Annotated in this window: 53 protein-coding genes and 4 pseudogenes (1 of these 57 cut by a window edge); 32 read left to right on the top strand and 25 right to left on the bottom strand. The window is 71.3% G+C overall.

The window, feature by feature from the left end; genetic code table 11:
• From treS to N8I87_RS03800, 3 genes are all read right to left on the bottom strand, one after another.
• A protein-coding gene (treS, locus tag N8I87_RS03810) for a maltose alpha-D-glucosyltransferase (protein ID WP_263205414.1) crosses the window boundary here: on the bottom strand, nt 1–990 show its 5' portion. The gene continues 729 nt to the left of window position 1, outside the view; the window shows 990 of its 1,719 coding nt (coding positions 1–990); the start codon lies at nt 988–990; its stop codon lies off the left edge, out of view.
• The gene (locus N8I87_RS03805; RefSeq protein WP_263205412.1) at nt 987–2,984 is read right to left on the bottom strand and encodes an alpha-1,4-glucan--maltose-1-phosphate maltosyltransferase; all 1,998 of its coding nucleotides are present in this window, start codon (nt 2,982–2,984) and stop codon (nt 987–989) included. The genes treS and N8I87_RS03805 overlap by 4 nt, the downstream gene beginning before the upstream one ends.
• A 69-nt stretch (nt 2,985–3,053) precedes the next feature.
• Nucleotides 3,054–3,353 (bottom strand): DUF5133 domain-containing protein, encoded by a 300-nt coding sequence (locus tag N8I87_RS03800; RefSeq protein ID WP_263205410.1) that lies wholly within the window; start codon nt 3,351–3,353, stop codon nt 3,054–3,056.
• A 305-nt stretch (nt 3,354–3,658) separates the two neighbouring features.
• On the opposite strand from N8I87_RS03800, the gene N8I87_RS03795 reads away from it, so the two are divergent.
• Together N8I87_RS03795 and glgX are read left to right on the top strand one after the other, a co-directional pair.
• Nucleotides 3,659–4,159: a pep a2 gene (locus N8I87_RS03795; protein WP_263205408.1), complete on the top strand. Its 501-nt coding sequence runs from the start codon at nt 3,659–3,661 to the stop codon at nt 4,157–4,159.
• Nucleotides 4,156–6,300: a glycogen debranching protein GlgX gene (gene glgX, locus N8I87_RS03790; RefSeq protein WP_263205407.1), complete on the top strand. Its 2,145-nt coding sequence runs from the start codon at nt 4,156–4,158 to the stop codon at nt 6,298–6,300. The genes N8I87_RS03795 and glgX overlap by 4 nt, the downstream gene beginning before the upstream one ends.
• 111 nt (nt 6,301–6,411) lie before the next feature.
• Here glgX and N8I87_RS44715 read toward each other — a convergent pair whose 3' ends face one another.
• The 3 genes from N8I87_RS44715 to N8I87_RS03780 form a co-directional block, all read right to left on the bottom strand.
• Nucleotides 6,412–6,780 carry a transposase gene (locus N8I87_RS44715; RefSeq protein WP_411577196.1) on the bottom strand — a complete coding sequence of 123 codons (369 nt, stop codon included), beginning with the start codon at nt 6,778–6,780 and terminating at the stop codon, nt 6,412–6,414.
• Entirely contained in the window at nt 6,698–7,660 is a 963-nt protein-coding gene (locus N8I87_RS03785; RefSeq protein WP_438829307.1) for an IS701 family transposase, read from the bottom strand. The genes N8I87_RS44715 and N8I87_RS03785 overlap by 83 nt, the downstream gene beginning before the upstream one ends.
• 156 nt (nt 7,661–7,816) lie before the next feature.
• Entirely contained in the window at nt 7,817–8,626 is an 810-nt protein-coding gene (locus tag N8I87_RS03780) for a VOC family protein (protein WP_263205405.1), read from the bottom strand.
• A gap of 126 nt (nt 8,627–8,752) precedes the next feature.
• On the opposite strand from N8I87_RS03780, the gene N8I87_RS03775 reads away from it, so the two are divergent.
• The gene (locus tag N8I87_RS03775; protein ID WP_263205403.1) at nt 8,753–9,076 is read left to right on the top strand and encodes an ANTAR domain-containing protein; all 324 of its coding nucleotides are present in this window, start codon (nt 8,753–8,755) and stop codon (nt 9,074–9,076) included.
• 3 nt (nt 9,077–9,079) lie between these two features.
• Here N8I87_RS03775 and N8I87_RS03770 read toward each other — a convergent pair whose 3' ends face one another.
• A complete protein-coding gene (locus N8I87_RS03770; RefSeq protein WP_263205401.1) occupies nt 9,080–9,871 on the bottom strand; it encodes an RNA polymerase sigma factor SigF in 792 nt (263 codons plus the stop codon).
• Nucleotides 9,872–10,141: 270 nt separating this feature from the next.
• Between N8I87_RS03770 and N8I87_RS03765 the strand changes: the two genes are divergently transcribed.
• From N8I87_RS03765 to N8I87_RS03750, 4 genes are all read left to right on the top strand, one after another.
• Entirely contained in the window at nt 10,142–10,630 is a 489-nt protein-coding gene (locus N8I87_RS03765) for a MarR family winged helix-turn-helix transcriptional regulator (protein ID WP_263205399.1), read from the top strand.
• Entirely contained in the window at nt 10,627–11,508 is an 882-nt protein-coding gene (locus N8I87_RS03760; RefSeq protein ID WP_263205397.1) for an ABC transporter ATP-binding protein, read from the top strand. Before N8I87_RS03765 ends, N8I87_RS03760 begins: the two co-directional genes overlap by 4 nt.
• Entirely contained in the window at nt 11,468–12,328 is an 861-nt protein-coding gene (locus tag N8I87_RS03755; protein ID WP_263205396.1) for an ABC transporter permease, read from the top strand. The genes N8I87_RS03760 and N8I87_RS03755 overlap by 41 nt, the downstream gene beginning before the upstream one ends.
• Before the next feature lie 191 nt (nt 12,329–12,519).
• Nucleotides 12,520–13,053 (top strand): hypothetical protein, encoded by a 534-nt coding sequence (locus tag N8I87_RS03750; RefSeq protein ID WP_263205394.1) that lies wholly within the window; start codon nt 12,520–12,522, stop codon nt 13,051–13,053.
• A gap of 16 nt (nt 13,054–13,069) precedes the next feature.
• Here the strand turns inward: N8I87_RS03750 and hemC are convergent, their stop codons facing one another.
• The 7 genes and pseudogenes from hemC to N8I87_RS03715 form a co-directional block, all read right to left on the bottom strand.
• A complete protein-coding gene (gene hemC / locus N8I87_RS03745) occupies nt 13,070–14,005 on the bottom strand; it encodes a hydroxymethylbilane synthase (RefSeq protein ID WP_263205392.1) in 936 nt (311 codons plus the stop codon).
• Between the two features lie 200 nt (nt 14,006–14,205).
• Nucleotides 14,206–14,982: an NPP1 family protein gene (locus N8I87_RS03740; RefSeq protein WP_263205390.1), complete on the bottom strand. Its 777-nt coding sequence runs from the start codon at nt 14,980–14,982 to the stop codon at nt 14,206–14,208.
• A gap of 194 nt (nt 14,983–15,176) precedes the next feature.
• A complete protein-coding gene (locus N8I87_RS03735; protein WP_263205388.1) occupies nt 15,177–16,154 on the bottom strand; it encodes an ATP-dependent DNA ligase in 978 nt (325 codons plus the stop codon).
• Between the two features lie 784 nt (nt 16,155–16,938).
• Nucleotides 16,939–17,376, bottom strand: coding sequence for a zinc-binding dehydrogenase (locus N8I87_RS03730; protein WP_263205386.1), 438 nt, complete (start codon nt 17,374–17,376; stop codon nt 16,939–16,941).
• 20 nt (nt 17,377–17,396) lie between these two features.
• Entirely contained in the window at nt 17,397–17,663 is a 267-nt protein-coding gene (locus tag N8I87_RS03725; protein ID WP_263205384.1) for an alcohol dehydrogenase catalytic domain-containing protein, read from the bottom strand.
• Entirely contained in the window at nt 17,651–18,694 is a 1,044-nt protein-coding gene (locus N8I87_RS03720; protein ID WP_263205383.1) for an SGNH/GDSL hydrolase family protein, read from the bottom strand. Before N8I87_RS03720 ends, N8I87_RS03725 begins: the two co-directional genes overlap by 13 nt.
• A 253-nt stretch (nt 18,695–18,947) precedes the next feature.
• Nucleotides 18,948–19,520, bottom strand: a pseudogene (locus N8I87_RS03715) (EamA family transporter); the annotation flags it as partial.
• Between N8I87_RS03715 and N8I87_RS03710 the strand changes: the two are divergent.
• Nucleotides 19,501–19,929, top strand: a pseudogene (locus tag N8I87_RS03710) (LysR substrate-binding domain-containing protein); the annotation flags it as partial. The pseudogenes N8I87_RS03715 and N8I87_RS03710 sit on opposite strands and share 20 nt — an antisense overlap.
• 44 nt (nt 19,930–19,973) lie before the next feature.
• On the opposite strand, the gene N8I87_RS03705 reads toward N8I87_RS03710, so the two are convergent.
• Nucleotides 19,974–20,750, bottom strand: coding sequence for a helix-turn-helix domain-containing protein (locus N8I87_RS03705; RefSeq protein WP_263205381.1), 777 nt, complete (start codon nt 20,748–20,750; stop codon nt 19,974–19,976).
• A gap of 193 nt (nt 20,751–20,943) precedes the next feature.
• On the bottom strand, nt 20,944–21,498 hold the full coding sequence (locus tag N8I87_RS03700) for an SH3 domain-containing protein (RefSeq protein ID WP_263205380.1): 555 nt from the start codon (nt 21,496–21,498) through the stop codon (nt 20,944–20,946).
• 182 nt (nt 21,499–21,680) lie between these two features.
• Here N8I87_RS03700 and N8I87_RS03695 point away from each other — a divergent pair, with 182 nt between their 5' ends.
• The 6 genes and pseudogenes from N8I87_RS03695 to N8I87_RS03670 all read left to right on the top strand — a co-directional run bounded on the left by N8I87_RS03695 (nt 21,681) and on the right by N8I87_RS03670 (nt 28,155).
• Nucleotides 21,681–22,205 carry a MarR family winged helix-turn-helix transcriptional regulator gene (locus tag N8I87_RS03695; protein ID WP_263205379.1) on the top strand — a complete coding sequence of 175 codons (525 nt, stop codon included), beginning with the start codon at nt 21,681–21,683 and terminating at the stop codon, nt 22,203–22,205.
• An 85-nt stretch (nt 22,206–22,290) separates the two neighbouring features.
• A complete protein-coding gene (locus tag N8I87_RS03690) occupies nt 22,291–23,091 on the top strand; it encodes a DUF817 domain-containing protein (protein ID WP_263205378.1) in 801 nt (266 codons plus the stop codon).
• Nucleotides 23,092–23,396: 305 nt separating this feature from the next.
• Nucleotides 23,397–24,840 (top strand): annotated as a pseudogene (locus N8I87_RS03685) (family 43 glycosylhydrolase).
• Nucleotides 24,841–24,917: 77 nt separating this feature from the next.
• The gene (locus tag N8I87_RS03680; protein WP_263205376.1) at nt 24,918–25,298 is read left to right on the top strand and encodes a DoxX family protein; all 381 of its coding nucleotides are present in this window, start codon (nt 24,918–24,920) and stop codon (nt 25,296–25,298) included.
• Entirely contained in the window at nt 25,295–25,762 is a 468-nt protein-coding gene (locus N8I87_RS03675; RefSeq protein ID WP_263205374.1) for a peroxiredoxin, read from the top strand. The genes N8I87_RS03680 and N8I87_RS03675 overlap by 4 nt, the downstream gene beginning before the upstream one ends.
• Nucleotides 25,763–25,815: 53 nt before the next feature.
• Complete coding sequence (locus N8I87_RS03670; protein WP_263205372.1) at nt 25,816–28,155, top strand: ATP-binding SpoIIE family protein phosphatase; 2,340 nt, start codon at nt 25,816–25,818, stop codon at nt 28,153–28,155.
• Here the strand turns inward: N8I87_RS03670 and N8I87_RS03665 are convergent, their stop codons facing one another.
• Nucleotides 28,156–28,590 (bottom strand): cupin domain-containing protein, encoded by a 435-nt coding sequence (locus N8I87_RS03665; protein WP_263205370.1) that lies wholly within the window; start codon nt 28,588–28,590, stop codon nt 28,156–28,158. It abuts the gene before it with no gap.
• 86 nt (nt 28,591–28,676) lie between these two features.
• Nucleotides 28,677–30,245 (bottom strand): metallophosphoesterase family protein, encoded by a 1,569-nt coding sequence (locus N8I87_RS03660; RefSeq protein ID WP_263205369.1) that lies wholly within the window; start codon nt 30,243–30,245, stop codon nt 28,677–28,679.
• Nucleotides 30,246–30,568: 323 nt separating this feature from the next.
• Between N8I87_RS03660 and N8I87_RS03655 the strand changes: the two genes are divergently transcribed.
• Nucleotides 30,569–32,962: a M4 family metallopeptidase gene (locus tag N8I87_RS03655; protein WP_263205366.1), complete on the top strand. Its 2,394-nt coding sequence runs from the start codon at nt 30,569–30,571 to the stop codon at nt 32,960–32,962.
• Between the two features lie 58 nt (nt 32,963–33,020).
• Here N8I87_RS03655 and N8I87_RS03650 read toward each other — a convergent pair whose 3' ends face one another.
• The 3 genes from N8I87_RS03650 to N8I87_RS03640 form a co-directional block, all read right to left on the bottom strand.
• Nucleotides 33,021–34,220: a glycoside hydrolase family 64 protein gene (locus N8I87_RS03650; RefSeq protein ID WP_263205364.1), complete on the bottom strand. Its 1,200-nt coding sequence runs from the start codon at nt 34,218–34,220 to the stop codon at nt 33,021–33,023.
• Nucleotides 34,221–34,370: 150 nt separating this feature from the next.
• The gene (locus N8I87_RS03645) at nt 34,371–35,126 is read right to left on the bottom strand and encodes a dienelactone hydrolase family protein (RefSeq protein WP_263205362.1); all 756 of its coding nucleotides are present in this window, start codon (nt 35,124–35,126) and stop codon (nt 34,371–34,373) included.
• A 121-nt stretch (nt 35,127–35,247) separates the two neighbouring features.
• Nucleotides 35,248–35,868 carry an L-threonylcarbamoyladenylate synthase gene (locus tag N8I87_RS03640; RefSeq protein WP_263205359.1) on the bottom strand — a complete coding sequence of 207 codons (621 nt, stop codon included), beginning with the start codon at nt 35,866–35,868 and terminating at the stop codon, nt 35,248–35,250.
• Between the two features lie 339 nt (nt 35,869–36,207).
• Here N8I87_RS03640 and N8I87_RS03635 point away from each other — a divergent pair, with 339 nt between their 5' ends.
• Nucleotides 36,208–37,713: a helix-turn-helix domain-containing protein gene (locus tag N8I87_RS03635; protein WP_411577192.1), complete on the top strand. Its 1,506-nt coding sequence runs from the start codon at nt 36,208–36,210 to the stop codon at nt 37,711–37,713.
• Between the two features lie 150 nt (nt 37,714–37,863).
• Here the strand turns inward: N8I87_RS03635 and N8I87_RS03630 are convergent, their stop codons facing one another.
• From N8I87_RS03630 to N8I87_RS03620, 3 genes and pseudogenes are all read right to left on the bottom strand, one after another.
• Nucleotides 37,864–39,096, bottom strand: a complete 1,233-nt coding sequence (locus tag N8I87_RS03630; RefSeq protein ID WP_263205354.1) for a cytochrome P450 family protein — start codon at nt 39,094–39,096, stop codon at nt 37,864–37,866.
• Nucleotides 39,093–39,578: pseudogene (locus N8I87_RS03625) on the bottom strand (cytochrome P450 family protein); the annotation flags it as partial. The gene N8I87_RS03630 and the pseudogene N8I87_RS03625, both read right to left, overlap by 4 nt.
• Nucleotides 39,579–39,585: 7 nt before the next feature.
• On the bottom strand, nt 39,586–40,911 hold the full coding sequence (locus N8I87_RS03620) for an ATP-binding protein (protein WP_263205352.1): 1,326 nt from the start codon (nt 40,909–40,911) through the stop codon (nt 39,586–39,588).
• Between the two features lie 343 nt (nt 40,912–41,254).
• On the opposite strand from N8I87_RS03620, the gene N8I87_RS03615 reads away from it, so the two are divergent.
• From N8I87_RS03615 to N8I87_RS03545, 16 genes are all read left to right on the top strand, one after another.
• The gene (locus N8I87_RS03615) at nt 41,255–43,039 is read left to right on the top strand and encodes an enoyl-CoA hydratase-related protein (RefSeq protein ID WP_263216292.1); all 1,785 of its coding nucleotides are present in this window, start codon (nt 41,255–41,257) and stop codon (nt 43,037–43,039) included.
• Between the two features lie 70 nt (nt 43,040–43,109).
• Nucleotides 43,110–44,198 carry an NADH-quinone oxidoreductase subunit B family protein gene (locus N8I87_RS03610; protein WP_263205350.1) on the top strand — a complete coding sequence of 363 codons (1,089 nt, stop codon included), beginning with the start codon at nt 43,110–43,112 and terminating at the stop codon, nt 44,196–44,198.
• Nucleotides 44,199–44,269: 71 nt separating this feature from the next.
• Nucleotides 44,270–46,054, top strand: a complete 1,785-nt coding sequence (locus N8I87_RS03605; protein WP_263205348.1) for a nickel-dependent hydrogenase large subunit — start codon at nt 44,270–44,272, stop codon at nt 46,052–46,054.
• Nucleotides 46,051–46,596: a NifU-related iron-sulfur-binding protein gene (locus N8I87_RS03600; protein ID WP_263205347.1), complete on the top strand. Its 546-nt coding sequence runs from the start codon at nt 46,051–46,053 to the stop codon at nt 46,594–46,596. The genes N8I87_RS03605 and N8I87_RS03600 overlap by 4 nt, the downstream gene beginning before the upstream one ends.
• Nucleotides 46,593–47,234, top strand: coding sequence for a DUF5947 family protein (locus tag N8I87_RS03595; protein WP_263205344.1), 642 nt, complete (start codon nt 46,593–46,595; stop codon nt 47,232–47,234). Before N8I87_RS03600 ends, N8I87_RS03595 begins: the two co-directional genes overlap by 4 nt.
• Nucleotides 47,231–47,902: a DUF6084 family protein gene (locus tag N8I87_RS03590; RefSeq protein WP_263205341.1), complete on the top strand. Its 672-nt coding sequence runs from the start codon at nt 47,231–47,233 to the stop codon at nt 47,900–47,902. Before N8I87_RS03595 ends, N8I87_RS03590 begins: the two co-directional genes overlap by 4 nt.
• Nucleotides 47,899–49,320, top strand: coding sequence for a hypothetical protein (locus tag N8I87_RS03585; protein WP_263205340.1), 1,422 nt, complete (start codon nt 47,899–47,901; stop codon nt 49,318–49,320). Before N8I87_RS03590 ends, N8I87_RS03585 begins: the two co-directional genes overlap by 4 nt.
• Nucleotides 49,317–49,880: a hydrogenase maturation protease gene (locus tag N8I87_RS03580; RefSeq protein ID WP_263205338.1), complete on the top strand. Its 564-nt coding sequence runs from the start codon at nt 49,317–49,319 to the stop codon at nt 49,878–49,880. Before N8I87_RS03585 ends, N8I87_RS03580 begins: the two co-directional genes overlap by 4 nt.
• Nucleotides 49,877–49,981 carry a DUF6893 family small protein gene (locus N8I87_RS44265; RefSeq protein ID WP_390709632.1) on the top strand — a complete coding sequence of 35 codons (105 nt, stop codon included), beginning with the start codon at nt 49,877–49,879 and terminating at the stop codon, nt 49,979–49,981. Before N8I87_RS03580 ends, N8I87_RS44265 begins: the two co-directional genes overlap by 4 nt.
• Before the next feature lie 148 nt (nt 49,982–50,129).
• Nucleotides 50,130–50,525, top strand: a complete 396-nt coding sequence (locus N8I87_RS03575; protein ID WP_263205334.1) for a hydrogenase maturation nickel metallochaperone HypA/HybF — start codon at nt 50,130–50,132, stop codon at nt 50,523–50,525.
• Between the two features lie 3 nt (nt 50,526–50,528).
• Nucleotides 50,529–51,266 (top strand): hydrogenase nickel incorporation protein HypB, encoded by a 738-nt coding sequence (gene hypB / locus N8I87_RS03570; protein WP_263205333.1) that lies wholly within the window; start codon nt 50,529–50,531, stop codon nt 51,264–51,266.
• Entirely contained in the window at nt 51,263–53,635 is a 2,373-nt protein-coding gene (gene hypF, locus N8I87_RS03565) for a carbamoyltransferase HypF (RefSeq protein ID WP_263205331.1), read from the top strand. Before hypB ends, hypF begins: the two co-directional genes overlap by 4 nt.
• A gap of 28 nt (nt 53,636–53,663) precedes the next feature.
• A complete protein-coding gene (locus N8I87_RS03560; protein ID WP_263205329.1) occupies nt 53,664–53,966 on the top strand; it encodes a HypC/HybG/HupF family hydrogenase formation chaperone in 303 nt (100 codons plus the stop codon).
• Nucleotides 53,963–55,087: a hydrogenase formation protein HypD gene (gene hypD / locus N8I87_RS03555; protein WP_263205328.1), complete on the top strand. Its 1,125-nt coding sequence runs from the start codon at nt 53,963–53,965 to the stop codon at nt 55,085–55,087. The genes N8I87_RS03560 and hypD overlap by 4 nt, the downstream gene beginning before the upstream one ends.
• A complete protein-coding gene (hypE, locus tag N8I87_RS03550) occupies nt 55,080–56,150 on the top strand; it encodes a hydrogenase expression/formation protein HypE (protein WP_317633444.1) in 1,071 nt (356 codons plus the stop codon). Before hypD ends, hypE begins: the two co-directional genes overlap by 8 nt.
• Nucleotides 56,151–56,308: 158 nt before the next feature.
• Nucleotides 56,309–56,533: a hypothetical protein gene (locus tag N8I87_RS03545; RefSeq protein WP_263205326.1), complete on the top strand. Its 225-nt coding sequence runs from the start codon at nt 56,309–56,311 to the stop codon at nt 56,531–56,533.
• A gap of 10 nt (nt 56,534–56,543) precedes the next feature.
• Here the strand turns inward: N8I87_RS03545 and N8I87_RS03540 are convergent, their stop codons facing one another.
• A complete protein-coding gene (locus N8I87_RS03540; RefSeq protein WP_263205325.1) occupies nt 56,544–57,011 on the bottom strand; it encodes a hypothetical protein in 468 nt (155 codons plus the stop codon).
• Between the last annotated feature and the right edge of the window lie 40 nt (nt 57,012–57,051).

Below are 57,051 nucleotides of genomic sequence, written 5' to 3'. Positions count from 1 at the left end.
GTCGTGGTTGCGCAGGAAGATGCCCCACTGGCAGCCGGCGGGGATGGCGGGGGTCTTGGCGAGGATCTCGGAGACGGGGTAGCGGGATTCGCGGCGTACGGCCATGAAGATGCGGGGCATGACCGGGAAGTGGAAGGCCATGTGGCACTCGTCGCCGCCGCTGCGGAAGTCGCCGAAGTAGTCGACCACGTCCTCCGGCCACTGGTTCGCCTCCGCCAGGAGGACGGTGTCCGGGTACATCGCGTCGATCTCGCGCCGGACGCGCCTGAGGAACTCATGGGTGGCGGGCAGGTTCTCGCAGTTGGTGCCCTCGGCCGCGTAGAGATAGGGCACCGCGTCCAGCCGGTAGCCGTCGATGCCGAGGTCCAGCCAGAAGCGGAGGGCCGCCAGGATCTCCTCCTGGACCGCCGGGTTCTCGTAGTTGAGGTCCGGCTGGTGGGAGAAGAAGCGGTGGAAGTAGTACTGGCCGCGGACGGGATCGAAGGTCCAGTTGGAGGCCTCGGTGTCGACGAAGATGATCCGCGCGTCGGGGTACTGCTTGTCGTCGTCGGCCCACATGAAGTAGTCGCCGTAAGGGCCGTCGGGATTCTTGCGGGACTCCTGGAACCACGGGTGCTGGTCGCTGGTGTGGTTCACGACGAAGTCGATGATGACGCGCATGCCCCGCTGGTGGGCGGCGTCGACGAACTCCACGAAGTCGGCGAGGTCGCCGAACTCGGGCAGCACGGCGGTGTAGTCCGAGACGTCGTAACCGCCGTCGCGGAGCGGGGACTTGAAGAACGGCGGCAGCCAGAGGCAGTCGACGCCGAGCCACTGCAGGTAGTCGAGTTTCGCGGTCAGGCCCTTGAGGTCGCCGATGCCGTCGCCGTCGCTGTCCTGGAAGGAGCGGACCAGGACCTCGTAGAACACGGCGCGTTTGAACCAATCCGGGTCCCGGTCCTTGGCGGGTGTGTCCTCGAAGGTGTCCGGGACGGGGTCGTTGACAGTCATGACGCTCTGGGCCCTCCGATCTGTGGCGAGACGGACGATCGCTCGACATGGAGCACATGAGCCGGTGCCCGGCCGGGTGTGAGGCGCACATAGTTGGTCCTGCCCCACTGGTAGGTCTCATCCGTCAGTTCGTCACGCACCGGCACCGACTCGTGCCAGTCCAGGCCGAGTCGCGGCATGTCCAACGAGACCGTGGCCTCCTGGGTGTGGTGCGGGTCGAGGTTGGCGACCACGACGACGGTGTCCGAGCCGGTGCGCTTGCTGTACGCGATCACGGCGTCGTTGTCGGTCGAGTGGAAGCGCAGGTTCCTGAGCTGCCGCAGCGCGGGGTGGTGGCGCCGGATGGTGTTGAGGCGGGTGATCAGGGGGGTGATGGTGTGTCCGTCGCGTTCGGCGGCGGCCCAGTCGCGTGCTTTGAGCTGGTACTTCTCCGAGTCGAGGTACTCCTCGCCGCCCTGCCGGAGCGGGGTGTTCTCGCACAGTTCGTAGCCGCTGTAGATGCCCCACGCGGGGGAGAGGGTCGCGGCGAGCACGGCGCGCACCTCGAAGGCGGGCCGGCCGCCGTGCTGGAGGTAGGCGTGCAGGATGTCGGGGGTGTTGGCGAAGAAGTTGGGCCGCATGTAGGCGGCCGCCTCCCCGGACAGTTCCGTCAGGTACTCGGTCAGCTCCTGCTTGGTGTTGCGCCAGGTGAAGTACGTGTACGACTGCTGGAAACCGATCTGCGCCAGGGTGTGCATCATCGCCGGGCGGGTGAACGCCTCGGCCAGGAAGAGCACATCGGGGTCGGAGGCGTTGACGTCCGCGATCACCCGCTCCCAGAACATGACCGGTTTGGTGTGCGGGTTGTCCACCCGGAAGATCCGTACCCCGTGCGCCATCCAGTGCCGCAGCACCCGCAGCGTCTCGGCGACCAGTCCGTCCAGGTCGGTGTCGAAGGCGATGGGGTAGATGTCCTGGTACTTCTTGGGCGGGTTCTCCGCGTGGGCGATCGTGCCGTCGGGGCGGTGGTGGAACCACTCGGGGTGCTTGTGCACCCAGGGGTGGTCCGGGGAGCACTGCAGCGCGAAGTCGAGCGCCACCTCCAGACCCAGTCCGCGGGCCCGGTCCACGAAGCGGTCGAAGTCCTCCAGGGTGCCCAGGCCGGGGTGGACGGCGTCGTGGCCGCCCTCGGGGGAGCCGATCGCCCAGGGCACGCCGACGTCGTCGGGGCCGGCGGTCAGGGTGTTGTTGCGGCCCTTGCGGAACGTCGTCCCGATCGGGTGGATCGGCGGGAGGTAGACCACGTCGAAGCCCATCGCGGCGATCGCCTCCAGACGCCGCGCGGCGGTACGGAACGTGCCGTGCGGCTGCTGGGGCGTGCCCTCCGAGCGCGGGAAGAACTCGTACCACGAGCCGTACAACGCGCGTTCACGCTCCACCAGCAGCGGCATCGGCTCCGACGCGGTCACCAGCTCCCGCAGCGGATACCGCGCCAGCACCCCGTCCACCTCCGGCGCCAACGCCGCACCGAGACGGGCCTGAAGGGAGAGCGAGTCGTTGCCCAGCGCCCGGGCGGCGGCTAGGACCGCCTCGCGCTCGGGGCCCTCGGGCACCCCGGAGGCGGCCCGGGTGTGGAGGTCCATGCCCTCCTCCAGAACCAGCCCGGTGTCGATGCCCGCCGGGACCTTGATGCGGGCGGTCCGGCGCCAGGTGGCCACCGGATCGCTCCAGGCCTCCACCGTGTACGTCCAGTGGCCCGTCGCGTCCGGGGTGACCTCCGCGCCCCAGCGGTCGGTGCCCGGGGCGAGTTCACGCATCGGTGTCCAGGGTCCGGTGCGGCCCTCGGGGTCGCGCAGCACGACGTTCGCGCCGACGGCGTCCTGGCCCTCACGGAACACGGTGGCCGAGACCTCGAACGTCTCCCCGGTCACCGCCTTCGCCGGGCGCCTGCCGCACTCCACGGCCGGCCGGACGTCGCGAACCGGAACTCGGCCGATGGCCGGGGTCGAACTCATGGGTCTCACCTCCGCCGTGCGCGAAGCCGGGCCCCGGGCCCGGCTGGGAATCCGAATGACACCGGAAGGTCAGTGCCTCCTGGCACCGGAACGCCGGTCCCACGGCGGAGCCCGTCGCGCCGCGCCGCTCCCATGGGGCCGCCCGCCCTGCTCCTGCAGGTAGCTGCCCAGACTGGAGCGCAGATAGCGCTCGGCGGCGTCGGCTGCCTCCCGGGCGCACCGCTTGCCCATCAGCACGCACAGCGTGTAGCCCGAGTCCTCGAACGTGGCCCGCACCTCGCGGTCCGACGGAGAGGCGAGCATCACGCGTTCCCACGCCCGGTACCGCCGCAACTGCCTGGCCACTTCGGCCTTAGCGGGTAGCAGCATGGCCCTCTTCACCCTCCACGCTCTCGACTGGGCGCGTTTCCCGACGGTCGGGTGGCCTCCGTGCACGGAGAGGCACGGAACCGTTACGGCGATCGAGGCACTTTCACTCATGGTGCACGTGTGACGACTCAGCGTCTTGTTGGATCTTCAATCACCACTCGAGTGCTCTCGTGTTGCACGAATGGCGTAGTACCCGCACTGTGGATCTGACTCAGGAGCGATCAGTGCTCGACGCTCGGTGATCGGGGCCATTGCCTGCGGGGGCGAGAACGAGCGGCAGCTTCGCCGGTGAGGAGCAAGCGACGATGAAGACCGCAGTGCCCTGCTACTACCACCTCGACGTGGAAGTCAGCCCCGAACGGGTCGGACAGGTCAGCCGCATCCTGGCCGCCCACCTCCGTCACTGGGACCTCGAGAACCTCGTGGATCCCGTCTGCCGCGGCACCGAACTGCTGCTGCGGGCCATTGACGAGCACGCGACGGACAAACGCACATCGATCGAGATGTGGTGGAACGGCCAGCATCTGATCACCGCCGTCGGCGAGGACGACCGCGATCTGCGTCCCGACCAGGACCTGCGCGGCTGTCTGACCCAGATCGCCGCGACGAGCGACGGCTGGGGGTGCTGTGCCTCGGACACCGGCAGCAAGATCATCTGGTTCTCCCGGCGCGCCCGCAGCGGCGAGCGCGTCCCGCTGGTCCCGACGGCCCCGGCGCCCAGCCTGCGCCATGTGCGCCAGGTGCCCCGGGAGATGCCCGTCGCCGCACTGGCCGCCCCGGCGGACCCGGTGGAGGCCGCCCGGTGACGGCACGACCGAAGCGGAAAGGGGTGCCCGTGTGGAGCGGGCACCCCTACCCGTTGGGCGCCGCCTTCGACGGACAGGGCACCAACTTCGCCCTGTTCAGCGAGGTTGCCCAGCAGGTCGACCTGGTCCTGGTCGACGACGCCGGCACCGAGACCCGCGCGCCGCTGACCGAGGTCGACGGGTTCGTCTGGCACGGCTATGTCCCCGGGACCGGACCGGGGCAGCGCTACGGCTTCAGGGTGCACGGCCCGTGGGACCCCGACCTCGGCCACCGGTGCAATCCGGCGAAGCTGCTCCTCGACCCGTACGCACGGGCCGTGGACGGGCAGATCGACAACCACGCCTCGCTCTACGAGCGCGATCCGGGCGGTGCCTCCCCGGCCGACAGCGCCGGGCACTCCATGCTCGGCGTGGTCACCGATCCGTACTTCGACTGGGGCGACGACCGCCCGCCCCGGCGGGCGTACGCGGACAGCGTGATCTACGAGGCGCACGTACGGGGACTCACCCGTACCCACCCGGAGGTCCCGCGCCGGCTGCGCGGCACCTATGCCGCCCTCGCGCACCCGGCCGTCATCGAGCATCTGACCTCGCTCGGGGTGACCGCGGTAGAGCTGATGCCGGTCCACCAGTTCGTGCAGGACGGCGTGCTGCAGGACCGGGGCCTTTCCAACTACTGGGGCTACAACACGATCGGCTTCTTCGCCCCGCACAACGCCTATGCCGCCTTCGGCACCCGCGGCCAGCAGGTCAACGAGTTCAAGGCGATGGTGAAGGCGCTGCACGCGGCCGGCCTGGAGGTCATCCTCGACGTCGTGTACAACCACACCGCCGAGGGCAACCAGTACGGCCCCACACTGTCCTTCCGCGGCATCGACAACGCTTCGTACTACCGTCTCGTGGACGGCGACTGGGCGCACTACTACGACACCACGGGCACCGGCAACAGCCTGCTGATGCGGCATCCCTACGTGCTCCAGCTGATCATGGACTCACTGCGCTACTGGGTCACCGAGATGCACGTCGACGGCTTCCGCTTCGACCTCGCGGCCACGCTCGCCCGGCAGTTCCACGAGGTGGACCGGCTGTCGGCGTTCTTCGACCTGATCCAGCAGGACCCGGTGATCAGCCGGGTCAAGCTCATCGCCGAGCCCTGGGACGTGGGGGAGGGCGGCTACCAGGTCGGCAACTTCCCGCCCCTGTGGTCGGAGTGGAACGGCAGGTACCGGGACGCGGTACGGGACTTCTGGCGGGCGGAACCGGGTTCGCTCGGCGAGTTCGCCTCCCGGCTCACCGGCTCCTCCGACCTCTACGCGCACAGCAGGCGTCGGCCCCGGGCCAGCGTCAACTTCGTCACTGCGCACGACGGTTTCACCCTGCGCGATCTCGTCTCGTACAACGACAAGCACAACGAGGCCAACGGCGAGGGCAACCGGGACGGGGAGAGCGTCAACCGGTCCTGGAACTGCGGCGCCGAGGGCGAGACGCACCATCCCGCGGTCCTGGAGCTGCGCGCCCGCCAGCAGCGCAACCTGCTGGCCACGCTGCTGCTGTCGCAGGGCATCCCGATGCTCTGCCACGGTGACGAGCTGGGCCGCACCCAGCGCGGCAACAACAACGCCTACTGCCAGGACAACGAGGTCTCCTGGATCGACTGGTCCCCGACCGGGGAACAGCGCACGCTGACGGACTTCGCGCGCCATGTCATCGCCCTGCGCGCCGCCCACCCCGTACTGCGCCGCCGCCGCTTCTTCCGCGGCGCGACGGCGACCCACGCCGGGCAACGCCTGCCCGACCTGGTCTGGCTGCTGCCCGACGCCCGCGAGATGACCGGCCGCGACTGGCAGCGCCCCGACGCCCACACGGTCGGCGTGTTCCTCAACGGCGACGCCATCGCCGAGCGCGACCCGTACGGCCGCCGCGTGGTCGACGACTCGTTCCTGCTGCTGCTCAACAGCTACTGGGAACCCGTGGACTTCCGGCTGCCCGACACCACCTACGGCGAGCGCTGGACCACCCTGATCGACACGGCCGACCCGGAGGGAATCCCGGACGAACGCGAGCACAAGGCGGCCACCAGCCTCCGAGTCGAGGCCCGCAGCCTTGTCCTGCTGTCCCGCCCGTCCCGCGCCGACCGCTAGTAGGGCTTGGTCATCTTGCTATCGGTGCGGGTATGTCGCGGCGGCAGGTGGGGCAGGCGCCGGTCCAGAGGGCGAGGAGTGTCTGCAGTTCACGGACGATCTGGTAGAGACTCAGACCGCCGCTGTGTCTTTTGGGGCGCGAGCCATGCGCCTGAGGGTGCAGAAGGCATGGGCGGCGGAGACGAGGGTGACATGGTGGTGCCAGCCGCCCCAGGTGCGGCCTTCGAAGTGGGCAAGTCCCAGGGCCTGTTTCATCTCCCGGTAGTCGTGCTCGATGCGCCAGCGCAGCTTGGTCAGCCGCACCAGGGTGGCCAGTGGCATGCCGGAGGGCAGGCTGGACAGCCAGAACTGCACCGGCTCGCTCTCGGTGGCGGGCCATTCGGCCAGCAGCCAGCGTTCAGGCAGCTCGGGAGCGTCCGTGGTCTTGCGTAGGCCCCGTCCGGCGGGCCGGACCCTGAGGGCGACGAACCGCGAGTACATGCGCTTGAAGCCGTTTCGGCCCGTGCCCGGCCGGGAGCCTACCCGCCAGGAAACCGGCCGTGCAGCCGCCCGGCCTACCGCGATGACCAGGTCTTTCACCGTCTGCGCAGGGTCGGGGTACTGCGCTTTCGGTGGTAACCGGTGCCCGCGTAGGGGGCTGGACGGGCCGGGCGTCGGCCGGATGGGCGGTGTGGCGGCAGGAGATCCCGACCGCATAGGGCAGGCTGCGTTCCTCCAGCCCCAGACGGAAGGCGGCGGCATCGCCGTATCCGGCATCCGCCACGACCAAGGGGACATCGACGCCCCACGACCGGGTTTCGTCGATCATGTCCAGGGCCAGCTGCCACTTCTCCACATGCCCCACCTGGGCGGGGATGCCGCAACGGCCGCGGCGGGCGACCTTGGCCGCATCCGCCTGTCCAGAGGCCGGATCCCATGAAGCGGGCACGAACAGCCGCCAGTTCACTGCGGCCGAGGCCTGCTCACGGGCCAGGTGCAGCGACACTCCCACCTGGCAGTTGGTGACCTTGCCCGCGGTGCCGGTGTACTGCCGCGACACACACGCAGACGCGTCCCCGTCCTTGAGGAAGCCGGTGTCGTCAACGATCAGCGCCTCCGGACCGATCGCCTCGTGCATCCTCCAGGCCAGCCGGGCCCGCACATGCGCCGGATCCCACGGGCTGGAGGTGATGAAGTGCGCCAGCGCCTGCCGGTTGCCGTCCTCGCCGAGGCGGGCTGCCATCGGCTCCACCGACTTACGCCGCCCGTCCAGCAGCAGCCCTCGCACATACGCCTGTCCCCACCGCCGCTGGTCCGCACGGAAGAACCCGTCGAACAACTCCGCCGCGAACGCCTCCAGGTCCCCCCGGGCCTCGGTCATCTCCTCAGGTGTCACACCACGACAACGCCACCCACGAGGCAACAGACACGCCACTCAGGAGTGAAGATGACCAAGCCCTACTAGGGCCCTGGCATCGAATCCCTGAGGGGATGTGACGACAGGACCCAGGACGCGGCACCCGTGACGCGGCGGCGGTCAGTGCTCGCGCCGGGAGGTCACCGTGAACTGGGCGCCGTCGGGGTCGCGCAGTACGGCCTCCTCCTCTTCCTCGCGCAGCACGCTGCCGCCGTGCTTCTCCGCCGCCCGGGCGCAGTCCGCCACGTCGGCCACGGCGAAGTGGATCTGCCAGTGCGGCCGGACCGACGGATCGGGCGCCGCCTCCACCGCGCCGGAGTCGATGCGCGCCACCACGTCACCCCGGCTGCGCAGCACCACCTCGCCGCCCTCGTACTCGACCTCGCAGCAGCCCGGCCGGTCCGTGGCCCAGTCGAGGATCTCGCCGTAGAAGAGGGCGGCGTCGAAGGCGTTGCGGGTGTGCAGCCGGATGAAGGTCGGCGCCGCCCGCCGCCAGGCCTCCCAGTTGGAGATGAGCTCGCCCTCCCAGATGCCGAAGATGGCCCCGTCCCGGTCGGCGAGCAGCGCGGCACGCCCGGGCGGGAAGGAGAGCGGGCCGACCGCCGCGGTGCCGCCGCGCTCCCGGACCCGGGCCGCGGCCTCGTCCGCGTTCGGGACGGCGAAGTACGGCGTCCAGGTCACCGCCATCTGCCACATGGCGGCGACCGCGGCGATCCCGGCGACCGGCACCCCGCCCGCCAGCGCGATCCTGAAATGATCACCGAGCTTGGCGTTCCGCCATCGCCAGCCCAGTACGGCCCCGTAGAACTCCTCCGTGGCCTTGAGGTCACGGCTGGTCAGACTCACCCAGCAGGGGGCGCCGAAGACGGAGTGCGTGGAGACGACTTCCTTCTTCTTCGCGCCGCCGGGGAGGGTCGTGTCATGGTTCATCGCACTCGCGTCCTGGTGTCCGGGACCGGTGGCCACCGGTCTTCCACCAGTGTCCAACCGGAAGCGGTCCGGGCGCCTGCCGAGTACCCCGGTGGCATACGGCCGGACGAGTGACACGATTGATGGATGGGCGAGCGCTACGAGGGCGAGACGGATCGCATCTTCGAGCTGCAGGAAGAAGTGCACCAGCTGAAGGAGGCGGTCGCCTCGCACGCCGTGGTGGACCAGGCGATCGGGATGGTGGTCGCCCTGGGCCGGGTGACGCCCGACCAGGGGTGGGCGGTGCTGAAGGACGTCTCCCAGCACACGAACATCAAGCTGCGCAATGTCGCGGAACTCATCCTCATCTGGGGACGCACCGGTGACATGCCCCCGGAGATCCGCGCCGAGCTGGAGGACGCCCTCGACCGGCACGGCCCGACGCAGGTTCCGGGGACACCGCCGCAGTGAGCCTCAGCGCGCCTCGGCGAGCAGATCCTCGCGCAGCCGGTCGAAACAGCCGCTGAGCAGCCGCGAGACGTGCATCTGGGAGATCCCGAGCTGTTCGGCGATCCTGCTCTGCGTCATCCCCCGGAAGAACCGCAGATACAGGATGAGGCGCTCACGCTCGGGCAGCGCCTCCAGACAGGGCTTGACGGCGATGCGGTCGACGACGAGGTCGTAGCCGGGATCGCTATCCCCGAGGGCGTCGCTCAGGGCGTAACCCTCGGTGCCCGGCATCTCCGCGTCCAGCGACAGTGCGGAGAAGCACTCCAGCGCCTCCAGGCCGGTGCGGACCTCGTCCTCGCTCAGCTGTGCCCGTTCGGCGATCTCGGCGACTGTGGGCGCCCGGCCCGGAAGCGTCTGCGCGAGTTCCTTCGCGGTGCTCCGGACCCGGTTGCGCAGGTCCTGGACCCGGCGCGGCACATGCAGCGTCCACATGTGGTCACGGAAGTGGCGCTTGATCTCACCGGTGACGGTCGGTACGGCGTACGCCTCGAAGGCGCGGCCGCGTGCCGGGTCGTAGTGGTCGACGGCCTTGACGAGGCCCAGGGCCGCGACCTGGTAGAGGTCTTCCAGGGTCTCCCCGCGGTCGCGGAACCGGACGGCGATCCGCTCGGCCATCGGCAGCCAGAGCCGGACCAGCTCGTCCCGCAACGCCCGGCGCTCCGGGCCGTCCGGCAGTTCAGTCAGCCGTTCGAACGCCTCGGCCGTGTCGGGGGCGTCGTCGTGCGGGTGGGGCTTCGTTCTGGTGGTGGTACCCATGGCGGGTGCGCACCTCCCTCAAGCGGGTGCTGGATGGGACAGACACCATGGGAGGAGAGGAACGCGCTGGGACCGTTGAGGGGGCACCCGGGGCCCGGCGAGCCGGCTCCCACGGACGTGCCTCCTGTCCGAAGCACTTGCCTCAACATTCCCCGGATCGGACGTACCAAAACAAATCACCCGAAATGGTGACGGCGTCCGGCCGTCAACTGTCCGACTTGACCGTTCCTTGGGAAGAGATTACCTCTGACACAGAGGTAATCTCCAAGTGTGGAACCCGAGCGACCGGAACCTGAGGGACCGACGGAGTCCGAGGCCTTCCCGCAGGCGCTGGCGGACACCCTGGTCGGCATCCAGCGGCTGATCCGCCGCAGGCTGCGCAGCGGGCTGACCGCGCCACGGCTGCGCGGCGCCGAGGTGGAACTGCTGCGCCTGGTCGAGGCCCGGCCCGGCATCGGCATCTCTGACGCCGCCAAGGAGCTGTACCTGGCGAGCAACTCCGTTTCGACCCTCGTCAACAAGCTCGCCAAGGACGGCTATCTGGTCCGGGAGACCGATCCGGCGGACCGGCGTGCCGCCCGCCTGCGGCTCACCGAGGCGGCCCGCAACCGGCTGCGGGACTGGCAGCGCCGCCGGGCGGCCCTCGTCGGGCGCCATGTGGACCGGCTCGACGAGGCGGACCGGGAAGCGCTGCGCGCCGCGCTGCCGGCGCTGCGCAAGCTGGCCGTCACCCTGCACGAGGAGGCCGGGGAACCATGACGCGGGACACCACCACCGAAGCGTGGGACACCGCCGCCGGCGCGGTCGAAGCCGTCACCTGCACACGCCTCGCCTACGCGTTCGGGGAGACCAACGCGGTGGACGGGCTCGACCTGACCGTGCGGGAGGGCGAGGTCTTCGGGCTGCTCGGACCCAACGGCGCCGGCAAGACCACCGCCATCCGCTGCATCACCACGCTGCTGCCCGTCCCCGCGGGCATGGTCCGCGTCTTCGGCCATGACACGGCAGGCGACCGCATGGCCGTACGACGCCTGCTCGGCTACGTCCCGCAGCAGCTGTCCGCCGACAGCGGGCTCACCGGACGGGAGAACGTCGCCCTCTTCGCCCGGGTCTTCGACGTGCCCCGCCGCGAGCGGGCCGCCCGGGTCGCGCAGGCCGTGGCCGCCGTGGGCCTCGCCGACGCCGCCGACCGGCTGGTGGGCACCTACTCCGGCGGTATGGTCCGTCGGCTGGAGCTGGCCCAGGCCCTGGTCAGCGCACCCCGTCTGCTGATCCTCGACGAGCCGACGATCGGCCTCGACCCGATCGCCCGGACCGGTGTCTGGGAGCACATCAACGCCGTACGCGCGGCCACCGGCATGACCGTCCTGGTCACCACCCACTACATGGACGAGGCGGACCAGTACTGCGACCGCGTCGGCCTGATGCACCACGGCCGCATCCGCGCCCTCGGCACCCCCGCCGAACTCAGGCAGGGACTCGGTGAACGCCGTCGCGCCGCGGGCGCCCCGGCCACGGACAAGCCGCCCACTCTGGAGGACGTCTTCCGCGATGTCGCCGGCAGCGGTCTCGACGAGAAGTCAGGAGATTTCCGCGATGTCCGAAGCACCCGCCGCACCGCCAACCGCGTCGGCTGATCCCGTCCCCGCCGCGGGCAGTGACCTGCTGCTGCGGCCGCCGCGGCCCCGCGCGGGCTGGCGGCTGCCGCCCGCCCGGGTCGTCGCGATGTGCACCGTCGAACTGCAGAAACTGCGCCACGACCGCACCGAGCTGTACACCAGGGCGATCCAGCCCGCCCTCTGGCTGCTGATCTTCGGCCAGACCTTCACCCGGATCCGGGCGATACCCACCGGCGGCATCCCCTACATCGACTACCTCGCGCCCGGCATCATCGCCCAGTCCGCGATGTTCATCGCCATCTTCTACGGCATCCAGATCATCTGGGAGCGGGACGCCGGCATCCTCAACAAACTGCTGGTCACGCCGACCCCGCGCTCGGCGCTGATCACCGGCAAGGCGTTCGCGGCCGGAGTGAAGTCGCTGATCCAGGCGGTCGTCGTCATCGTCATCGCCGCCCTGCTCGGCGTCGCGCTGACCTGGAACCCGCTGCGTCTGCTCGGCGTCGCGGCGGCCGTGGTCCTCGCCTCCGCCTTCTTCTCCTGCCTGTCGATCACCATCGCGGGCATCGTCCTCAACCGCGACCGCCTGATGGGCATCGGACAGGCGATCACGATGCCGCTGTTCTTCGGCTCCAACGCCCTCTACCCCGTCACCATCATGCCCGGCTGGCTCCAGGCGGTCAGCAAGGCCAACCCGCTGAGCTACCAAGTCGACGCCCTGCGCGGCCTTCTGCTCGGCACACCGGCGCATCTCGCCGCCGACTTCGGCGTCCTTGCCGTGGCCGCAGCACTCGGCATCACCGTCGCCTCCTCACTGCTGGGCCGGCTCGCCCGCTGATCTTGCCCGGCCGTGATGTGCGGCACGCACCCGGACACCGCCCGGGGGCCCGCCGAGGGGATTCCCGCTGCGCAGCGCTTGATCAGCGATCAAAGCGGGCGAACCCCCTGGCCACAGCGCATTCTGCTCATTTGACAGTGCGCTCGGCACACAGATAGACAGCAGCTCTCCGAGGTCGATAGAGGGGCACCGTGTACGAGCCGAACGTGGTCGGGGACTGGCAGGAGCACGACGAGCATGCCGGTCTGCGCGTCCGCGTCCACAGCCTGGAGGCGGCCGAGCCGCCGCGCGGACGCGACGACGCGGCCGTCGGGCTGACGTACTTCAGTGTCCGGGTGACCGTCGAGAACCGCGGCGCGCGCCACTTCAGCGTCCAGCTGGAGGACGGGCAGATCGACGTCCGGGTCGGCTCCGACGGGGAGGGCGCCTTCATCGACTGGCGCAACTCGCAGTTCATCGAGGGCTTCGACGTCTACCCGCTGCGCCGGGCCACCGCCGTGATCTATGCGGCAGGCCCGGAGGCCGCGCTGACCCAGGTCGACGTCCAGGTCCAGCTGCGGGTCGACGAGGAGTGGACCGACCGCCGCCTGTGGGCGGGCGGCATCGGACTGCTCGAGGAGCCCGTCGCCGCCGCCTCCGCGGCTGCCGGGCCGGGCAGCCTGGCCCACCAGGTCAGCGTCTTCCTGAAGGACCTGGAGGACCAGACGGAGCCGGGCACCGCCTGACGGCCGCTACGGCCGGTCAGTGCGGGATGCCGTCGATGATCTCGCGGGCACCCTGCCGCAGCAGGGACACGGCGACCGAGGTGCCGAGCGTGGCCGGGTCGAGCCGCCCCGCCCACTCGTGGGCGTTCAGCCGCGTCTTGCCGTCCGGCGTGAACACACAGGCACGCAGGGACAGTTCACCGCTGCGGTCCATGCGGGCGTAACCGGCGATCGGGCTGTTGCAGTGCCCCTGCAGCACATGCAGGAACATGCGCTCCGCCGTGGCCTCCCGGTAGGTGTCCGGGTCGCCGAGCCCGCTGACCGCGTCGATCAGCTCGGCGTCGCCCTCCCGGCACTGCAGCGCGAGAATGCCCGCGCCGATCGGCGGCATCATCGTCTCGGGGGGCAGCACCTCGCTGATCACCTCACGCCGGCCGATCCGCTCCAGCCCGGAGACCGCGAGCAGCAGCGCGTCCGCCTCGCCGGCCGCGAGCTTGTCCAGGCGGCGGTTGGCGTTGCCGCGGAAGGGCACGCACCGCAGATGCGGGTGGGTGGCGGCCAGCTGGGCGACACGGCGTACCGCGGAGGTGCCGATCCGGGTGCCGGCCGGCAGCGCGTCGAGGGTGAGCCCGCCCGGGTGGACGAGCGCGTCACGGATGTCGTCCCGCTTCAGGAACGCGGCGAACACGGTGCCCGCGGGCAGCGGCCGGTCGGCCGGCACGTCCTTGACGCAGTGCACCGCGAGGTCGGCCGCCCCGGCCAGCAGAGCGGCGTCCACCTCCTTGGTGAACGCCCCCTTGCCCTCCACCTTCGACAGGTCGCCCAGCCATGTGTCGCCGGTGGTCTTCACCGGTACGACCTCTGTGCGCACCTGCGGATGAAGGACGGCCAACTCGGCGCGGACACGCTCCACTTGGGCGAGTGCCATCGGTGAGTCACGGGAGACGATACGGATCAGTTCCGGGACGGACATGGGGGACACGATAGACCGTGGCGACGGACATCCGTGCCGATCGGCCGCATTGCTCCGCCGTGCCGCGAGTGCCGGTACCGTCATGACTTCATGTGCCGGTCGAAGGGGCCCCTCGTGGGTGAGCGGGTGGCGTGGGCGCGGACCGGCGGGTGTCCATGGGTCCCCTGCCGCGCCCGGGGCGGCAGGGAACCCGCGGCGGCTCAGGCGTTGGGGTCGAAGGCGATGCCGGACGGCTTGGCCGAGGTCAGGTGCGAGGCGAAGCTGTCGTCCTTGAGGCCGAAGTGGGCGCTGCCGAAGTCGTACGCGCTCAACTTGTCGCGCAGGCCCGCCGGGTAGCCGTTCCAGCCGACCAGCGGCGGATACTGCCAGGTGTGCTTGTGGTTCTCCGGCGGCTCGTCGTTCGAGTTCGCGAGCCGGAAGCAGTGCGTGCTGATGCCGTCCTTGTGGTACACGATCTTCGCGTGCGTGCCCTCGAAACGGACGTCGGAGACGGGGTGCACGGTGAACGAGCCGTGATTGGAGGTGGAGACGTACTTGATCTGGTCGTTCTGCACCCACACCACGACGTGCTCCCAGTCGTGCCGGTGGCCGCCGAGGCTGATTCCGGGTAGTGCCTGGTCCTTCTCGAAGTACAGGCCGTACAGATAGCCGCACCAGCCGTTGTTGCACTTGTAGCGCGAGTAGCTGTTCGTGTTGTCCAGGTCGGAGGCGTCGTGGCACGAGCCGTTGAGGGCACCGGTCGGCTTCAGACCGCCGTTGATCGTGCCGTCGGGGCCGATGGCCGGACTGGAGTAGCAGCCGTCGGTGTCGTAGTCGAAGGCCGGCTGGTACTTCAGCTCCGAGGGCTCGGCGTTGGCCGGGAGGGCCGGGGGCGGGGCGGCGTACGCGGCGGTGGCGGTGGCGACGACGAGCGCGGAGGCTCCCGCGAGACCGGTCAGCCATCTTCTGCGGTGTGCCTTGAACTTCGGTGACGACACTGCGTCCTCCTCTTTGGGCGCAGCCCAACGGCTGTGGGGGCAAAGGGAGTTCAGCTTCCCGGGTTTTCGACTCCGGGCCAAGGGGTCACACGAGTACCGGTGGTGAAGGAGGGCCCAACTTCTTGGATCATGACGAGGTGTCAGGGCGGATGCGGACCGGAGTCAGGTCGCACTCGGGCCGGAGTCGGGCCGGTTCAGGCCGGTTCGTCGGGGATGTCCGCCGCCGACTCCTCGGGCGCGAGGTCGGGACGCAGCCGGAGCCAGGACGGCTGGCGCAGCAGTCCGGCCCGTGTACGGGTGCTGTAGGCGACCTCGCCGACCAGCCGGGGCAGTACCCAGTGGGCGCCGGAGACCGGCGGGACCGGGTCGAAGGGGCACACGCCGGTCTCGGCGGCCCGCAGCAGTGCGGCCAGTTCGGTGCGCTCGGCCTCGCTCCAGCCGGTGCCCACACCGCCGACGTACCGCAGGCGCCCGGCGGCCCGCTGGCCGACCAGTACGGCACCGGGCAGTCCGGTGAGCCGGCCCTTGCCGGGCAGCCAGCCGCCGACGATCACGTCCTCGCTGCGCATGTTGCGGATCTTGATCCAGTCGCGGGAGCGCACGCCCGGCTCGTACACCGAGTCGAGACGCTTGCAGACCACTCCCTCCAGACCGTGCTCGCGGGTCGCCCGCAGGGCCTCGGCGCCGTGGCCGAAGACGGCGGCGGGGGTGGACCAGTGGGGCCCGTCGAGGGCCAGCTCCTCCAGCCGTGCCCGCCGCCGGGTGTAGGGGAGGGCGAGCAGGGAGCCGCCCAGGTGCATCACGTCGAACAGCACGAGGTGCACCGGGACCTGGGCCGCACGGCGCGCCGCGCGTGCCGGTGCGTGGGCCAGGCCCATACGGCTCTGCAGCAGCTGGAAGTCGGCTCGACCGTGTTCGTCGAGGGCGAGCACCTCGCCGTCCAGGATCGAGGGGGTGCTGCCGAGGGCGCCGCCCAGCGGCCTCAGCTCGGGGTAGGCGGCGGTGATGTCCTCGCCGGAGCGGGCGCGCAGCAGCACGGTGCCGTCGCCGGGGAGGTAGATCACCGCACGCTGGCCGTCCTGCTTGGTCTCGTAGGCCCACCGGGCGTCCTGGGCGGTGGGCGGCAGCTTTCCGGGAGTGGCGAGCATCGGCGCGATCAGCGGCAGGGTCACGGCTGAAGATGTCGACCGCGCCCGGCGCGGCCACGCCCCTTTCGGGAGCGGTTCCCCTGAACGGCCGCTGCGTGAGGCACACCGTCCGCCATGTGGCGACCAACTGCGGTGTGGCCCGCGCCGACCCCGACTCATGGGCCCGCACGACGAGTTGGGCACGATTGCGGGCGGACAACGGGCGATGCCAGACGTTGTGCAGGTGGCCCACTTCGCCGGCCCCGCAGCCGAGCAGTTCGGCCACGACGAAGTACGCGGCAGCCTCGACAATCGCCGGTGCCCTCGGCCCCTCGTGGCCGTCGGCCAGGCCGTCCACGCGGGGCGCGACGTCGAGGCCGCCGCTCGCGACGAGGGCGCGTACCGCCCCGACCAGCCGAGGTCGACGAGGATCGGCGAATGGATGCCGCGCATCACGTGCCGCAGCTCGGTCAGCGCCTCCTGCGCCACGTTCTGGGCGTCCGCGTCCAGTTCGGCGAGGCGGCCGACCAGCGGCAGGACGACCGCGTCCGGCGCCGAGGATACGCCGCCGGTATTGTCCGGCCTGCTTCACGTGGCTCACGTTCTCCAACGCCCCGCGCCCCTACGCCTCGAAGGTCACCACTGTCCGGTCCCCGCGAACCGTGGACAGTCCCAGTCTTCTGTAGGCATGCAGGCCAAGCGGCGTACGGGGCTGCCGCGACGCGCATCGACCATCCCGCCCGTCTGTAGGCACTGCTGCTCGGGGCGTACGCGGTGCCTACAGATATCTGGGACCGGACAACCACGACCTTCTCCGCGGCCCCCGGGGTCAGCGCGAGCCCGAAGGCGCGCTCGCCTCCGCGAACGGAACGCGATGGCTGATGAGCTTCGCGAAGCGCTCGTGATGCTCGACGAGTTCGGGGGTCACCTCGAAGATCACCGTCGGGTAGCCCTGGGAGGCGACGAGGGTCAGCTCGCTGCGCAGCATGCCGCCGAGGTCCATGTCGGCCCCCTTCTGCACCGCCACCATGACGAGCCTGGCGTGCCACTTGGCGTTGGCGACCACGGTGTCGAAGACGGCGGCCGCACCGGCCGCGTCGATGTAGATGTCGGTGCCCGGCCGGGGCCGGCCCAGGGCGTTGGCGCTCTGCCCGTGCAGCTCCGCCAGGCGTGCGGTCACGTCCTCCTCGGCGGAGTCGATGACGGCGTCCGCCCCCACGGCCAGCGCCTTCTCCAGCCGCCCCGGGACGACGTCGGCCACCACCACGTGCTCGACTCCGCGCAGCTTCAGCCAGATCGCCGCGCCCAGACCGATCGGCCCACCTCGACGATCTCGCCGGCCGGCTCGTGGCCCAGGGCGACGGGGACCAGGTCACCGCCGAGGTGGGCGCGGGCCGGTATGCCGCCGATGTGCAGGAAGGTGACGTCGGTGCCGCAGATGCCGCAGGCGCGGACCTTCATCAGCACGTCCTTCGGGCCCGGGCCGGGACGCTCGACATCCACGACGTCGATCTTGCCGACGCCATCGGTCCGGACGGACTTCATCGTGGCCATGGGGTGACTCTCACTTTCTGATGAGCCCTGATGTTCCGGAAACTGCTGGGAGAGGGACGAAGGCCGAACCAGGTACCCATGGCGTCCACAGCACCCATGGCGTCCAGGACGGCTGCGGCCATGCCCCGCTCGCCGCGTTCGTTGGGGTGGACGGAGGCCGCGGGGGAGGCCGGGACGAGGGGTTCGATCCAGCGGGTGGCGGAGGCTGAGCAGGCGTCATGCCCCTCGGAGGGCTCGTAGGTGTCCACGTAGCCCGCTCCGGCTGCCTCGGCCCGCCGCCGCAGCATGGCGTTGAGCTGCTGTTCCTTCTCGCGCAGGAAGGTGACGTCGCCCGGCGCGAGGCCCATCTCGCGCCCGCAGCCGTGTCCGTCGGCGGGCAGGATCGCCGGATAGGCGACGACGTGGACGCGGGCGTGCGGTGCGCGCCGCTTCACTTCGCCCAGCGTCCGCGAGAGCATCCGCTCTGCCGTCTCGGTCCTCTGCCGCACCTCGTCGGTGTCCCCGGACACGTACTGCGCGCGGCAGGGCGCGTCTCCCGGGAGGTTCTCACCGCCGCTGCCCGTGCCGCTCCCGGTGGCGAAGTAGACCGCCCCCGCAGTCACACACCGCTTGATCAGGCCGATGAAGTCGATGTCGTTGGCGCCGATCCCGACGGTGATCAGGCGGGTCCGCGCGGACAGGGCCGACAGCTGGGGCGGGTTGACCCCGTCGTCCGTGGACTGGGCCGCCGAGAGGTCGGCGATGGTGGCGCCGCTGCAACTCACGTCGTCGAAGTCGGCCGAGTCGAGGCCGAGTCGACGGGCCACCAGGGTCGGGTAGTTGCGGTCGGACCGCTCGCAGCCGGCCGGTGTGCCGGTCCGGTCGGGAATCCTCGGGCCCGAGGTGTAGGAGTCGCCGAGCGCGACGTAGGGGCCCTTCGACGGGGTGGAGTCGTCACCGGAGCCGCCGTCGTCCCGGACGATGCCTATCGCGGTGCCGATGACGCCGCAGGCGAGCACCCCGGCCAGCCCGGCTCGTACGGAGTTCTTCATGGAGGCGTCCTGTCTCTTCCGTCTCGGCGACACGGAGAAGGAGATGTCCCCGGGCCGGTGCCGGACGGGGGGACTGAACCGGCGGCCGGGCCCGGGGACCGCACCGGTCCCCGTCCCCACGAGTACGGCGCGAGGGGCCACCCCCGCTCAGGGTGGCCCCGGTCCGGGCGACTTACTTGAGTTAGGCAAGCATATGTAGGTTACTTGAGTCAAGCAAGTGAACCCCCCGGCGGTCTGCTGCGGCACCGCTTCGTCACTCGCGCGTCGTCAGGATGCTGAGCGCGTTGGCCGCGACGACCGCCCCCATGCCCGCCCACTCGGGCAGGCCCAGGCCCTGGCCGAGGACGACCCAGCCGACCACGGCCGCGAGCACCGGATTGACGCTCATGAACAGCCCGAACGTCTGGGCGGGCACCTTGCGCAGGGTGAGGAGGTCGGCGAGGTACGGCACGGCCGAGGAGAGGATCCCGGCCGCGACCGCGCACAGCACGGCTCCGGCCGTGGGCGGGTGTCGTACGGCCACGACGGCACCGATCGGCAGGAAGGTCAGGGCGGACAGCCCCGCGGCGGCCGCCGAGCCCTGTGCCCCGGGGATGCGTCGGCCCACGACACGGTTGAGCAGGATGTACGACGCCCAGCAGCAGGCGGCCACCAGGCCGAGGCCCATGCCCACGTAGTCGGTGGACGGCTGGGGGCGCATCAGGACGACGACCCCGGCTGCGGCCAGCACCGCACACCCGGCGTCCAGCCGGCGGCGCGAGGCGGACAGCGCGACGGCGAGCGGGCCGAGGAACTCCAAGGTCACCGCGAGCCCGCTGGGCGACCGCCGGATCGACTCGGCCATCGTCGGCCTAGAACGCCGACTGTGCGCCCTGGCCAACGACGACCCCCTGGCCCGGCGCCGTACGGTCCGGCTCGCCGATCTGACGGGCCGGACCCTGCTCGTGGACCGCCGGACCGGCACCACCACGCCGGATCTCTGGCCCCCGGACTCGCGCCCGGTCACAGAGGAGACGCACGACGTCGACGACTGGCTCACCGTGATCGCCGCGGGTCGTGCCATCGGTGTGACGGCGGAGTCCACCGCGAACCAGTACCCGCGGCCCGGCATCGTCTACCGGCCGGTGCGCGACGCCGAGCCGGTCGCGGTCCGACTGGCCTGGTGGCGGGACGATCCGCACCCCGCCCAGCAGGCGGTGATCGAGTTGCTCAGCGACCTGTACCGGGTGGGGTGAACGCTCGGCGCCGGGGCTCCGCAGGGGGTGTGGCGCTGCGCGTTTCACGGCCGCTCGCCGGACTCCGCGGGTTCGTCGGGGTCCAGACCCGTGCAGGCCAGTTGCCCCGCCACCTCGGCGCACGCCTCCACGCCCCGCGGCGACATCACGGCGAGCATCGGACTGGTGTAGCCGGTGGAGTCCTCGGCCGGATACGTGGCCGAGAGCGTGTTCTCGCCCGCGCGTACGGTGATCTCCCGGGCGTGCGGGGAGTGCACCCGTACCTCCGACCAGGCGGTGCCGCAGGCCGGCGAGTAGCGCAGCCGGACGTCGTAGTCCGGGTCGGTGACCGTGCTCTTCGTCTGTGCGTCGCGCGCGCAGGCCGACGGGTCGGGCAGCTGGCCCTGGCAGGACCTCCCGTGGCAGCGGGGGGCCGCCCCGACGGCCTGCGGCCCCGGCGAGCTGTGCCGGGCGGACAGGGCGAGGGCGGCCGCGGCGGCGGCTGTCACCGTCAGCAGGGCGAGCACCGCCGGCCGCCGCATCCGGCGCCCCGCCGGGCGCTCCTGGCCGACCTCGTCGGACGGGTTGCCCGCGGACTGCTCGCCGGAAGCCTCCCACAGGGCCAGCACCGGGGCCGGGTCGACGCCGGCGATCCGGGCGAGCGCCTCCACGGCCGAGCGGGGTGGCCGCTTGCCCTCGGTCAGATAGCGGTGCCAGGCGGACTTGCTGTACGGGGTGCGGGCGGCCAGCGCCGCCAGGCTCAGCCCCGTACGGTCCTTCAGTTCGCGCAGTCTCACCATCAACGGCTCGTCCGGCGTGGTCGGTTCTGCGGGCTGCCGCATGGTGCGTTCCTCGACTCCGGTTACGCTATGGGCGTTTCGCCCCCTGTTGTCGCAATGGCTTCCCGGGGAAGGGGAAAGTGCAACCTGTCGTGAGGTATGAGGTGGGTGAAGTGCGTACACGCCGAAGGCCTGTTCGGGAACGAGAGGTTTCCGAACAGGCCTCGGGGTCAGCGTGTACGACGGGGCGAAGCGGTCAGCACCAGCGGGCGGCGGTGCCGACCCGGACGTAGTGGGCGGACACATAGCCCCTGTGGTGGGAGAGCCGGTACCAGGTGTGGTTGCCGTGCACCCGGGACCCGCTCGTCCGGCAGGTGAGTGCCACGAGCCGGTTCGGGTGCCGGTGGCCGACCACGCGGTAGCCGGTGCCCGGGCCGGAGCGGACGTTCAGCGCGAGGCGGTGCGTGGTCACACGCCCCACGACGGGGAGGCCGTGGCGGTGACCGGCCGAGCGGACCACGTGGCGGACCCGGTGTGTGCAGCGGTGCGTGGTGCGGTGTGCGTGGCGGACGCGGTGCACACGGTGCGTGACGCGGTGCGCGCGGCGGGACTTGTGGTGCGTCGTGCGGTGCTTGGCCTGCCGGTGCGCGGCGGGAGCGGGCAGCAGCGAGGGGGTGGTGTACTGCGTCGAGACGTTGGGCGCGGGGAGCGGTACGGCGTGGTCCGCCTCGGCGGCGCCGGCTGCCGTGGGCAGGAGCGCGAGCACCGCGATCGTCGCCAGCAGGCCGCTCTTCACGGTCCGTCGGATCATCGAAACCTCCGGGCTGTCGATCTCGTGACCACGAAGCGTGATCACGAGACCCAGCGTTTCCGTGACGAACCGTCAGGATGCCGTCCCCGCGTCCCGTGGAACGCGGGGGACGTCCCCGGGGACGGATCTTCTCCGCGCGGTCATTTACTTGAGTTACGCAACGATATGGTAAACTGGTGGGTATGCCCACGGAACCGCTGCCCGTCGCCCCTGCCGCCTCCCCGGAAGTCGTCGAGATCGAACGTGCCCTCACGCGCATCACGTATCTGAGCACCCGGGCCCGGCAGCACGAGCGACTGATGGCGCTCGCCGGTGTGCCGCTGGACCGGGCCGCGGTGGCGCTGCTGCGTCAGGTCGCCGACTCCGACCCGTTGCGGCCGGGGGAGCTGGCGCAGCGGCTGGGTGTCGAGGCCTCCCATGTGACCCGCACCGTGCAGCAGTTGCAGAAGTCCGGCTGTGTCACCCGGATCCCCGACCCCGACGACCGCCGCGCCCAGCGCATCCAGCTCACCGACGCGGGCCGCCGGGCCGTCGACCGGATCCGGGACGCCGGAGCTCGCGGCATGCAGCTCGCCCTCGGCGAGTGGAAGCCCGAGGAACTGCGGCAGCTGGCCGCCCTGTTCCATCGCATGGTCGACGACTTCCTGGCGTACGCCGTCGAGGACGAGTCCGGCCGGGAGGCCGGTGCGCCGGTGGATACGGCCTGAACGACTCGGCCCCTTCGTCGTGGGGGCTCCGGCAAGCCCGCGACAGGCCTGCAACCATCGGCTTCGAACAGTCGTCTTCCTGCCCATGCGCAAGATCAAGCAGCAGGCCGGGACACTCGTCCGCCAGATCGCTCTGTTCGGCTGGGTGCAGGCCGGCTGCTGCGCCTTCGCGGTCGCGCTGTTCGGCGGTATGGCGGCGGTCCGGATGCTGCCGCCGCTTCCCGTGGCGCGCTACGACCTCCTTCTCGCCTACGGCGTGCTGCTCACGGTCGTGTGCCATCTGCTGGGCTGGGAGACCCGCCGGGATCTCGCGGTGATCGCCGTCTGCCATGTTCTGGGGCTCGTCTTCGAACTGGTCAAGGTGCATGTGGGCGCGTGGAGCTATCCCGAGCCCGCGCTGACCAAGGTGGCCGGAGTGCCGCTGTACGGCGGGTTCATGTACGCGGCCGTCGGCAGTTACGGCTGCCGGACCTGGCGGCTGCTGGAGCTGTCGTTCACCGGCTATCGGGCCCGGGTCACCGCCGTGGTGGCCGTCTTTCTGTACGTCAACTTCCTCACGCACCACTGGCTGCCGGACCTGCGCTGGGTCCTCGGCGGCCTTCTGCTGTGCGCGACGTGGGGCACCTGGATGTACTTCACGGTCGGCGAGCGGCGCCACCGCATGCCGCTCGCCCTGTCCTTCGCGCTGGCCGGCTTCTTCCTGTGGTTGGCGGAGAACGTGGCCACGTACCTCGGCGCCTGGCGGTATCCGTACCAACTCCACGGCTGGGAGCCGGTGTCGATGTCGAAGTGGGTCTCCTGGGCGCTGCTGATCACGGTGTCCTTCGTCGTCCGCGCCAACTGGCCGGGCAAGCCGGCCCGTCAGGCCATCGCGCGGCACCCGTGATTCCGCGTCGTCCGGCCCGGCGGGCGGCCGCAATTCTCGACTCGACTCACCCGACCCATTGACGTGTTGTTGCCACGCCCTTAGCATCTGGTCGAAGTTCCGTACATAGTTCGAGATATCGAACGTCTGCAATTGTGTACATCTCGGATATGAGGCCCCCGGAAGGTCGCCGACGTCGCCGACTGCGGTACCGCCGGCGGCATCGACGTACGCCGGTGGACCCGGCTGAACCACACCTGCCGGCAGTCGCGACCGACGACCACCACCTGATCGAGCTCCACCGACAGAGAGGAAGACCGGTCGTCGTGAAACGCCTTGTCGGACGGGTGCTGACCGCCCTCCTCGCCGCACTCGCCCTGCTCGTCACCGCCATCCCCGCGCATGCCGCCCCCGCCTCACCCGCCGTGACCTTCACCAACCCCCTCGCCGAACAGCGCGCCGACCCGCACATCTTCAAGCACACCGACGGCCACTACTACTTCACCGCGACCGTGCCCGAGTACGACCGCATCGTGCTGCGCCGGGCCACCACCCTCCAGGGCCTCGCCACCGCCCCCGAGACCACCATCTGGACCAGGCACGCGAGCGGTGTCATGGGCGCGCACATCTGGGCGCCCGAGATCCACCACATCGGCGGCAAGTGGGTACGTCTACTTCGCCGCAGGCTCCACCGGCGATGTGTGGGCGATCCGCATGTACGTCCTGGAGACGAGCGCGGCCGACCCGCTGACCGGCACCTGGACCGAGAAGGGCCGGATCACGACCCGGTGGGAGAGCTTCTCGCTCGACGCCACCACGTTCGTCGTGACCGGGGTCCGGTATCTCGCCTGGGCCCGGCACAACCCCGGCGAGGACAACAACACCAGCCTCTTCATCGCCAGAATGGCCAACCCCTGGACCATCAGCGGCACTCCGGTGGAGATCTCGCGGCCCACCCTGCCCTGGGAGACCGTCGGCCACAAGGTCAACGAGGGCAGGGTGGTCGTCCAGCACTGCGGCAAGGTCTTCCTGACCTATTCGGCGAGCGCCACCGACGCCAACTACTGCCTGGGCATGCTCACCGCGTCCGCCTCCAGTGACCTGCTGAGCGCCTCCTCCTGGAGCAAGAGCCCCCAGCCGGTCTTCAAGAGCAACGCCGTGACCTCGCAGTACGGGCCCGGCCACAACTCGTTCACCCTCTCCGAGGACGGGAAGTCCGACATCCTCGTCCACCACGACCGCAACTACAAGGACATCACCGGCGACCCGCTCAACGACCCCAACCGCCGTACCCGGCTGCAGAAGGTCTACCGGAAGGCCGACGGCACCCCCGACTTCGGCATCCCGGTGGCCGACGGCGTCACCCCGGTCCGGCTCTCCTCGTACCACTACCCGGACCGCTACATCCGCCACGGGGACTTCCGCGCGAAGATCGAGGCGAACGTCACCGACCTCGCCGACTCCCGGTTCCGCGTCGTCACCGGCCTCGCGGGCAGCGGCACGATCTCCCTGGAGTCGACGAACTACCCCGGCTACTACCTGCGCCACAGGAACTTCGAGGTCTGGGTCGAGAAGAACGACGGCTCCGCCACCTTCGGCGGCGACGCCTCCTTCCACCGTCGCCCGGGCCTCGCCGACGCGGCGGCCGGCGTCTCCCTGGAGTCGTACGACTACCCGGGCCGCTACATCCGCCACTACGGCAATCTGCTCTACATCCGGACGATCAGCACCGCGCTCGACAAGGCGGACGTGACCTTCTTCATGGAGTAGCTCCCTCTTGAGCCCGGGCGATCCACTGCGGTCTACCGTCGAGTAATATCCGGCGACAGGTCGTCAGAGGAGGAACCGTGCCCCGGTCCGAACGTTCACCCCTGCTGCTGGCCGGTCTGCTGGCCACGGCAGGGGTCGCCCACTTCGCCGCTCCCCGGCAGTTCGACGCGACGATTCCGAAGACGCTGCCGGGCTCGGCCCGGACCTGGACGTACGCGAGCGGGGCCGTGGAGCTGGCCCTCGCCGCGGGCCTGGCGACCCGGCGGACCCGGCCGGTGGCCGCGCGGGCCGCCGCCGCCTTCTTCGTCGGGGTGTTCCCCGCGAACGTGAAGATGGCCGTGGACTGGCGGCACCGCCCCGCACCGCTGAAGGCGGCGGCCATCGCGCGGCTGCCGCTCCAGGTGCCCCTGGTGCTGTGGGCGCGCGGTGTCGCCCGCAACGGGGAGGGCCGGTCATGAGCGAGCGTGTCGACGTAGGTGACAAGGTCGAGGACTTCGCGCTGCCGGACGGGACCGGCACGACGAGGAGGCTGTCGGAGCTGCTCGCCGACGGACCCGTCGTGCTGTTCTTCTACCCCGCCGCCCTGACCGCCGGCTGCACCGCCGAGGCCTGCCACTTCCGCGATCTGGCGGCCGAATTCGCCGCCGTCGGGGCGCGGCCCGTCGGGATCAGCGGCGACACCGTCGAGCGCCAGCAGGAGTTCGCCGGACGCCACACCCTCGGCATGCCGCTGCTGTCCGACACCGACGGATCGGTCCGCGAGCTGTTCGGCGTGAAGCGCGGTTTCTCCCTCGCGCCCACCAAGCGGGTCACCTTCGTCATCGCCCAGGACCGCACGGTCCTGGAGGTCGTCCGCAGCGAACTGCGCATGAACACCCACGCCGACCGGGCCCTGGCCGTACTGCGCGGTCATCGGGGCTGAGGCGGGCCGCCGCGCGCTTGATGCCCCGAGGCAATGGGATCATCCTGGGGCATATGGAGCATGTCGCGGCCGCGGCGATCATCGATGCCCTCGGCATCGTGCAGGGGTGGAGCGAGGGCGCGCGGCTGTTGACCGGCCACCCGGCGGAGGAGGTCGTGGGGCGGCCGGCGGCCGCCCTGCTCGACGGGGAGGTGCCGGCGGAGACCGTCGCCGCGCGCACCGGAGTCGTCGCCCTGCGCCATCGGGACGGCCACCGCGTCGCGCTCACGCTGACCACATGCCCCGTGCTCGGACCGGACGGCATGCCCACGGGACACGTGGTCATCGCCGGCCAGCCCGGAGGAACCGAGCCCACCCTGGCCGGACAGGTCTTCCAGCAGGCGTCCATGTCGATGTCCGTCTTCGACACCAGCCAGCGCTATCTGCGGCTCAACGACGCGGCCTGCCAGCTGATGGGAGTACGGGAGGAGACGCTGGTCGGCCGGGCCTACCTGGAGAACCTGCAGGACACCGAGCACAGCCAGGGCTTCCTGAGCCATCTGCGCCAGGTCGTGGAGACGGGCAGACCGGTGCGCTACGAGAGCTTCACCGGCGCGCCCACCCTGCACCGGGACCACGCCTGGAGCATCGAGATGTGGCCCCTGAGGGACTCCGCCGGTGAGCTGACCGCGGTGGCACTGGCCGCGTTCGACAGCACCGACCAGTACTGGGCCCGGCGGCGGCTGGCCCTGCTCAACGACGCGGCGACCGCCGTCGGCACCACCCTGGACGTGGTGCGCACCGCCGAGGAAGTCGTGGAACTCCTGGTGCCCAGGTACGCCGACTTCGCCAGCGTGGACCTGCTCGACTGGGTCCTCGGAGCGGACGAACTGCCGATGATCGCGGGCGAGGACGTCCTCCTGCGGCGCGTCGCCCATGGCTCCACCACCGAGGGAAACCCGGGCGCGGCGGTGCACCTCGGCGATGTGAACGTCTACCAGCCGTCCTCGCCGCCGGCGCGGGCGCTGCGCGAGGGCCGGGCCGTGCTCGGCCAGGCCGGCGAGCCGGAGTTCGTCCAGTGGCTGGAGGAACGCAACGCGCTCGAGCCCACCGGTCGCGCCTACCGGCTGGGCGTCCACTCCATGATCGCGGTGCCGCTGCGGGCCCGTGGCACCACCCTCGGGGTCGCGGTGTGCGTCCGCAGGGAACACCCGGACGACTATGTCGCCGACGACGCCGTGTTCGCCGAGGAACTGGCCAGCCGCGCCGCCGTCTGCATCGACAACGCGCGCCGCTTCGCCATGGAGCGGACCACCGCGCTGGCCCTGCAGCACAGCCTGCTGCCGCAGGGACTGCCCGGCCAGGCGGCGGTCGACGTCACCCACCGCTATCTGCCGTGCGGGTCGCTGGCCGGCATCGGCGGCGACTGGTTCGATGTGATCCCGCTGTCCGGCAGCCGGGTCGCCCTGGTCGTGGGTGACGTGGTGGGGCACGGCATCCAGTCGTCGGCGACCATGGGGCGGCTGCGGACGGCCGTGCGGACCCTCGCGGACGTGGACCTGCCCCCGGACGAACTCCTCACCCACCTGGACGACCTGGTCACGCACCTCGCGGCCGGGGACGGCGGTGCGGAGGTCGCCGAGCTGGGCGCCACCTGTCTGTACGCCGTCTACGACCCCGTCTCGCGCCGGCTCAGCCTGGCCGCCGCCGGCCACCCGGCCCCGGCCCTCGTACTGCCGGGCGGCACCGCCGAACTCGTCGACATGACGGCCGGACCACCGCTCGGCGTGGGCGGCCTGCCGTTCGAGGCCACGGAACTGGAACTGCCCGAGGGAGCGGTCGTCGCCCTCTACACGGACGGCCTCGTCGAGGACCGCGACCGTGACCTCGACCGGGCGATGCACGAGATGCTGCGCGCCCTGACCGCGCCCGCCGACTCGCTGGAGGCCCTCGGGGACAACGTGCTGAAGGCCGTCCTGCCCGAGCAGCCCGGCGACGACGTGGCCCTGCTCCTCGCCCGCACCCGGGCCCTCGGCGCGGACCGGGTGGCCACCTGGGACGTGCCGCACGATCCCGCGCACGTGGCCACCACCCGCCAGGAGGCCATCGAGCAACTGGCCGTCTGGGGGCTGGACGAGGCCGCCTTTATCACCGAACTCGTCGTCAGCGAACTGGTCACCAACGCCATCCGCTACGGCGTACCGCCCATCCAGCTGCGGCTGATCCGCGACCGGGCGCTCATCTGCGAGGTCTCCGACGGCAGTTCCACCTCGCCGCATCTGCGCCGGGCGCACGCCTTCGACGAAGGAGGCCGCGGTCTGCTGCTCGTCGCCCAGCTCACCCAGCGCTGGGGCAGCCGGCAGACGGGCAGCGGCAAGACGATCTGGGCCGAACAGCCGCTGCCCGAGACGTGATCACTCGAAGGAGCAGCCGGGGTTCGGGGCGTCCTCGGAGAACGGCGCGCCGTGCGGCAGGACGTACAGCACATCGAGCACGACCGGGGTGTCACCGAGGTTGCGGCCGATGTGCACGTTCCCCGGCCCGGCCGGCTCCCGGATGGCACTGCCCGCCGGATACAGGCCGTCCTGGGCGCAGGTCGAGTCGAAGTGGCTGAGGGTGCCCTGCTTGACCCAGCCGTACAACGGCCCGTCGTGGTAGTGCCATCCGGTGGCCTGCCCGGCCGGGATCGTGATCTCCCGCAGGATGTAGTCGGTGTTGCCGACGGTGGCCTGGCTGATCAGCCGGGCGGTGACCCCCGGTCCGGCCGGGGTGGCCTGTGCGGTACCACAGGTGAACAGGGTTCCGGCGGCCACGACCGCGGTGAGGGCGGTACGGAGCGCGTTGCGCATGACGAGCAGCCTCCTGAGACGACGGGCAACGATCGAGCACCGCCGTGAACATAAAGGCCCGGTAGGGAAGTTGGGGGCGGAACAAGTCAATCCGTGTGTTCAGGAGCCGAGTTGCCGGTAGGCGACTTCCGGTCGGTATCGCGCCCGTGTGATCGGACCAGCGGGATGGTGATCTCGTCCTCGACCGGCGGGTCGAGCTCCTGCGCGCGATTGCCGGTCGCGGCGAAACAGCGCAGCCGGACCGCCTCCGGGGTGACGTCCAGCCGCAGGAAGCACTTGAAGAACGGCGGGCTGTACGTCGCCGAGCCCGGCGAGAAGAGCCGCGTGTAGATCTTCCGGACGGGAAGCCGGACCCGGGAGGTGCGGTCGGGGCGGCCGCCGGCTCCCAGGAGGCTCGCGACCAGTCGGGTGCGCCGGGTGACGCGCGTGCCCGGGCCCGGGGCACGGCCGGGCCTGATGCCGAGCCGCTCGGCGATGACGGCCGTGGCCTCGGCCTCCGTGAGGGTGAACAAGCGGCGCAGGCGCAGCCGTCGGCCGTACAGTCGGCTGTAGAAGGCGAGGGAGTCGCCGCGCAGCGGGTAGCAGCGGAAGTCGTCCTCGCTGACGTTCGCGATCTGCACGCGCGGGATGGTGTGGGTGGCGTGCATGAAGGCGCCGCCGCCGCCCGAGACCACGTACTGGATGGTGCGGCCGTCCACGTCGACCGGATAGCGCTGGTAGTTGTGGATGTCGCCGCCTATCGCCGCGACGTAGTGGTGAGCCGGGTCGCGGACGATGTCGTCGACGGTGCCGCCGCCCTCGATGGCGCAGGGGTGGTGCTCGCCGTCCACGTACAGCGGGGAGCCGGTGACGAGGATCTTGGGGCGGGGTCCCTGTGAGACCTCGCGGAGCCATGCGCCCTGTTCGGCGTCGATCGTGCCCAGCAGTCCGGTGTCGATGCCTATGATCCGCACCGGACCGGCGTCGATGGCCCAGTACGGACCCGGCTGGACGGCCTGTTGGACTGGGGCCGCGCGCAACTTCCTTGCCTCGGCGAGGCGTTGTTCGTCCGTCGGGCGGGGCCTGTGCCACAGCAGCGCACGCCACCAGGCGCGGGTGAGCGGGCGGGGCGCGGGCTCGGGGGCCAGCGGCGGGGCGTCGTCGCAGAAGACGCGCATGAACGCGCCGAGGTCCTCGTACCAGTCGTGGTTGCCGGGTATCGCGTAGATCGGTGCCGGGTAGTCCTGGTACGGGCGGAAGAACTTCGTGCCGTAGTCGTCGGTGGCGCCGACCGGATAGATCACGTCGCTCGCGACCACCGCGAACGACGTGCCCTGACTGACCTTCAGGAAGCCTGGTACAACGGCGTACTGGGCGTCGGTGCCCTCTCCGGTGTCACCGATGACCATGAAGGAGAAGCGGTCCGGATCGTCGCGCCGGACCACCTTGTCGGCGGGGGCGCCGGCGGCCGTCCGCTGCGCCGCCCAGCGGCTGCGGGTACGGCCCGTCGGGTCTGAGAACCAGGACGCCACCACCCCGTTGCGGGCGGCCCACAGCGTCTTGGGGCTGAGCCACGACAGCTTCTCGACATGGTCCGGCATCAGCTGCTGGTAGGCGCCCCGTTCGGCGGTGCCCCAGCCGGCGCCTTCTGCGGTATCGCGTGAGGAGTCAGACACGGCGTGAACGGTAGCAACGCCCGGCGCGAGGTCCGCCAACGGCTCGCCTGCGGAAGGCTGTTGACCGTGTCACTGCCGGGGCCCCTGAGTCACCGACGCAGTTCCGTCATGAGGGCCGTCATAGGGAAAACCCTTGAATGTTACCCACAGTACTGACATGGACGAGTCAAAGCTGGGATCCTCCGTGCTGCCCCCCACACCGTTCCTCCCCGGTCTGTTCACGGACCATGCTCCCGCACAACTGAGCTCGTCCCGGACAGCACACCCCGTCTGTCCGGTCTGTCACCGGCCGCGACCCGGCGGCCGCAGCAGGAGGAGTTCGAGTGAGACGCCTTCCCCACAGACGTTCCGCGGTCGGAGTCGCCCTGGTCTCGACCGCGGCCTTCCTCGCCGTCGGCATCCAGTCCGTCCCGGCGAGCGCCGAGCCCGCCACCCCCCACCCCAGCCCGCTGCGCACGGGCGGACTCGAGGCCAAGCTCAGTCCGGCCCAGCACCGGGCACTGGTCAAGAGCGCCCAGCAGAAGACCACCACGACCGCCCGCGCCATCGGTCTGGGCGCCAAGGAGAAGCTGGTCGTCCGGGACGTCGTCAAGGACAACGACGGCACCGTGCACACCCGTTACGAGCGCACTTACGCCGGGCTCCCCGTGCTCGGTGGCGACCTCGTCGTGCACACCCCGCCGGCCTCCCTGGCCGCCGGCACGGTCAGCACCACGTTCAACAACAAGCACGCCATCAAGGTCGCCTCCACCACCGCGGCCGTCAGCAAGGCGGCCGCCGGATCCAAGGCCCTCAAGACGGCCAAGGCACTCGACGCCGAGAAGCCCTCGACGGACAGCGCCCGCAAGGTGATCTGGGCCGGCAACGGCACTCCGAAGCTCGCCTGGGAGACGGTGATCGGCGGCTTCCAGGACGACGGCACGCCCAGCCAGCTGCACGTCATCACCGACGCCACCAGCGGCAAGGAGCTCTACCGCTACCAGGCGGTCAAGACCGGTGTCGGCAACACCCAGTACAGCGGCACGGTCACGCTGACCACGACGCAGTCGGGGTCGACGTACACGCTCAACGACGCCTCGCGCGGCGGCCACAAGACGTACAACCTCAACCACGGCACGTCCGGCACCGGCACGCTGTTCTCCCAGACGAACGACACCTGGGGCAACGGCACGACGTCCAACGCCGCCACCGCGGGCGCCGACGCCGCCTACGGGGCCCAGGAGACCTGGGACTTCTACAAGAACACGTTCGGCCGCTCCGGCATCAAGAACGACGGCGTCGCCGCGTACTCGCGCGCCCACTACGGCAACTCGTACGTCAACGCGTTCTGGGACGACGGCTGCTTCTGCATGACGTACGGCGACGGCTCGGGCAACGCCGACCCGCTGACCTCGCTGGACGTGGCCGGCCACGAGATGAGCCACGGCGTCACCTCCAACACCGCGGGCCTGGAGTACAGCGGTGAGTCCGGCGGCCTGAACGAGGCGACCTCCGATATCTTCGGCACCGGCGTCGAGTTCTACGCCGACAACAGCACCGACGTCGGCGACTACCTCATCGGCGAGAAGATCGACATCAACGGCGACGGCTCTCCGCTGCGGTACATGGACAAGCCCAGCAAGGACGGTGGCTCCGCCGACAGCTGGTACTCCGGTGTCGGCAACCTCGACGTGCACTACTCCTCGGGCCCCGCGAACCACATGTTCTACCTGCTCTCCGAGGGCAGCGGCACCAAGGTCATCAACGGCGTGACCTACAACAGCCCGACCTCGGACGGCGTCGCCGTCACCGGCATCGGCCGGGCCGCGGCCCTGCAGATCTGGTACAAGGCGCTGACGACGTACATGACGTCGAGCACCGACTACGCCGCCGCCCGCACGGCGTCCCTCAACGCGGCCACCGCGCTCTACGGCGCCAACTCCACCCAGTACGCCGGAGTGGCCAACGCGTTCGCCGGCATCAACGTCGGCAGCCATGTCACCCCGCCGGGCAACGGCGTGACGGTCACCAACCCGGGCAGCCAGTCCGCCACCGTCGGCACCGCGGTGAGCCTGCAGATCCAGGCGAGCAGCACCAACAGCGGCGCGCTCACCTACAGTGCCTCCGGTCTGCCGGCCGGTCTGTCGATCAACAGCTCGACCGGCCTGATCTCCGGCACGCCCACCACCGCGGGCAGCTCCAGCACCACGGTCACGGTGACCGACTCCACCGGCGCGAGCGGCACCGCGACCTTCGGCTGGACCGTCAGCTCCACCGGCGGCGGCTGCTCGTCGACCCAGTTGCTCAGCAACCCGGGCTTCGAGTCGGGCAGCACCGGCTGGACCGCGACCAGCGGGGTCATCACCACCGACAGCGGTGAGGCGTCCCACAGCGGTTCCTACAAGGCCTGGCTGGACGGGTACGGCTCCTCGCACACCGACACGCTGTCCCAGTCGGTGACGATCCCCGCGGGCTGCAAGGCGACCCTGACCTTCTACCTGCACATCGACACCGCGGAGACCACCGGCAGCACTCAGTACGACAAGCTGACGGTGACCGCAGGTTCGAAGACCCTGGCGACCTACTCGAACCTCAACAAGGCCTCCGGCTACAGCCAGAAGTCCTTCGACCTGTCCTCGCTGGCGGGCTCGACGGTCACGCTGAAGTTCAACGGAGTCGAGGACTACTCGCTCCAGACCAGCTTCGTCGTGGACGACACCGCCCTGACGACCAGCTGATCGCGCAATGACGCGGTCCCGCACACCGGATGCCCTCCGGGTGCGGGACCGCACCGTGTCAGCCGAGCGGATCCAGCGTCAGATACGCCTGCCGCGGGCCTGAGTCGTGGATCAGTGACTCGTGGTTCCCGACGTCGTCGAAGGCGAAGGCGTACGCCTTGCCGTCGGCCATCTGCGCGTGGATCTTGCGCGCGTAGTGGTTGGTCACCGCGTCCTGGTAGAAGTTCGCCGACGAGGTGTCCGGCTGGTTGGGGTTGACCAGCAGCGTCGACCGGTTGAAACCGGCGCACAGCGTACGGGAGACGGGTCCGCGCACGGCGTCGTTGGGGGCGTCCAGCAGCTTGTGGCAGCCGAAGATGCTGTCGGCGTCCGGCTTCTGGAAACTGGTGACGACCGCCCCCGAGGAGTCGGTGAAGTTCATGACGTTCCCCGACACCCGCCCGTAGTACTTGGTGTTCGGCTGGTCGGTGAACGGCGTGACGGTGAGCGTCGTCGTGGCGTACTTCTGCCAGACCCGGTTGACGTAGTCCGCCATGACGTTCGCCGGAAGGGCCCCGGTCTCCACTCCGTACAGCGGTGAGAGCGCCCGCAGGACGGTCCCGTCGGACCGCGTCTGGATCAGGTTGGCCCAGCCGCCCGGCTGTCCGCGCAGCGCGTCGAAGAACCCGCTGTAGCCACCCGGCTTGAGATGCCCGGTACTGCTCACGCTCCCGTCGGAGCGCTGCACCCCGACCGCGTAGGGCGCGGAGAACATGTCGACCTGGGTGCTGTTGAGCCACAGCCCGGAGTCGTTGAGGGTGTACTCCGACCAGTTGAAGAGGATGTCGCGGTTGGGGTCGCTCGGATTCTGCACGGCCGGCTGCACCAACCCGCCGGTGGTGAGCCGGAAGTCGAGCTTTCGGCCGTAGGAGAAGTAGATCCGCCCGGAGAACTTCGGGATCCGGATCGTCTTCGACTGCCCGGCGGCGGGCCCCGGAATCGAGGCGTCGGGCGCGGGCGTCGGCGGGTTGCCGCCCGCGGGCCAGGCGTGGAACGTGCCGTTCGCGTCCGCCCAGCCCTGCCGTCCCGTCGACAGCTGGGTGCCGAGATCGTAGATGTAGACCGCTTCGCCGCGGCCGGAGTTGTTGGTCACCTTCAGGGGGATCGTGTCCGGCACCGCGGCACCGGCCGGTTCGGGCGTGGCCAGCGCGAGCAGCGCGCCGACCAGGGTTGCCGCGGCCGTACAGAGCAGCGCGGGACGGGTGGGTCTTGCGAGCACGCTCCACCTCCGTGTGGGGTCGGGGTGGCACGGATATTGGTCCGGACCAGTTGAGAGCGCTCTCAGGGTTGCGCCCGTGCGCGTGCATGTCAATGAGTCGGACGGAGTCCGTGGGGTGCCCGTCGTACGGCGGGCACCCCACGGCCGGGTTCAGAAGGTACGGTCCAGCAGGTCGAGCAGCGCCGCCCAGTGCCGCTCGTCGGCCTCGCGGTCGTACGCCGGGGTGTCCGCCATCGTGTACCCGTGCTGGGCACCCGGGTAGACCTCGCAGCGATGCCGTACACCCGCCGCGGTGAGCGCGTTCTCGAGCCGCTCGATCTGCTCCTCGGGCAGGGACGGGTCATGGTCCGCGTGGCCGAAGTACAGCTCCGCGGTGATGTGTTCGGCGACCAGGTGCGGGCTGTCCGGGGTCTCGGTGGCGAGCCGCCCGCCGTGGAATCCGGCCGCCGCCGCGACCCGGTCCGGGTACGTGCCGGCCGTCAGCAGGGACAGCCGGGCGCCCATGCAGTAGCCGGTCACGGCGACCGGGCCGGCTGCGACCATCGGGCTGTCGGCCAGCCGGCGCAGATAGGCGCCCGCGTCCCGCTCGACGCGATCGGGCGTCAGCGACCGCACCAGGGGGCCGACCCGCTCCCAGAGGGTGGGATCGACACCGGGGTCGATGAACTCGGGCAGATCGACGACCGGTGTGCGGCCGTGCCGATAGAGGACGTTCGGCACCAGCACCGTGTAGCCGGCCGCGGCGAGCCGGTCGGCCATCGACCTCAGGTACGGGCGCAGTCCGTAGGCGTCCGGGTAGAACAGGACGGCCGGACGGGGGCGTCCGTCGCCGGGGTGGGCCAGATAGGCGTCGGCGGTGCCGTCCTCGGTCGGGATGTCCACGGCGGTTCCCTGTACGGCGGTCATGGCGCAAGAGCCTCCCTGAGGAATCGTCGTTCGGAGGGGGACCTCCGTGACGCGGCGTGTACGCGATCATGGTTTCACGCAAGATCACCATTCCCACGTCCGGCCCACTGACCCTCGCGGGTCACTCGAAGCGTGATGTGTCGCCCGCTCCCCGCCGGACGATCTCCGCCTCGCCGCTGGAGAAGTCGATGACCGTGGTCGGTTCGGTGCCGCAGTCCCCGGAGTCCACCACCGCGTCCACCGCGTGGTCGAGCCGGTCCTTGATCTCCCACCCCTGCGTCATCGGCTCCTCCTCGTCGGGCAGCAGCAGCGTGCTGGACAGCAGCGGCTCACCGAGCTCGGCCAGCAGGGACTGGGTGACGGTGTGGTCGGGGATGCGCACGCCGACGGTCTTCTTCTTCGGGTGCAGCAGCTTGCGCGGCACTTCCCTGGTCGCCGGGAGGATGAAGGTGTAACTGCCCGGGGTCGATGCCTTGACGGCCCGGAACACGTCGTTGTCCACGCGCACGAACTGGCCGAGCTGCGCGAAGTCGCGGCACATCAGGGTGAAGTGGTGCCGGTCGTCGAGCCGGCGGATCGAACGGATCCGGTCGATGCCGTCACGGCTGCCGAGCTGGCACCCCAGCGCGTAGCAGGAGTCGGTCGGGTATGCGATGAGCGCGCCCGCGCGCACGGCGTCGGCGACCTGGGCGATGCTGCGCGGTTGCGGGTTCTCGGGGTGCACGTCGAAGTACTTCGCCATCCGCCGAGCTTATGCCGTCATCGGGCACCCGCGACGCAGCCGGGGTCCCGTACCCGCGCCCGATCCGCGGCGAGCCGGGCACGGCCGATCGCGTGCTGCCCCGAACTCCCCTGCGTGGCCCGCCGGTTCCGGGGAACCCGAACCGGAAGCCGCCCGGGGACCTTCCCCCGGCCCCCGGGCCACGCGGCTCCGTCGGCGGTCCCTCCCCCGAGACCGCCGGCAAAGCAGCCCCTTCGCCCTCGGCCCACTCGCCCCGGAGCCCCGCGACCCGGGCCGTTCGTCGGGTAACCTCCACCTCCGAATGCCGAGGTCAACGCGATGGACGAGGAGAGGGCAGCCGTGGGTGGCAGAGCGGACGAGGACCCGCGCTCACAGACGCCGTACGACACGGATTCCGCGTGGGCCGGGGAACTGCTCGATCATCTCCGCCCCGCCGGGCGCGACCTGCGCCGGGTCGTCAGCTGGCTCGCACACGCCGTGCGGGGCACGGCCTGCCTCCAGGGCGCCGACGGCGTCCTGCTCGCCGGAGAGCGGATGACGCTCGACGACGCGCTCGTCACCGGCGTCGTCACCGGGCGGATCTCCTCCGCGTCCCTCGAGGACGCGGGCCGGCATGTGCGCCTGGTCGCCGTGCGGCACCCCGGCCCGCGCCCGGCGTCCACGGGCCTGCTGGCCGTGGCACGCGAGGCACCGTTCGACCGGCAGGCCGCCGAGATCGTCACCCGGACCGCGGCGGTCGTCGAACTGCTGCTCAGGGACCGTGAGCTGACCGCCGCGGGCCACCGGCTGCGGCGCGCCGCGGCCGATCTGCGGCTGGCGATCCTGCAGCTGCTGATGGTGCAGGACACCGTCTCCGCCCGCCGGGTCGCCGCGGGCCTGTGGCCGGGACTGCTCGACACCGACACGGCCAGCGTGTACGTCGTCGAGGGGACCGCCGAGGAACGGGACCGCCTCGCCGACGAGTGCCTGGACGTGACCGGCGGTCAGGCACTGGTCGTGCGCTGTCCCGCCATGGACGGGCACGTCATCGTCGTCAGCCCGGTGGCCGCGGCGGGGGAGCGGCTGCGCTCGTTCGTCGGCGGCCGCCCCGGCATCTTCCTCGGCGGCAGCACCCGGCAGAGCCTCGCCCAGACCGCCACCGCCTACGGCCAGGCCATCAGCGCGCTCGCCGTCGCCCACTTCCACCCGGACCAGGCGGCCGTCTACGCCGAACGGACCCATCCGGAGCGGCTGATGGACTTCGCCGCGCTGTGCGCCTGGTCCGCCGATCTGCTGCGCCCCCTCGACACCCTGCCCCACCACACCCGCGCCGAACTGCTGGCCACCACCCGGCTGGGCCTGGAGTTCACCGCGGTGAGCGCGGCCAAGGTGCTCGGCGTGAGCCGCAACACCGTGCGCGCCCGCATGGACCGGGTCGAAGGCCTGCTGGACACCGACTTCTCCGATCTCACCGTCCGCGCCGTCGTCCACCTCGCCCTGAACACCCAGGCCGGCTGCGCGGAGAGCGCCGCGTACGGCGCGGACCCGCGGCCGGTCGCCGTCCCGATCGGCGACCTGCTCGCCGGGACCGTGCTGCGCACCTGGGCCCAAGAGCTCCTCGGGCGGCTCACCCGGGACGGACGGGACCTGCGCGGCACGCTGCGCGCCTGGATCGCGGCGGGCGGCAACGCCGAGCGCGCCGCCCAGGACCTGGGCGTCCACGCCCAGACCGTGCGCGAACACGTCCGCAGCGCCGAACCCGTCCTGGAACGCCAGCTCCTGGCCGCGGGCACCGACCTGTACGAGGTCGTACTGGCCCTGCTGGCAGTCGGTGACCTCGCCGAACCCGCACTCCACGGTACGTAACCGGGTGATTCGGACGCACCTGTGCACGGGTGAGTCCTCCGTACCCCGAAACGGGCACCGCCGCGATACCCAACGGCTCCACCTGCCGTTAAGTTCACATGCCGCGGGGGCACGACCGGAACGGGGGACCGGTCGCGCCCCTCCTCACCTTCAGCCCCGCAGCCGGACCGGAATCTCCCGCCAGCCGAAGGCGATGAAGGACCGCACCTGCCGCAGCTCGTCGTCCGTGGCGGCCAGCCGCAGATCCGGGAACCGGCCGAACAGCGCGGGCAGCGCGGTCAGCGCCTCCACCCGGGCGAGCGGCGCGCCGATGCAGCGGTGCACGCCGATGCCGAAGGAGAGATGGTCGTCGGCCGCCCGCGAGGCGTCGAAGACACCGGCCTCGGGCCCGTAGTGCTCGGGATCCAGTCCGGCGGCGGCGTACGTCGTGATGATCGCGTCCCCGGCCGGAACCGTGACGTCCCCGACCTTCAGGTCGCCGACCGCGAAGCGCAGCGGGAGCGAGGCGATGGAGGGGTGCAACCGCAGCGTCTCGTCGATCACGGCGTCCCAGGAGACGGCACCGGAGCGGACGGCCGCCAGCTGCCCGGGGTCGCGCAGCAGGGCGACGACCGCGTTGCCGATGAGGTTGACCGTGGTCTCGAAACCGGCGCCGATCACCAGCAGCAGCGTGTAGAGCAGCTCCTCGTCGCTGAGCCGGTCGCCGTCCTCGTCCCGGACCCGGATCAGCTCCGTGGTCATGTCGTCGCCCGGCTGCTCGACCTTGTACGCGATCAGCCCGCCCAGCACCGCGCCGATCCGCTCCTGCACCCACGTGGCGTGCTCCGGGCTCGGGTCCGAGGTGTCCATGATCGCCGCGATGAGCTCGGCGGTGTCCTCCCGCATCTCCTCGGGCACACCGAACAGTTCACAGATCAGCCGCATCGGCAGCGGATGAGCGAGCGCCTCGCGTACATCGACCGTCTCGCCGTCGGCGCCCGCGGCCTCCAGGGCTTCCAGCAGCTCCGCGGTGATGGCCTCCACCCGCGGCCGCATCGCCTCGGTGCGCCGCACGGTGAAGCTCGGCGCCACCAGCTTGCGCAGCCGGGTGTGGTCGGGGCCGTACGTGGAGAGCATGTTGACCACGCCGACCCAGCCCAGGATCCAGGCCCAGGAGGGGTTCGCGCCGATCTCGGGAAACAGCCGCCAGTGCAGCCGGGGATCCTTGCTGACCTGGGGATCGAGGATCAGTTCCTTGAGGACGTCGTAGCCGGTGGGGGCCCAGGCGGGGATGCCGCCGGGCAGTTCGACGGGCACGATCGGGCCGAGCGCGCGCAGCCGGGCGCTCTCGGCGGGGATGTCGGCGCCGAACGGGTCGATGGCGATGCGGTCGGTCACGGTCACGGCAACTCTCCTGGCTGGTCGGGGGAGCGGGGGCTGAACCGCACGGGCAGGGATGTCAGCGAGCGGTGGAAGGGGCCGGGCCGCCAGTCGAGGCGGTCCCGGGGCACGACGGGTTCCAGATCGGGCAGCCACTGGGTGAGCTGCTCGATCGCCTCGGTCACGATGAGCAGCGTGTGATGTCTGACCGGGCAGGCGTGCGGGCCCGCGCCCCAGGACAGGTGCGAGGCGTCCGCCGGGTGCCGGCCTCCGGTCGCCCGCTGCTCGGCGAACAGTCCGACGGCTCCGAAGGAGACCACCACGGGCACCGCGGCCCTGACCCACGTCCCGTGGAACGACACGGGTGTGCGGGCGTAGTAGATGCCGTAGTTGGCCAGTGGGGTCTCGTGGTGCAGCACCTCGGTCACCGCATCCATCACCGGGCGGGCGCCGCTGGTGAGCGTGGAGTAGTAGAGCGGGTTGCCGAGGATCCTGGACAGCGCTCGGCGTCGGCTACGAGCCGACCGCGAACGGGCGGCGGGCCGGACTGCGCGGCGCGGGTGCGGCGGGAGCCGCGGCCCGGGTACGGCGCCGCCGCTGCGGAAGAGTGCCCGCGTCCCGCGGCCCCTGGTGACCCGGTGCCGGGGCGGGGTCCTGGTGATCGGTGCCGTACCCGTGGGCGGCGTCGCGGCTCGGCGCGGCGGACGCTCGGTCCCGTACGGCCTCTGCCCGCGCCGGCGCCGCCGAGGCCTCGGGCGCGGTGCTCCTGCGCGTCGAGCGCGGGGCGCTGGCCGCCGGCGGCTGCTCGACCGGGTCGATGTGACTGAGCAGATGGCTCTCCACGCGCAGCACCGCGCGCACACCGCCGTACGGTGAGGGGGAGGAGACATCGACGCCCAGGTCGAACTGGCGGGTCAGCTGCCCGATCGCGGCCAGCCCCATGCGGGGCGGGTCACCGAGGTCGGTGAGCAGGATGGGGTCGGTGCCGGCCACTATCCGCTGGGCGCGGGCCCGTTCGTCGTGCGTCATGCCCAGGCCCGCGTCGTCGACGGTGACGCACACCCCGTGGTGGACGTGTTCCAGGTCGACCACGACGTCGGTCTCCGACGCGGAGTGCCGCAGCGCGTTGTCCAGGAGCTCGGCGACGATGATGGCGACCGGCTCGACCGCGTGCGACACCAGGGCGGTGCCCGGCTCCAGATGGTTGTGGACGCGGACCCGGTGGTAGCCTGCGAGCCGGGCCTGAGCGCCCGTCACCGCGTCCACCAGATGGGACTCCTCACGGGCGAGTCCCACCCAGGCCCCGCACACCACCGCGGCGACCTGCGCCCGGCGCAGCGACTGCTCGTTCTCGTGGTCAAGCGCGAACAGCGTCTGCGTCAACTCGGGCTCGTCGTACCTCTGTTGGAGGCCGCGCAGGGCGTCCTGCAGCCGGTACAGGGCCGCCTGGATCTCCCGGGTGGCACCGCGCAGGCCCGCCTGGGCGGCCGCGTCGATCCGGGTGCGCTGCGCCGTCAGCTCGGCCCGCACCGCGGTGAGCGTGTGCTCGAGCGCGATCCCCGCGGGCGTACCGGCCGTCTGCTGCCCTGCCGGGCCGGGCACGACGACATGGGGGTGCGCCAGTTGCTGGGCGGCGGCCGGGACGCGCCGCGCGGCGAGGTGCTCGACCTCGGCGGTGAACGCCTGCTGGGCGCTGTCCAGACGGGCCCGTATCTCGGTCAACTGGGCGCGGAGCGCGGCTCGTTGACGCCGGGACCGGAGCAGACCGCCGCCGAGCGCGACCGCGGACAGCGTGCCGACGGCGAGACCGCCGGCCACCAGGTCCGGTAATTCCATCATCGAAAGGGTTCCAAGGAAGTCGGGCAGGAAACAGGGCAGGGGGCTGTGCGGGAAGGCGGGCAGGGGGGAGTCCGTGGCGCTCACTGAAGGCGCTCGCAGCACAGTACACACTGTCATCGACCGAACTCGCACGGTTGGGCGAGAACTCTCTTCGAATCAGCCCTGAATCTGTTCGCTTCTGTACGGACTGTCTGAATTGCCATGTTCACACGGCCGGGTGGCGGCGTGCGCGCCGCTTTCGGGTGACCCCGCCGCTTGTCGGCCGCTGCGCGGACGGCCCGTGACGCAGCATCGCATTCGGCCGGGCACCACTGCCCGGTGCGTCGTCCGCCGGGAGTACGCCGTGCACATCCTGCTCGTGGCCAGCGCCTTCAACAGCCTCACCCAGCGCGTCCACGCCGAGCTGCGCGACCGCGGCCACACGGTCGCGGTGGAGCTCGCCCTGCCGGGCCGTTCGCTCGCGCGGGCCGTCGAGCGGCACGCCCCCCAACTGGTCCTGGCCCCGATGCTGAAGACGGCGATCCCCCGCGAGGTGTGGTCCGCCCGGCCCTGCTTCATCGTCCACCCGGGGCCGGTCGGGGACCGGGGCCCGTCCTCGCTCGACTGGGCCGTCCAGGAGGGCGTCCAGCACTGGGGAGTGACGGTTCTTCAGGCGGAGGAGGAGATGGACGCCGGCGCCGTGTGGGCGTCCGTGCGCTGCCCGGTCCCGCCGGTGTCCAAGAGCGACCTGTACCGGGGCGAGATCGCCGACGCCGCGCTGTCGGCCGTGCTGCTCGCCGTGGACCGTTTCGCCGACGGGGGGCACACCCCGCTGCGCCAGGACGCCGGGTACACCCGCCCGTACCTCGACCAGAGCGTGCGCCGGATCGACTGGGCGGCGGACTCCACCGAGACCGTCGTCCGCAAGCTCCGCGCCGCGGACTCGCAGCCCGGCGTGCTCGACGTCCTGCTCGGCGACGAGTGGTATCTGCACGGCGGCCACCCCGAGGCCGGACTCCACGGCGCCCCGGGAGCGCTGCTGGCCACCCGGGCGGGAGCGATCTGCCGGGCCACGAGGGACGGCGCCGTCTGGATCCCGGAGCTGCGGCGCCGACGCGTCGGGGGCCGGCCGCCCACGTTCAAGCAGTCGGCGGTGACGGCCCTCGGTGACCGACTGCCGCCCCTGCCGGAGCTGTCCACGTCACCGGCCCTGGCCGGGAAGAACTGGGCGGACATCCGCTACCGGGAGGAGGGGAACGTCGGTTTCCTGTCGTTCTCGTTCCCCGGCGGTGCCATGAGCACCGCGCGATGCCGGCGCCTGCTCGCCGCGTACCGCGAGGCGTGCGCACGCCCGACGGCCGTGCTGGTACTGGGCGGGCAGCGGGACTTCTTCTCCAACGGCATCCACCTGGGCGTCATCGAGGCCGCCGCCGACCCCGCCGCGGAGTCCTGGGCGAACATCAACGCCATCGACGACCTGGTCGAGGCGGTCCTGACGACCACCGACCGGCTCGTCGTCTGCGCCGTCGGGGGCAACGCCGCGGCCGGCGGCGTGATGCTCGCCCTGGCGGCCGACGAGGTGTGGTGCCGGGCCGGGGCGGTACTGAACCCGCACTACCGGCTGATGGGCCTGTACGGCTCCGAGTACTGGACGTACACGCTGCCCCGCAGGGTCGGCCCCGCCACGGCCGGCCGGCTCATGCGCGAGGCCCTGCCGATGAGCGCCGCGAGCGCCGCGAGCCTGGGTCTCGTCGACCGGGTGATCGACTGCGGGCCCGGGGACTTCGCCGCCGAAGTGGGTGCTCTGGCCGTCCGGCTGGCCGTGCTGCCGGGCACACCGTCCCGCATCGCCGCGAAGAAGGAGTCGCTCGACCGCCAGGAGAGCACCGAACCCCTCGCCGCGTTCCGGGAGCGGGAGCTGGCCCGCATGCGCCGGACCTTCGACGACCCGGGCGCCCCGTACCACGCGCTGCGCCGCGCGTTCGTCCGCAAGGAGCGGCCCGCGGGCACACCGTCGCACCTCGCCGCAGGCCCCGCCCGGGCAGCCGCGGGACCGGACCCGTCCGGGGCCGGCATCACTGCGACGGACGCCGCCGGCGTCACTGGAACGGACGTCGTCCGCGTCTCATCGCCACCGGACCACTGGTAGCAAGAAATACAAGGAATCCATCAGCCGAAAAGCATGCCTTCGTCCTTTACCTCCCCGAGGAGGCGGTCCCATGACACCGGCGACGCCCGACACGGCCGGCACCACGCACACCGCGGGCGCGCCCGCCGACGAGACGCCCACGATCCACATCCTCTGGATCAACGCCGGACTGAGCTGCGACGGCGACTCGGTCGCGCTGACGGCCGCGATGCAGCCGAGCATCGAGCAGATCGCTCTCGGTGTGCTGCCCGGACTGCCGAAGATCGAGGTCCACTGGCCCCTGATCGACTTCGAATGCGGGCCGGTCGGCGGTGCCGACACGTTCATCGAGTGGTTCTTCAAGGGTGAGCGCGGCGAGATCGACCCCTTCGTGCTGGTCGTCGAGGGGTCCGTACCGAACGAGGCCATCAAGCCCGAGGGCTACTGGTGCGGCTTCGGCGACGACCCGGCCACCGGCCAGCCCATCACCACCAGCGAGTGGATCGACCGCCTCGCGCCCAAGGCCCTGGCCGTCGTCGCGATCGGCACCTGCGCCACGTACGGCGGCATCCACGCCATGGAGGGCAACCCGACCGGTGCCATGGGCGTGCCCGACTACCTCGGCTGGGACTGGAAGTCCAAGGCCGGCATCCCCATCGTGTGCGTCCCGGGCTGCCCGATCCAGCCCGACAACTTCGCCGAGACGCTCACTTATCTGCTCTACCAGGCGGCCGGCTCCGCCCCGATGATCCCACTGGACGACAAGCTCCGTCCGTCCTGGCTGTTCGGCGCCACCGTGCACGAGGGCTGCGACCGCGCCGGCTACTACGAACAGGGCGACTTCGCCTCGACGTACGACTCGCCCAAGTGCCTGGTCAAGCTCGGCTGCTGGGGCCCGGTCGTCAAGTGCAACGTGCCCAAACGGGGATGGATGAACGGCATCGGCGGCTGCCCGAACGTCGGCGGCATCTGCATCGCCTGCACCATGCCCGGCTTCCCCGACAAGTTCATGCCCTTCATGGACCAGCCCCCCGGCGCGACCTTCTCCACCACGGCGAGCGGAGCCTACGGAGCCGTGATCCGCAGGCTGCGCTCCGTCACGCTCCACACCGTCGACAAAGAGCCGAAGTGGCGCCACAAGGGCCGCAAGCTCACCACCGGATACCGGCGTCCGTGGTGAACCCGCGGCGCGCCTGACCCCACCCCCGCCCACCTTCCGACCCCCGGCACACGAAGGACACCACACAGACCATGACCCCGAAGACCAAGGCGGCCGGCGACGGCAGCGGCCTGATGGAGATGTCCTGGGACCCGATCACCCGGATCGTGGGCAGCCTGGGCATCCATACGAAGATCGACTTCAAGCAGAAGCGGGTCGCCGAGTGCTACAGCACCTCGTCGGTCTTCCGCGGCTACAGCGTCTTCATGCGGGGCAAGGACCCGCGCGACGCCCACTTCATCACCAGCCGCATCTGCGGCATCTGCGGCGACAACCACGCCACCTGCTCGGTGTACACGCAGAACATGGCCTACGGCGTGAAGCCCCCGCACCTCGGCGAGTGGGTCATCAACCTCGGCGAGGCCGCCGAGTACATGTTCGACCACAACATCTTCCAGGAGAACCTGGTCGGGGTCGACTACTGCGAGAAGATGGTCAAGGAGACCAACCCCGGCGTCCTCGAACTCGCCGAGCGCACCGAGGCCCCGCACGCCGCGGAGCACGGCTACCGCACCATCGCCGACATCATGCGGTCCCTCAACCCCCTCGAGGGCGAGTTCTACCGTGAGGCGCTCCAGGTCAGCCGCTACACCCGCGAGATGTTCTGCCTGATGGAGGGTCGCCACGTCCACCCCTCCACGCTCTACCCCGGCGGCGTCGGCACCAACGCCTCCGTCCAGCTCTTCACGGACTACCTCAGCCGTCTGATGCGCTACGTCGAGTTCATGAAGCGGGTCGTCCCGCTCCACGACGACCTCTTCGACTTCTTCTACGAGGCCATGCCCGGCTACGAGGAGGTCGGCCGCCGCCGGGTCCTGCTCGGCTGCTGGGGAGCGCTCAACGACCCCGAGTACTGCGACTTCACCTACGCCAACATGACCGACTGGGGCCGGCGGATGTTCGTCACCCCCGGCATCGTCGTCGACGGCAAGCTGATCACCACCGACCTCACCCAGATCAACCTGGGCATCCGCATCCTGCTGGGCAGCTCGTACTACGAGGACTGGGAGGGCAAGGACCTCTTCGTCACCCACGACCCGCTCGGCAACCCGGTCGACCCGCGCCACCCCTGGAACCAGCACACCATCCCGGCCCCGCAGAAGCGGGACTTCGACGACAAGTACAGCTGGGTCATGTCCCCGCGCTGGTTCGACGGCAAGGACCACCTCGCCCTGGACACCGGCGGCGGCCCCATCGCCCGCCTGTGGACCACCGCCCTGGCCGGACTCGTCGACACCGGCGGCGTCAAGTCCACCGGCCACAGCGTGATCATCAACCTGCCGCGCACCATGACCAAGCCCGAGACCACCTTCGAGTGGAAGATCCCGCAGTGGAGCAACGCGCTCGAACGCAACCGCGCGCGCACCTACTTCCAGGCCTACACCGCCGCCCTCGCCCTGCACTTCGCCGAACAGGCCCTGGACGAGGTCCGCGCCGGACGCACCCAGACCTGGGAGAAGTTCGAGGTCCCCGACGAGAGCATCGGCGTCGGCTTCACCGAGGCGGTCCGCGGTGTCCTCTCCCACCACATGGTGATCCGCGACGGCAAGATCGCCAACTACCACCCCTACCCGCCCACCCCGTGGAACGCCAGCGTCCGGGACTCCTACGGCACACCCGGCCCGTACGAGGACGCCGTGCAGAACACCCCTATCTTCGAGGAGAACTCCCCGGAGAACTTCAAGGGCATCGACATCATGCGCACCGTGCGCAGCTTCGACCCCTGTCTGCCCTGCGGTGTCCACATGTACGTCGGCGGCGGCAGGACCGTGCAGAAGATGCACGTGCCCACCGGCCTGAGCGGACTGGGCGGATGAGCGCGCCCACGGCGGCCGCCGCCACGCGCCCGATGAGCGCGGAAGAGGCCGGGCGGCGGATCGAGGACGTCCTCGACCGCCTGGCCGCCACCGGCGACACCACCGCGGTCGCCGCGGCGGAGGAACTGGTGCGGTCCCTCATGGAGTTCTACGGCGCAGGGCTCGCCCGGATCGTGGACCTGCTGTCCGCGGGCGCCCCCGTCGAGGCCCTGCTCGGCGACGAACTCGTGGCCGGCCTGCTGGTGCTGCACGACCTCCACCCCGAGAACCGGGAGGCCCGCATCGCCCGTGCCCTGGCCACCGTCCCGGACCAGGGCCTGGAGGTCGAGGACTTCGACGAGCCCACGGGCACGCTCCGGCTGCGGGCGGCGGCCGGCGTGGGCTGCGGCTGTGCCGCCACCGAGTCGGCGGTGCGGCAGGCGGCCGAGGACGCCCTCACCTGCTTCGTACCGGAGGTCACGGCCGTCGAGGTGCGCAGCGCCGACGCCCCGGCCGAGCCCGCGCTGCTCCAGATCGGCACCCGGCCCGGGGCCCGCGGATGACCGCGACGTCGGCCCCGGCGTCCGGCCTGCGCAGATTCCTCACCGAACGCCCGCCGCGGCCCGAACGGTGCGGACTGTGCTCGGTCGTCGTCGCCGAGGGAGAGCACCGCCACCTCGTGGACACCGAGCAGCGGGCGCTGGTGTGCGCCTGCCCGTCCTGCTTCCTGCTGATGGAGCGGCCGGGCGCCGGCGCGGGCCGCTTCCGGCCGGTCCCGGCCCGCTACCTCAGCGACCCCGACCACCGCCTCGACGACAACGCCTGGGACACACTGCGCATCCCGGTCGGTGTCGCCTTCTTCTTCCGCAACACCGCACTCGACCGGCTGGTGGCCCTCTACCCGAGCCCGGCCGGCGCCACCGAGAGCGAGCTCGAACCGGAGGCCTGGACGGGAGTCCTCGCCGCCACTGAACTCGCCCGGCTGCTCGAACCGGACGTCGAGGCACTCCTGCTGCGCCGCACCGAGGCCCGTGTCGAGTGCCATCTCGTACCGATCGACATCTGCTACGAACTGGTCGGGCGGATGCGCCTGTTGTGGCAGGGCTTCGACGGCGGGGCCGAGGCCCGCGCCGCCCTGGACGCGTTCTTCGCACGGGTCGCGACTCTCGCCCGGCCCGTCGGCGAGGAGGACCGGCCGTGACCGCACTGTCCTTCGCCTGCACCGGCGTACGCGCGGACCGCTACGCCGCCGGACCCACCCTGGTGTTCCGGCTGCGCATCACCAAACCCGACGACGAACCGGTGCACGCCCTCCTGCTGAACTGCCAGCTCCGCATCGAGCCCGCCAGGCGCGGCTACGACGGTGCCGAGGCCGAGGCGCTCAGCGACCTCTTCGGCGAGCGCTCCCGGTGGGGCAGCACCCTCCAGCCGGTGCAGTTCGCACAGGTCCCGCTCATGGTCACGGGCTTCACCCGGGAGACCGAGGTGGACCTGGTGGTGCCCTGCACCTACGACATGGACATCGCCGCGACCCGCTACCTCGACGCCCTGAGCGGCGGCGAGGTACCGCTGCTGATGCTCTTCTCCGGTACCGCCTTCACCGGACAGGGCGGCTTCCGCGTCGAACCCGTCCCCTGGGACCGGGAGGCGACGTTCCGGATGCCCGTCGCGACCTGGCGCGAGATGGTCGAGCAGCACTTCCCCGGCTGCGCCTGGATCCGGCTGCCCCGCGACACCATGGTCGCCCTGCTCGCCTTCCGCTCACGCAGGGCACTGCCGTCCTGGGAGGCGACCGTACGGGCCCTGCTGGACGAGACCCGGAGTGCGTCCGTCACCGGCGCCGTCATCACCGGAAGGACCGCTTCGTGAGCGTGACCACGTTCGCGCCCGAGACCGAGGCACGGCTCGCCCTCGCCCGGCAGGTGGCCGACGCCGTGCTCTTCGAGGGCTATGTGCTCTACCCGTACCGAGCCTCCTCCGCGAAGAACCGGCTGCGCTGGCAGTTCGGTGTGCTGGTGCCGCCCGCCTGGGGCGCCGAGTGCGAGGAGCACGCCTTCCAGCACACCGAGTGCCTGATGGAACCCCGGTCGGGCGCCACCCTCGCCGTCGAACTGCGTTTCCTGCGCGCGCGTCGGCGCACGGTCCAACGGGTGCTTGCGGACGGCGGGTTCGAGACGGTCCCCGAACTCCGGCTCACCGACCGGGTCCTGGTCCCCTGGGACGAGGGCGTCGAGGAACGCGTCGAGGCCGTCGTGGCGGTCGCGGACCTCCTCGCCAAAGACGTCACCATCGCCTTCGACCGCCCCGCGGGCGAGGACAGCGAGCCCGTCCTCGACGAGAACGGCCGCACCGTCGGCCGTACGATCCGCCGCTACGAGGAACTCGGCGGAATCCTGCGCCTGTCGGCGCGCGAACTCGACGGGCCCTACCAGGTCGTGCGGCTCACCGCGGTCGCCGAGAACACCAGCACCTGGCTGCCGCCGTCCGGACACGCGGCCGACCGGGACGCGGCACTCCCGCGCTCCCTCGTGGCCGCCCACCTCCTGATGGCGCTGAGCCAGGGGTCGTTCCTGTCGATGACCGGTCCCCCCGAGTGGGCGAAGGCCGCGATCGCCTCCTGCCGCAATCTGCACACCTGGCCGGTGCTCGCGGGCGAACCCGGCCGCGCCGACGTCGTCCTGTCCTCACCCATCATCCTGGAGGACCACCCGGCCATCGCGCCCGAAAGCCCCGGCGCCCTGTACGACGCCACCGAGATCGACGAGATCCTCGCCCTGCGCACCGCCGCCCTCACCGACGAGGAGAAGCGCGAGGCACGGGGCACCGACGAGCGGGCCGCCGCCGTGATCGACCTGGCCGACTCGCTCCCCCCGGAGGTACTGGAGCGCCTGCACGGCACCGTGCGCGGCCTGCGCGAGGTGACACGGCCCGCGCCCGCCGACGGCTTCCCCGACGAACACGGCGTACCACAGCCCGACAAGCCCTGGTGGGACCCGGCGGCCGACGCCGGCTTCGACCCCGCCCGCGACCGGGTCACGGTCGGCGGGCGGCCGATGGGAGCCGGCAGCCGGGTCGTCCTGAACCCCGGCCTGCGCCGCACCGACGCCCAGGACCTGTTCCTGCGCGGGCGCACCGCGACGGTCGAGGCCGTGCTGCACGACGTGGACGGCGGAGTGCACCTCGCGGTGACGGTGAACGGCGACCCCGGCGCCGACCTGCGCCGCGAACAGGGCCGCTATCTGTACTTCCAGCCCGATGAACTGACCCCCCTGGAGGACGACGTATGAGTCACTCCCCGGAGCGGGGCCGTGACGGCCGGGTTCTCGTCGCGGGCATCGGGAACATCTTCCTCGGCGACGACGGCTTCGGCGTGGAGACCGTGCGCGTCCTCGCGGGACGTGAACTCCCCGGCCGCGTCGAGGCCGTGGACATCGGAGTGCGGGGCGTGCACCTCGCCTACCAACTCCTCGACGGCTACGACACCCTGATCCTGGTGGACGCCACGGCCCGCGGCGAAGCCCCCGGCACCCTGTATGTGATCGAGCACGACGACATCGGCGCGTACGGCACGGAGCACGCCCCGCTCGACGGCCACCGGATGACCCCCGACGCCGTGCTCGCCCTGCTCGGCACCCTGTGCGCCGGAACCGGCGGCCGGCCCCCGCGCCGCACCCTGGTCGTGGGCTGCGAACCGGCCTGCGTGGAGGAGGGGATCGGTCTCAGCGGGCCGGTCTCCGACGCCGTACCGCGGGCCGTCCGGCTGATCGAAGAGCTACTGGCCGCGCCCCCGGAGCCCGGGGCGCGACCCCGGACCGCCGAAGCCGTCACCCTAGGAGAGACACGATGAAGAAGAACATCGCGCTCGGAGTGCTGTCCGCCGCCATCGCGGCCCTGGTCGTGCAGTCGCTGCCCGACATCAGGCGCTACCTGAAGATCAGCCGCATGTGAGACACCGCCCCGTCCGCCCGGCGACACGTTGCGGCGAACGGCGTACGTGCCCGGGTGGCGACGGCGTGCCGAGCCGCCCGCCCGTGCCGCCGCGCCTGTAATGGGGGCCGGTGACCGGCGCGCACATCACGCGCCAGGACGGAGACCGATGCACGAGATGTCCATCGCGCTGGCGGTGATCGGACAGGTGGAGGAAGCGGCCGAGCGGGCCGGGGACGTCACCGCCGTGCGTTCGGTGCGCCTCGAGGTGGGTGAACTCGCCGGTGTCGTGGCCGACTCCCTGTCCTTCTGCTTCGAACTGGCCTGTGTCGGCACCGTCCTCGAGGGCGCCGAACTGGTCACCGACACCGTCCCGGGGCGGGCGCGCTGCGCACCCTGCGCGCACGAATGGGCCGTCGGCATGCCGCCCTCGCTGACCTGCCCGCGGTGCGCCGGCGGGACCACCGAGCTGCTGTCGGGCCGTGAACTGCGCGTCACCAGCGTGCGGTGGGACGACGGCGGCGCACCCGCGGCCACCCGCGAACCGATCGTCGAGGAGCGCTGAACCATGTGCCGTGTGCTCGATCTGCAACAGGCGGTCCTCGCCCACAACGACGAGGCCGCGCACGCCCTGCGCGCCGAACTGACAGCCCGCGGCACGACGGTCGTCAACCTGCTCTCCAGCCCCGGCAGCGGCAAGACCGCTTTGCTGGAGCACGAGTTGACGCTGGCGCGCGAGCGGTCCGTGCCGGTCGCGGCGCTCACAGCCGACCTCGCCACCGAGAACGACGCGGCACGGCTGGCGCGTTCGGGCGTCCCGGTCAAGCAGGTCCTCACCGACGGGCTGTGCCACCTGGAGGCCCAGATGCTCGCCCGGCACCTGGACGGATGGCTGCCCGAGCCGACCCGGCTGCTGTTCGTGGAGAACGTGGGCAACCTGGTCTGTCCCGCCTCCTACGACCTCGGGGAGGCGCTCCGCGTCGTACTGGCCTCCGTGACGGAGGGCGAGGACAAGCCGCTGAAGTACCCCACCGCCTTCGGCCTGGCCCATCTGGTCGTGGTCACCAAGACCGACATCGCCGAGGCGGTCGGCTTCGACGAGGCCGCCTTCCGCGCGAACGTCGAGCGGGTCAATCCCGGTGTCGAGGTGCTGCTGACCTCGGTGCGCGGCAACCAGGGGCTCGGCGCCCTGCTGGACCGGGCCCTGGCGGCCGCGGAGGGCGCCCCGCCGCACAGTCCCGTGATGGCCCGTCAGCCCCATCACCACCATCACCACGACCACGCCACGGCCCCGTCCCGATCGTGAGCCTCCTGCCCCCGTCTCTCGAAGTCGAAGGCCTCACCCGCCTGCGCCGCCGGGTCACCGTGCGCGGTGTGGTGCAGGGGGTCGGCTTCCGGCCGTACGTCTTCACCCTAGCCACCGCACTGGACCTGTCCGGGCACGTGACCAACACCCCGGAAGGCGTCGTGGCGGAGGTCGAGGGCGCGCCCGAGGCGGTCGCCCGGTTCTGCGCCCGGATCGCACCAAACGCACCGCCGCTGGCCCGCGTGGACATGGTCGACCACCAGGACGTGCCCGCCCTCGGCGAGAGCGGATTCACCATCCTCGTCTCGCGCGCGGCCGGACCCGCCGGCACGCTGATCCCCCCGGACACGGCGACCTGCGCGGAGTGTCTGCGCGAGCTGGCCGATCCCGCCGACCGGCGCCACCGGCACCCCTTCGTCAACTGCACCCACTGCGGACCGCGGTTCACGATCGTCACCGGCCTGCCCTACGACCGCGCACAGACCACGATGGCCGGCTTCCCGATGTGCCCCGACTGCGCCCGCGAGTACGTCGATCCCGCCGACCGACGCTTCCACGCCCAGCCGGTCGCCTGCCCGTCCTGCGGGCCCCGGCTGCGACTGCTGGTGCGCGCATCCGAATCCGGAGGCCGGCCGGTCCCGGTCACCACGGCCGACCCGGTCGCCGAGGCCCGCGCCCTGCTGGCGCGCGGTGCCATCGTCGCGGTCAAGGGACTCGGCGGTTACCACCTCGCCTGCGACGCCACCGACCCCGGCGCGGTCGCCCTGCTGCGCGACCGGAAGTCCAGGGGCGACAAGCCGTTCGCCGTGATGGTCCGGAGCCTGGACGACATCGAGCACCTCGTGAGTCTCGACGCCGAGGAGCGCGCTCTGCTCACCGGCGCCTGCCGCCCGATCGTCCTGCTGCGCCGCCGCGCACACACCGGGGCCGTTCATGCCTGGCCGGCGAAGTCCGTCGCCCCCGGCAGCCCCGACCTCGGCGTCATGCTGCCGTACACCCCGCTGCACCACCTCCTGTTCGGCCTGCCCGGCGACCCCGAGGGCACCCGGCTGCTCGTCATGACCAGCGGCAATGTCTCCGGCGAGCCGATCGTCACCGACGACGCGGAGGCGCTGGAGCGGTTGGCCCCGCTCGCCGACGCCTGGCTCACCCACGACCGGCCGATCCATGTGCCGTGCGACGACTCCGTGGTGCGCGTGTGCGACGGCAAGCCCCTCATCGTGCGCCGCGCCCGCGGCTACGCGCCCCTGCCCCTCGACCTCCCCGTCCCCGTGCAGCCTGCCCTCGCGGTCGGCGGCGACCTGAAGAACACCCTCTGCCTCGGCGAGGGGCGCAGGGCCTGGCTGTCGGCGCACATCGGCGACATGGACGACCTGGCCACCCAGCGGGCCTTCGAACGTGCGGTGGGGCAGTTGCAGTCGATCACCCCGGTACGGCCCGCTCTGCTGGCCGCCGACCGGCACCCCGGTTACCGCTCCGCCCGGTGGGCGACCAGGAACGCCGACGGCCGGCCCGTCGTCCGCGTTCAGCACCATCACGCCCATGTGGCCTCCACGATGGCCGAACACGGACTGGACGGCAGCCGGCCGGTGCTCGGCGTCGCCTTCGACGGCACCGGCTACGGCGACGACGGGGCCGTGTGGGGCGGGGAGTTCCTGCTCGCGGACTACGACGGCTTCACCCGCTTCGGACACCTCGCCTACGTACCGCTGCCCGGCGCAGACGCCGCGGTGCACCGGCCCTACCGCATGGCCCTCGCGCATCTGCGCGCCGCCGGGATCGACTGGTCCGCCGACCTGGCCTGTGTGGCGCACTGCCCTCCGGCTGAACTCCCGCTCTTGACAAGACAGTTGGAGCGGAACCTGAACTGCGTTCCCACCTCCAGCATGGGCCGGCTCTTCGATGCCGTGTCGTCGCTCGCGGGGGTGTGCCAACTGGCCGGGTACGAGGCCCAGGCGGCCGTCGAACTGGAGGCCGCGTCCCTTCAGTCACCCCGCGAGGACACCGCCTGCTACGCCTTCGCGCTGCTGGACGGCGAGCCGGTGCGGGCCGACCCGGCGCCCGTCCTCTCGGCGATCGTGGCCGATCTGCGCGCGGGTGTCGCTCCGGCGCGGGTGGCGGCCCGCTTCCACCGGGCCGTCGCCGATCTCGTCCACCGCGTCTGCCTGCGGGCGCGGGAGCGGCACGGAGTGGACACGGTCGCCCTGACCGGCGGAGTGTTCCTCAACTCCCCGCTCTCCTCTGCCTGTACGACGGCACTGGACGCGGACGGCTTCACGGTGCTGCGCCACCACCTGGTCCCGCCGGGCGACGGCGGTCTGGCCCTCGGCCAGTTGATGGTGGCCGCGCGCACCACGGTCCCCGACTGACGAACCACCCCACAGCGAGGAGAGGCCCATGTGCCTGGCGGTACCCGGCAAGGTCCTGGACATCGAGGAGCGCGACGGCACCCGGTTGGCCACCGTCGACTTCGGCGGTGTGGTCAAGGAGGTGTGCCTTGAGTACCTGCCCGACCTGCGGGTCGGCGAGTACGCCATCGTGCACGTCGGGTTCGCGCTGCAACGGCTCGACGAGGAGTCGGCCCGGCAGACGCTCGAACTCTTCACCGAACTCGGCATGCTTCAGGAGGAGTTCGGCGATCCCTGGGAAGCCGCCGCGGGCACGGGAGCGACGCACGTCGCCGAGGAGGCGCGCAAGTGAAGTACATCGACGAGTTCCAGGACCCGGCGCTCGCGCGGCGGCTCCTCGACGAGATCCACGCCACCGTGACCAGGCCCTGGGCGCTGATGGAGGTCTGCGGCGGGCAGACGCACTCCATCATCCGTCATGGCATCGACCAACTCCTGCCCGAGCAGGTGGAGTTGATCCACGGTCCGGGCTGTCCCGTGTGTGTGACCCCGCTCGAGGTCATCGACAAGGCCCTGGAGATCGCCTCCCGGCCGGAGGTGATCTTCTGTTCTTTCGGCGACATGCTCCGGGTGCCCGGCACCGGACGGGACCTGTTCCAGGTGCGCGGCGAGGGCGGCGACGTACGGGTCGTCTACTCTCCGCTCGACGCCCTGCGGATCGCCCAGCAGAACCCGGACCGCCAGGTGGTGTTCTTCGGCATCGGCTTCGAGACGACCGCACCGCCCAACGCCATGACGGTCCACCAGGCCCGCAAGCTCGGCATCCGCAACTTCAGCCTGCTGGTCTCGCACGTCCGCGTGCCCCCCGCCATCGAGGCGATCATGCGTTCCCCGAGCTGCCGGGTGCAGGGCTTCCTGGCCGCCGGGCACGTGTGCACCGTGATGGGTATGGACGAGTATCCGGAGCTGGCGGAGCGCCACCGCGTCCCGATCGTCGTGACCGGCTTCGAGCCGCTCGACATCCTGGAGGGCGTGCGCCGGACCGTGGCGCAGCTGGAGCGCGGTGAGCACACCGTCGACAACGCCTACCCCCGTGCCGTCCGCGCCGAGGGGAACCCGGCCGCGCGCGCCATGCTGGAGGACGTCTTCGAGGTCACCGACCGCGCCTGGCGGGGCATCGGCGTGATTCCCGACAGCGGGTGGCGGCTGTCCGCCAAGTACCGTGAGTACGACGCCGAGTCGCGGTTCGCCGTCGACGGCATCCGCACCTGTGAGCCGGCCGAGTGCCGCAGCGGTGAGGTCCTGCAGGGACTGCTCAAGCCGCACGAGTGCGAGGTGTTCGGCACCCGCTGCACCCCCCGCACCCCGCTCGGAGCCACCATGGTCTCCAGCGAGGGCGCCTGTGCCGCGTACTACCTGTACCGGCGTCTGGACATCACCCCCGCGGCCCGGGAGGCGAGCCCCGTTGCCTGACAGCACCTCCGACACCCTGGACCTGACCGGATGGACCTGCCCGGCCCCGCTGCGCGACCAGCCCCGGATCGTGATGGGGCACGGCGGTGGCGGCACGCTCTCCGCCGAACTGGTCCAGCATGTGTTCGCGCCCGCCTTCGGGGGCGAGGTCCTCGCTCAGATGGGCGACGCGGCCGCGCTCTCGCTCGGCGGTGTGCGTCTGGCCTTCTCCACCGACTCCTTCGTCGTACGACCCCTGTTCTTCCCCGGCGGCAGCATCGGCGACCTCGCGGTCAACGGCACGGTCAACGACCTCGCGATGAGCGGGGCCCGGGCCGCCTACCTCTCCTGCGGATTCATCCTGGAGGAGGGCGTGGAGATGGAGACCGTCTCACGGGTCGCCGAGGCGCTCGGTGCGGCCGCGCGGACCGCGGGCGTCGAGGTGGCGACCGGCGACACCAAGGTGGTGGAGGCCGGCCACGGCGACGGGATCTACCTCAACACCGCCGGCATCGGCCTTGTCCCGGCGGGCGTCGACCTGCGGCCGCAACGGGTCGTCCCCGGCGACGTCGTGATCGTCAGCGGTGCGATCGGGGTGCACGGCGTGGCCATCATGAGCGTGCGCGAGGGTCTGGAGTTCGGGGTGGAGATCGTGAGCGACTGCGCCGCGCTCGGCGGTCTCGTCGAGACCATGCTCGCCGTCACCCCGGATCTGCATGTGCTGCGCGACCCCACCCGCGGCGGACTCGCGGCCTCGCTGGGCGAGATCGCGGCCGCCTCGGGGACGGGCGTGGTCGTCACCGAGCGGGACGTCCCGGTCCCGCCGGAGGTGGCCAACGCCTGTGCGGTACTGGGCCTGGACCCCTTCTATGTCGCCAACGAGGGCAAGCTCGTGGCCTTCGTGCCGCGTGAGCACGCCGACGCCGTCCTGGACGCGATGCGGGCACATCCGCTGGGCCAGGAGGCGAGGATCATCGGCGAGGCGGTGCGCGAGCACCCCGGGATGGTGGTCGCCCGCACCGGCCTCGGGGGCACCCGGGTCGTCGACATGCCCCTGGGGGAGCAGCTGCCGAGGATCTGCTGACCGGGCCGTGGCACCCGTCGTGCCGACCGGACCGGGGCACCTGTCGTTCCGGATGCTTGTCGTACCGACGGGTGCCCCGATCGGGCGGCGCACTCACCCCACCCGGTGAGCGCCGGGGTGCGTGCGTACCACCGGCGCACCGCACGCGTTGCTCCGGCATGGACCGAACCTCCGTCGCGTTCCGGCGCTCACAGAACCCGGAACCCGCCGCGCCCCGCCCCCCACGGCCGACCGCCGCACTGCGGACCCGTGAGCCGATCTACGCGCAGCTCGTCGCGGAGTGGCGCGCCGAAGGGCGGTCCGTGCCGGCCGACCCCGACCTGAAGTGGACCTTCCTCGCCGGACTTCCGGTGCGCATCCGGCCCGGGGCCGGGCGTCTGTGAGGCGCTGTCGCTATCGGTCGGCCTGTGGCCCGAGGACCGCAAGCGTGCCGTTGGCCTGGCGCAGCGCCATCTCCAGCGTGCCGGGCCCGTGCAGCGAGCCGGTTCCGTCGGGCGGGATCAGCCACTCCAGCGAGCGGGCCGACCGGTACGGCGGCGGTACGGCGACCCAGGAGCCCTTGGTCGCGTAGCGCAGCCCGGCGCCGACCCACTGCCCCGACGGGTCGGGCGGCAGGAAGAAGCCGACCCGGCGCACCACGGTGTCCACCAGAGTCGGCCCGGGAACGGGCAGCGAGGGCCGCCACAGCAGGTCCAGGGTGAGCAGACCGAGCCGGTCGGGAACGCTCAGCACGTCCCAGAAGCGTCCGGCCTCCAGCAGTGCGACGCCCTCACCGTGGTCCCATTCCCATTTGCACGCCCGGGGGTTCGCCGCCGCCGCGGCCAGCCATTCCACGCCCTGCATCCACATCGGGTTCATCATGCACCGCTCCGGGTGATCTCCGCTGGCCTGACACGGGCGC

It is taken from the genome of Streptomyces sp. HUAS 15-9, from assembly GCF_025642155.1.
Taxonomy (GTDB): Bacteria; Actinomycetota; Actinomycetes; order Streptomycetales; family Streptomycetaceae; genus Streptomyces.
This window is presented reverse-complemented; position numbering and strand designations above follow the sequence as displayed.

Coding starts and splice junctions, on each gene's coding strand:
- N8I87_RS03805 (WP_263205412.1), bottom strand. CDS start 2,984: ATGAGTTCGACCCCGGCCATCGGCCGAGTTCCGGTTCGCGACGTCCGG.
- N8I87_RS03800 (WP_263205410.1), bottom strand. CDS start 3,353: ATGCTGCTACCCGCTAAGGCCGAAGTGGCCAGGCAGTTGCGGCGGTAC.
- N8I87_RS03795 (WP_263205408.1), top strand. CDS start 3,659: ATGAAGACCGCAGTGCCCTGCTACTACCACCTCGACGTGGAAGTCAGC.
- N8I87_RS44715 (WP_411577196.1), bottom strand. CDS start 6,780: ATGTACTCGCGGTTCGTCGCCCTCAGGGTCCGGCCCGCCGGACGGGGC.
- N8I87_RS03785 (WP_438829307.1), bottom strand. CDS start 7,660: ATGACCGAGGCCCGGGGGGACCTGGAGGCGTTCGCGGCGGAGTTGTTC.
- N8I87_RS03780 (WP_263205405.1), bottom strand. CDS start 8,626: ATGAACCATGACACGACCCTCCCCGGCGGCGCGAAGAAGAAGGAAGTC.
- N8I87_RS03775 (WP_263205403.1), top strand. CDS start 8,753: ATGGGCGAGCGCTACGAGGGCGAGACGGATCGCATCTTCGAGCTGCAG.
- N8I87_RS03770 (WP_263205401.1), bottom strand. CDS start 9,871: ATGGGTACCACCACCAGAACGAAGCCCCACCCGCACGACGACGCCCCC.
- N8I87_RS03760 (WP_263205397.1), top strand. CDS start 10,627: ATGACGCGGGACACCACCACCGAAGCGTGGGACACCGCCGCCGGCGCG.
- N8I87_RS03755 (WP_263205396.1), top strand. CDS start 11,468: ATGTCCGAAGCACCCGCCGCACCGCCAACCGCGTCGGCTGATCCCGTC.
- hemC (WP_263205392.1), bottom strand. CDS start 14,005: ATGTCCGTCCCGGAACTGATCCGTATCGTCTCCCGTGACTCACCGATG.
- N8I87_RS03725 (WP_263205384.1), bottom strand. CDS start 17,663: ATGGCCACGATGAAGTCCGTCCGGACCGATGGCGTCGGCAAGATCGAC.
- N8I87_RS03720 (WP_263205383.1), bottom strand. CDS start 18,694: ATGAAGAACTCCGTACGAGCCGGGCTGGCCGGGGTGCTCGCCTGCGGC.
- N8I87_RS03705 (WP_263205381.1), bottom strand. CDS start 20,750: ATGCGGCAGCCCGCAGAACCGACCACGCCGGACGAGCCGTTGATGGTG.
- N8I87_RS03700 (WP_263205380.1), bottom strand. CDS start 21,498: ATGATCCGACGGACCGTGAAGAGCGGCCTGCTGGCGACGATCGCGGTG.
- N8I87_RS03695 (WP_263205379.1), top strand. CDS start 21,681: ATGCCCACGGAACCGCTGCCCGTCGCCCCTGCCGCCTCCCCGGAAGTC.
- N8I87_RS03690 (WP_263205378.1), top strand. CDS start 22,291: ATGCGCAAGATCAAGCAGCAGGCCGGGACACTCGTCCGCCAGATCGCT.
- N8I87_RS03675 (WP_263205374.1), top strand. CDS start 25,295: ATGAGCGAGCGTGTCGACGTAGGTGACAAGGTCGAGGACTTCGCGCTG.
- N8I87_RS03670 (WP_263205372.1), top strand. CDS start 25,816: ATGGAGCATGTCGCGGCCGCGGCGATCATCGATGCCCTCGGCATCGTG.
- N8I87_RS03665 (WP_263205370.1), bottom strand. CDS start 28,590: ATGCGCAACGCGCTCCGTACCGCCCTCACCGCGGTCGTGGCCGCCGGA.
- N8I87_RS03645 (WP_263205362.1), bottom strand. CDS start 35,126: ATGACCGCCGTACAGGGAACCGCCGTGGACATCCCGACCGAGGACGGC.
- N8I87_RS03640 (WP_263205359.1), bottom strand. CDS start 35,868: ATGGCGAAGTACTTCGACGTGCACCCCGAGAACCCGCAACCGCGCAGC.
- N8I87_RS03620 (WP_263205352.1), bottom strand. CDS start 40,911: ATGATGGAATTACCGGACCTGGTGGCCGGCGGTCTCGCCGTCGGCACG.
- N8I87_RS03610 (WP_263205350.1), top strand. CDS start 43,110: ATGACACCGGCGACGCCCGACACGGCCGGCACCACGCACACCGCGGGC.
- N8I87_RS03605 (WP_263205348.1), top strand. CDS start 44,270: ATGACCCCGAAGACCAAGGCGGCCGGCGACGGCAGCGGCCTGATGGAG.
- N8I87_RS03600 (WP_263205347.1), top strand. CDS start 46,051: ATGAGCGCGCCCACGGCGGCCGCCGCCACGCGCCCGATGAGCGCGGAA.
- N8I87_RS03595 (WP_263205344.1), top strand. CDS start 46,593: ATGACCGCGACGTCGGCCCCGGCGTCCGGCCTGCGCAGATTCCTCACC.
- N8I87_RS03580 (WP_263205338.1), top strand. CDS start 49,317: ATGAGTCACTCCCCGGAGCGGGGCCGTGACGGCCGGGTTCTCGTCGCG.
- N8I87_RS44265 (WP_390709632.1), top strand. CDS start 49,877: ATGAAGAAGAACATCGCGCTCGGAGTGCTGTCCGCCGCCATCGCGGCC.
- N8I87_RS03575 (WP_263205334.1), top strand. CDS start 50,130: ATGCACGAGATGTCCATCGCGCTGGCGGTGATCGGACAGGTGGAGGAA.
- hypB (WP_263205333.1), top strand. CDS start 50,529: ATGTGCCGTGTGCTCGATCTGCAACAGGCGGTCCTCGCCCACAACGAC.
- N8I87_RS03560 (WP_263205329.1), top strand. CDS start 53,664: ATGTGCCTGGCGGTACCCGGCAAGGTCCTGGACATCGAGGAGCGCGAC.
- N8I87_RS03545 (WP_263205326.1), top strand. CDS start 56,309: ATGGACCGAACCTCCGTCGCGTTCCGGCGCTCACAGAACCCGGAACCC.
- N8I87_RS03540 (WP_263205325.1), bottom strand. CDS start 57,011: ATGATGAACCCGATGTGGATGCAGGGCGTGGAATGGCTGGCCGCGGCG.